This window comes from Streptomyces sp. NPDC102279 (assembly GCF_044766365.1).
Lineage (GTDB): Bacteria > Actinomycetota > Actinomycetes > Streptomycetales > Streptomycetaceae > Streptomyces.
This window is the reverse complement of the sequence record NZ_JBIWLU010000009.1, coordinates 281272-338942: the sequence shown is the minus strand read 5'-3', so window position 1 is coordinate 338942 and position 57671 is coordinate 281272. Positions and strand designations below refer to the sequence as shown.

Below are 57671 nucleotides of genomic sequence, written 5' to 3'. Positions count from 1 at the left end.
GCCGCGTTCGAGGGCCGCGAGGAGTACGCCCGCCCGACGCTCCGCGAGGTCGCGGCCGTCATGGTCCGGCACGCCACCCTGCTCGGCGAGTGGATCGGCGACGAGGCGCGCGGCGTCATCGACTTCCGCAAGCACGTCGCCTGGTACCTGAAGGGCTTCTCCGTCGGCTCCGAGATGCGCAAGCGGCTCGCCGTCACCTCCTCCCTCGCCGAACTGTCCGACGGACTGGCCGAGCTGGACCTCGACCAGGCGTGGCCCGCCGGCGCCGACGGCCCCCGCGGCCGCACCTCCGGCAACAACCGCGTCGTCCTTCCGGAGGGCTGGCTGAAGGACCCCTACGACTGCGCGGGCATCGGCGAGGAAGCGGAACTGGACACCTCCGGCGGCTGAACCCCCGCGGCTGAACCCCGGCGGCTGAACCCCGGCCGCCGGGTCACGGGCGCCCGCCGCTCCCATGGCCCGCCCTCACCGGCCGAACCGGGCGACCCGCCCGCGGCGCGGGCCGCCGAGTCGCGACGGGACCGTGGCGCGCTCGCGCACGGACCAGTGCCGAGCGCCGGGCCCGGACCGTCCGCCGGGCCTCGGCCCCCACCGTCCCCGGCACCGGGCCGCCCCCACCGTCCCCGGCACCGGGCCGCCTTCAGCGGGCTGCCCGGTAGGCGGGGTGCGTCCGCGGCCCGCTCGCCGGCCGAACCGCCCGCGGCGCGGGCCGCCGAGCCCCGACGGGACCGCGCACCACCCGGCCCGCGGCTTCCCCCCCCGGCCCCTCGACGGACCTCAGGCGCCGCCGACCGCCGTGAGCAGCGCCAGCGGAGCCGCCGCCGAGCGGGACTCCCGGACGCAGGCGTGCGGATAGGGCACCGGTTCGGCGTGGGTCTCCCGGTCGTAGCCCGCGATGACCTCGGGCAGCCGGTGGCCGGCGGCCGTCGCCGCGTCCACCAGACCGTGGGCCACCGTCCGGGCCTCGTCGTGCAGGCCGTACCGCGCGAGCCCCAGCGCGATGAGCGCGTTGTCGTGCGGCCAGACCGAACCGCGGTGGTACGACAGCGGGTGGTACGCCGACTGGCCCGAGGCGAGCGTGCGGACGCCCCAGCCGGAGAAGAAGTCCGGCTCCAGCAGCCTGCGGCCCACCAGTTCGCCGTACTCCTTGTCGAGCAGACCCGACCACAGCAGATGGCCCGCGTCCGACGCGAGCGCGTCGACGTGCCGGCCGTCACCGTCCAACGCCAGCGCGGGGAAGGCGTGTTCGCTCATCCAGAAGTCCCGCTGGAAACGGTCGCGCAGGTCGGCGGCGGCCTGTTCCAGGAGCGCCGCGTACACCTCGTCGTCCCAGACGGTCCGGGCGAGGTGCGCGGTGCGGCGCAGCGCGTCGTACGCGTACCCCTGCGCGCCCGCCGCCATCACCGGACCGCTCGGACGGCTGCCGTCGGCCGAACAGATCGCGCCGGGGGAGTCCTTCCAGTTCTGGTTGGCGAGACCGCCGCCGTCCGCGCGGTAGACGAGATAGCCGCGCGAGGTCAGCCCGCCGTGGTCCAGCATCCAGCCGATCGCCGCACGGGCGTTGGGCTCCAGCCGGCGGGCGAGGGCGGCGTCGCCGGTCTGCTCGGTGTACGCGCCGAGCAGCACCAGGAACAGCGGGGTCGCGTCCACCGAACCGTAGTAGCGGCCGAACGGCACCTGCCCGAAGTGCGCGAGCTCGCCGTGCCGCACCTCGTGCACGATCTTCCCGGGCTGCGCGACCGTGTCCGCCCCCACCTCGACGGCCTGGGTCGCGGCGAGCGCGGGCAGGGTGGCGGCGGCGAGCTGCGGCCGGTAGGGCAGCGCGAAGAGCGAGGTGAGCAGGGCGTCCCGGCCCAACAGGGTGAGGAACCAGGGGACTCCGGCGGCCGGCACCCGTAGCTCCTCACCGTCCGGGCCGCGGGCCGGGACCTGGAGCACGGCGAGGTCGGACAGGCCCCGCGCGCAGGCCGCGGCCAGCTCCGGCCAGCCGGTCGGGAACGGCACCCCTTCCGCGAACTCGCCCTCCAGGGCGAGCAGTCGCTCGTTCGCGGCGGCGGGCGAGGCGGGGACGCTCGGCTCGTGCGCGGCGCCGTGCGGGCGGGCCGCCACCCGCAGGGCCAGCTCCGCCGAGCCGTGCGGTTCGAGATCCAGGGACCACACCAGACGGCGTGCGCCGGTGCCCGTCTCCTCCACCCCGTCCGGAGCGGGCTCGGCGGTGACCGTCGTACAGGACCGCCACTCCCCGCGCCGGTAGCTGAACTCCACCCCGTCGTCGAGGACCTGTCGCCGGCGTACGACGCCGGTCTTCGCGTACGTGCGGTAGTCGGAGCGCAGTTCGAACTGGTCCGTGAAGTCGGCGTCCGCGGTGACCGCGATACGGACCGTGGTCGGCGTCGGACGGTTGCTGGTGACGCGCAGCGCCTCCACGAACGCGCCCTCGGCGACGGCCTGTTCACGGAAAAGGGTGTACGCGGGCGGCTCGTTGCGGCCGCCCCGCGGCACCAGCACGCAGCGTGCCGTGTCGCCGTCCGCGACCGGGGTGAGCGCCTCGGGCACCGCCCCGTCCACCGTCAGCTGCCACCGGCTGAGGTGCCGTGCGTCCCGCACGAACAACCCGTCCGGGGAGCTGCCGCCCCGCACACCGCTGATGTCCCCGCCGTCGCCCACGGCGGCGAACGTCCCACCGTGCACGAGCAGATGATGCCGTTCCGTCATCCCCGGTCCCCTCCCTTGGCGCCCGTCCCGGCGTCGTACGTGCCCTGTAACGCAGTGCTGTGTGCCGTGTTCACCAACGTGTCCGGCTCCGCCTCGGACACGACCGGCTCCGGTCCGCCGGTGGTGTGCAGCAGGTCGAGCGTCAGTGCCGCCGTCCAGCTGAAACCGAGTGCACCGCAGGCCTCGCCGGTGTACGGGTCCACGTACTCGGCGAACTCCGATTCCGCGGCCGTGTCGAGCAGGGCGGTCCGCAGGGCGTCCGCCCGCCCGTGCTCCCCGTGCAGCCGCAGCCCGCGCTCCAGCAGCCAGTTGGTGTTGAACCAGGCCGGCCCGCGCCAGTACCGGTGCGGGTCGAAGGAGTCGCCGGTCAGGTCGTAGCTGGGCGTGAGCCGTGCGGCCCCGCCGAGTGCGAAGTGCGGGCCGCCCGCGGTCCGTACGAGCGTGGCGGCGATCTCGCGCGGCAGCGCGGGCAGGATGAGGGGCAGTAGTCCGGCGACGCTGCGCTCGGGGATGAGCCCGCTGCCGCGGCCGTCCGGGCCGCCGCGCTCGTCCCGGCAGAAGAACAGGCCCTCCGCCGGATCCCACAGCCGGTCCACCAGGGCCGCCGTCAGCCGCTCGGCGCGCGCGTGGCGTGCGGTGCCCGCCGCGCCGAGCTCCTGCGCGATCTCGGCCAGCGCGTGCTCGGAGGCGATCAGCAGGGCGTTGAACGCCGGGTCCTCGACGGCGAACTCGCCGCCCCCGTCGGCGTATCCGCGGTCGCGGTAGTCGGCGGCCAGCCGCACGTACCGCCCGTAGTCGAGGTCGGTGGGCCGGTCCTCGGGGGCGCCGTGGTCGAGGTCCGCCCGCCGGAAGGACCGGGCCGGCGCCGGGGTCACGCGGCTGAGCGGCGCGTCCCAGCACGGACTGTTGTCCATGCCCTGCTCCCAGGGGTGGACCACGCTGGCGAGACCGCCGCCGCCCAGGTCCCGGCGGTGCAGGAGATAGCGGTGCCAGGCCGCCAGGCGGGGATACATCCGTGAGAGGAACGACCGCGACCGCGAAAGGCCCGGATCCGCGCGGTGCACCAGCCACACGGCGAGCGCGTGGACCGGTGGCTGCACGATGCCCGACGTCTGTACGGTGCGCGGGGCGCCCGCCGCGCGGCCCGCGGTCGAGGAGCGCCAGAAGTCGGGGCTCGGGAAGTACGCGTCCAGCGGGACGGAGGGGTTGAACACGATGTGCGGGACACGCCCGTCGGCCCACTGCGCGCCGAGCAGGGTCTCCAGCTCCGTCTGCGCCCGCAGCGGGGACAGATGACGCAACCCGATCGCGATGAACGCGGAGTCCCACGACCACTGGTGCGGGTACAGACCGCGCGAGGGCACCGTGGACGTTCCCGTCCAGTTGCCGTTCAGCACCCGGGACGCCTTGAGGTGCAAGGAACCCGACGGCCCAGCGGGATCGTATACAAGTGGTCCGGTACGGGCGATTCCGCCCGGACCGGGCGGAGTGGGCGGGCCGGAGGCGTGTACGGGAGTGCCGGTGGGGCGCAAGGAGGCGGTGAGCCCCCTGCGCAGGGCGGTGAGCTGGGTTGTGCTGTCCACTCAGGTCTCCCCGAAGACGTCCGTCCGACCAGTTCGGCAGTAGCTGCCGTAGGGTTACGTCTATTTAACACGCAAAACTCAATATGTAATGCAGAGTTGAGGAACGCAAGGGGGTGCGCATGACCGGAAGGGCGGCGAGGACCGTGAACCAGGCAAGCGCCGGACAGCTGCTCGAACTGGTGCGCAGCGGCCGGGCGACCACACGCGGCGCGCTCCAGCAGGCCACCGGCCTCTCCCGGGCCACCGTCGGCCAGCGCCTGGAGCGGCTGTTCCGCGCCGGGTGGCTCCGCGAGGGCGCCGGCGGCCCCGTCGACTCACCGCTGGGCGGCCGCCCCTCCATCACGCTGGAGTTCGACGACGAGCACGCGGTCGTCCTGACCGCCGACCTCGACACCCGGCACGGCCGCGCCGCCGTGGTGACCCTGACCGGCGAGATCGTCGCCGAGCACGCGGGCCTCCTGGTGATCGACGAGGGACCCGAGGCGGTGCTCGGTGAACTGGGTCGCTGGTTCGCCGAACTGCTGGAGAAGTCCGGCCGGGGCCCCGACGCCGTCTGCGGCATAGGGCTCGCGGTGCCGGGCCCCGTCGACATCGACACCGGGCGCGTGGTGCAGCCGCCGATCATGCCGGGCTGGGACGGTTACGACATCCGGGGCCGGCTGGCCCGCGCCTTCGCCGAGCACGCGGGCACCGACCGCTGCGCCCTCGTCCCCGTGCTCGTCGACAACGACGCCAACCTGATGGCGTACGGAGAGCAGCGCGCCGGCTACCCCGACTGCTCCGCGTTCGCGCTGGTCAAGGTCTCCACCGGTATCGGCGCGGGCATGGTCGTCGGCGGCACGATCTACCGGGGCGTGGACGGCGGGGCCGGCGACATAGGGCACATCCGGGTGGGCGCGGAGGCGCTCTGCCGGTGCGGCTCGTACGGCTGTCTCGCGGCCGTCGCGAGCGGCGGTGCGGTGGCGCGGCGGCTCGCCGAGGCGGGCGTGCGGGCGGCCTCCGGCTCCGACGTGCGGGACCTGCTGACGGCGGGTCACCCCGAGGCGATGGCCCTGGCCCGGGAGGCCGGCCGGCAGGTCGGGGACGTCCTGGCCACCGTCGTCACGCTGCTCAACCCGGGCGTACTGATGATCGCCGGAGACCTGGCCGGAACACCCTTCGTCACGGGCGTGCGCGAGCTGCTCTACCAGCGGGCGCTGCCCCGCTCCACCGCTCATCTGGAGGTGGTGACCTCGCGGCTCGGCGAGCGGGCCGGACTGGTGGGCGCCGGGGCGCTGGTCGTCGAGTACCTCTACGCCCCGGAGCGCGCGGAGGAGCGGCTCGCGGCCCTCGGCGTGTGACAGCCGCGTGTCATGTCCGGATCGTGGTCCGCATGGTGAAACCGGGCCGCTCCGCGGGGCGTGATTCTCGCCACCCTTGATAGGGGTGTCGCTCAGATGAGCGGATCATGGGCGGCTGCACTTCCCTAAGGGGTGGCACTCAGTGCCACCCCTTGATCGTTCATCGATTAAACTCAGACGTGCCGAGGGCCGCTCACCTGAGCGTGCTCAAGGGTCTACGGGCGTCGACGCGTTCAAGAAGTGAAAACACGGGCGCCGGATGGCTTGCCAAGCTTTGACTTTCGATCTGGTGGCGGACGGGTGGTTACAGGCGCATGACGCGCAAGTGGACGTACCCACGCGCCTTCGATCTGGGTATGTTCCCCCTCGTCAGGGCAGCCACCGCGACGTCGAGGAGTCGAGACTCGTGTCGGAAAACAAAGATCCCCACGTAGCTGAGAACGGCGACAGCGGCGTCGGCGGAGCGAAGTTCGTTTACGACTTCACCGAGGGCAACAAGGAACTCAAGGACCTTCTCGGAGGCAAGGGTGCCAACCTCGCCGAGATGACCAACCTGGGTCTTCCCGTCCCGCCCGGTTTCACCATCACCACCGAGGCGTGCAAGACGTACCTCGACAGTGGCGAGGAGCCGGCGGCACTGCGTGACGAGGTGAGTGCGCACCTCGACGCCCTCGAGGCGAAGATGGCCAAGAAGCTCGGCCAGGCCGACGACCCGCTGTTGGTGTCGGTCCGCTCCGGGGCGAAGTTCTCCATGCCCGGCATGATGGACACCGTCCTGAACATCGGCCTCTCCGACAAGTCGGTCCAGGGCCTCGCCAAGCAGGCCGGCGACGAGCGCTTCGCGTGGGACTCCTACCGCCGCCTCATCCAGATGTTCGGCAAGACGGTCCTCGGCGTGGACGGCGACCTCTTCGAGGACGCGCTGGAGGCGGCCAAGGAACTCAAGAAGGTCGCGGTCGACACGGACCTCGAAGCGGCCGACCTGAAGAAGCTCGTCACCAAGTTCAAGAAGATCGTCAAGACCGAGGCCGGGCGGGACTTCCCGCAGGACCCGCGCGAGCAGATGGACCTCGCCATCCACGCGGTCTTCGACTCCTGGAACACCGAGCGCGCCAAGCTCTACCGCCGCCAGGAGCGCATCCCGCACGACCTCGGCACCGCCGTCAACATCTGCTCGATGGTCTTCGGCAACCTCGGCCCCGACTCCGGCACCGGCGTCGCCTTCACCCGCGACCCCGCCTCCGGCCACCAGGGCGTCTACGGCGACTACCTCCAGAACGCCCAGGGCGAGGACGTCGTCGCCGGTATCCGCAACACGGTCGCGCTCGCCGAGCTGGAGTCGATCGACAAGAAGTCGTACGACCAGCTCATGCAGATCATGGAGACCCTGGAGAACCACTACAAGGATCTCTGCGACATCGAGTTCACCATCGAGCGCGGCCAGCTGTGGATGCTCCAGACCCGCGTCGGCAAGCGCACCGCGGGCGCTGCCTTCCGTATCGCCACCCAGCTCGTGGACCAGGGACTCATCGACGAGGCCGAGGCCCTCCAGCGGGTGACGGGCGCCCAGCTCGCCCAGCTGATGTTCCCCCGCTTCGACGACGAGGCGAAGGTCGACCAGCTCGGCCGGGGCATCGCCGCCTCGCCCGGCGCCGCCGTCGGCAAGGCCGTCTTCGACTCGTACACCGCGATCAAGTGGTCCCGCTCGGGCGAGAAGGTCATCCTGATCCGCCGCGAGACCAACCCCGACGACCTCGACGGCATGATCGCCGCCGAGGGCATCCTGACCTCGCGCGGCGGCAAGACCTCGCACGCCGCCGTCGTCGCCCGCGGCATGGGCAAGACCTGTGTGTGCGGCGCCGAGGAGCTCGAGGTCGACACCAAGCGGCGCCGTATGACGGCCCCCGGCGGGGTCGTCGTCGAAGAGGGCGACGTCGTCTCCATCGACGGCTCCACCGGCAAGGTCTACCGGGGCGAGGTCCCGGTCGTGCCCTCCCCGGTCGTCGAGTACTTCGAGGGCCGCATGCACGCGGGCGCCGACGACGCCGACGAACTCGTCGCCGCCGTGCACCGGATCATGGCGTACGCCGACCGGGTCCGCCGCCTGCGGGTGCGCGCCAATGCCGACAACGCCGAGGACGCGCTGCGCGCCCGCCGCTTCGGAGCGCAGGGCATCGGCCTGTGCCGCACCGAGCACATGTTCCTCGGCGACCGCCGCGAACTCGTGGAGCGGCTCATCCTCGCGGACACCGACGCGGAACGCGAGGAGTCCCTCAAGGGCCTGCTGCCCCTCCAGAAGCAGGACTTCATCGAGCTGTTCGAGGCGATGGACGGCCTCCCGGTGACGATCCGTCTCCTGGACCCGCCGCTGCACGAGTTCCTGCCCGACATCACCGAACTGTCGGTACGGGTCGCGCTCGCCGAGTCCCGCAAGGACGCCAACGAGAACGACCTGCGCCTCCTGCAGGCCGTGCACCGGCTGCACGAGTCGAACCCCATGCTGGGCCTGCGCGGCGTCCGCCTCGGCCTGGTCATCCCCGGCCTGTTCACCATGCAGGTACGGGCCATCGCGGAGGCCGCCGCCGAACGCAGGAACGCCAAGGGCGACCCGCGCGCGGAGATCATGATCCCGCTCGTCGGCACCGTCCAGGAGCTGGAGATCGTCCGCGAGGAGGCCGACCAGGTCATCGCCGAGGTCGAGGCCGCCACCGGCATCCGGCTGAAGCTGGCGATCGGCACGATGATCGAACTCCCGCGGGCCGCGCTGACGGCCGGCCAGATCGCCGAGGCCGCCGAGTTCTTCTCCTTCGGCACCAACGACCTCACCCAGACGGTGTGGGGCTTCAGCCGCGACGACGTGGAAGCCTCCTTCTTCACGGCGTACCTGGAGAAGGGCATCTTCGGCGTCAGCCCCTTCGAGACCATCGACAAGGACGGCGTCGGCTCCCTGGTGAAGTCCGCGGTGGAGGCCGGCCGCGCGACCCGCCCCGACCTGAAGCTCGGCGTCTGCGGCGAGCACGGCGGCGACCCGGAGTCGGTCCACTTCTTCCACGAGGTCGGACTCGACTACGTCTCCTGCTCCCCCTTCCGCATCCCCGTGGCCCGCCTGGAAGCGGGCCGCGCGGCCTCCAGCTCGAAGGGCAGCGACCACCGCTAGAAACCCCCGGAGCCCCGCCGGCCACCCACCCTCACCGGCCCGGCGGCATCCGGCGTCCACAACGAAGGGGCGGCACCCTGTGCGGGGGTGCCGCCCCTTCGGGTCGTCCCGTGTTCCGGCTCCGCCCCGCCTAGGGTGGGGAGCGCCGTCGTCCCCTCCCCATGAAGGAGCCACCCATGCCCCGCTGGAACGCTCAGGACGTGCCCGAGCAGAGGGGGCGGACCGCTGTCGTCACCGGGGCCAACAGCGGGCTCGGGTACGTGACCGCTCGGGAGCTCGCCCGTAAGGGGGCCAGGGTCGTGCTGGCCTGTCGGAGTGCGGAGCGGGGTGCCGAGGCGGGTGACCGGATCGTCGCCGAGGTGCCGGGGGCCGATGTCGCGTTCCTGCGGCTCGATCTGGGGGACCTGGACTCCGTGCGGGAGTTCGCCGCCACGGTCGCGCGGACGTACGAGCGGCTCGATCTGCTCGTCAACAACGCCGGGGTCATGGCGCTCCCGCGCGGCCGCACCGCCGACGGGTTCGAGACCCAGTTCGGCGTCAACCACCTCGGGCACTTCGCGCTCACCGGGCTGCTGCACCCGCTGGTCGCCGACACCCCCGGCGCCCGGATCGTCACCGTCTCCAGCATGGTCCACGCGCTCTCCAACATCGACCTCGACGACCTGAACAACGACCGTCAGCCGTACCGCAAGTGGATCGTCTACGCCCGGTCCAAGACCGCCAACCTCCTCTTCACGCACGAGCTGGCACGACGGCTGTCCCGCGCCGGCTCCGACGTCGTCGCGGCCGCCGCCCACCCCGGCTACGCCTCCACCAACCTGCAGACCGCCGGGCCCCGGATGGAGGGACGCCGGGGCGCCGAGCGGCTCATGGAGCTCGGCAACCGCGTCTTCGCGCAGAGCGCCGAGGCCGGGGCGCTGCCCAGCCTGTACGCGGCCACCGCGCCGGGCGTGGCACCCGACACCTTCGTCGGGCCGTCCTTCGCGATGTGGCGCGGCTCGCCCGCGCCGTCCTGGCGGACACCCTGGACCCGAGACGACCGCGCGGGCGAACTGCTCTGGGCCGCCTCCCGGGAGCTGACCGGCGTCAGCTTCGACGGGCTCAAGTAGGGGCACAAGGACCGGTCCGGGCCCGGCACCGTCCGCGAAAGCCGCTGGTCCGAACCTCAGAACTCGCTCAAGCCTGCCGAGATCCATGGACGGCACACGCACCGCGTCCATAGGGTCGCGATCATGCCCGACATATCGCTGACCACGGTCCTCGTACTCTGCGTCGCCGCCCTGGCGGCCGGCTGGATCGACGCCGTGGTCGGCGGCGGGGGCCTGCTCCTGCTGCCCGCCATGCTGCTGGGCCTGCCCGCGGGCACCTCCGCCGCGTACGCGCTCGGCACCAACAAGGCGGTGGCGATCGTCGGCACGACGGGCGCCGCGGTGACGTACGCGCGCAAGGCACCCGTCGACGTTCGGCTCGCCGTCCGCATCGGCGTGGCCGCGCTCGCCGGTTCGACGGCGGGCGCGTCCGTCGCGGCGGGGCTCAGCACCGAGGTGCTCAAGCCGGTCGTCATGGTCGTCCTGCTCGCCGTCGGCACCTTCGTGATCCTGCGGCCCGCGTTCGGCACCGCGCCGGCGACCACCCCGGTCTCCGCCCGCCGCGTGCTCGCCGCGATCGGCCTCGCGGGCCTCGGCATCGGCTTCTACGACGGTCTCATCGGCCCCGGCACCGGCACGTTCCTCGTGCTCGCGCTGACCGCGCTGCTGCACCTCGACCTGGTGACCGCCTCCGCCACCGCCAAGATCGTCAACTGCTGCACCAACGCGGGCGCCCTCGCCACCTTCGCGTGGAAGGGCACCGTCTTCTGGGAACTCGCCGCCCTGATGGCCGTGTTCAACCTGGCCGGTGGCATGGTCGGGGCACGGACCGCGCTCAAGAAGGGCAGCGGCTTCGTCCGCGTCGTACTCCTGACCGTGGTCTTCGCGCTGGTCGCGAACCTCGCGTACGAGCAGTGGCTGGCCTGACCCGAACCCCCCGGCGGGATCCGGCGTCCGGCCCACCGCTCAGCGGCTGCCCGTGAGATGGGCGAAGACGACCACGTTGCCCTGGTAGCCCGTCGACCTGGAGTAGCCGCCGCCGCAGGTGATGACCCGCAACTCCGGCCGGCGGGCCGCGCCGTACACCCTGGCGTCGGGGAAGGCCCGCGCGTCGTACACCTCGACCGCGTCGACCGTGAACACGGCCGTGCTGCCGTCGAGCCGGTCCACCTCGACCGTGCTGCCCTTGCGGACGGCGCCGAGGTCGTAGAAGACGGCGGGGCCCTCGGCGTTGTCGACGTGCCCGGCGACGATCGCCGTGCCGCGCTCGCCGGGTGAGGTGCCCGACTCGTACCAGCCGGCCAGGTTCTTCTTCTCAGCGGGCGGCACGTCCAGGCTGCCCTGCGGGGTGAGACCGAGGCCCATGAGCGGGGTGTCCACACCGATCGCGGGGATACGGATGCGGTCCGGCGGGGAGTGCGGCAGTGCTCGCGCGGCGGACGGCGCGCGGTTCCCGCCGGTCCCCGCCTCGGCCGCCGACGGCTGCGGCGGCGGATGGGGTTCGGAGCCGCTGCGCAGCAGCCAGGCGCCCGAGCACAGGGCGAACACGGTGACCGACGCTATGGCGATGTTGCTGACCCGGCGCACACGAGCCTCCTCACGGGGTCCCTATCCGGGGGCCGGGGGCCGGGGGCCGGCCGGGCCCGACGGCTGGGACGGGACACGATCGGTCCCCTTCCCCCTCCGCGCCGCGAGGGGCGTCGGGCCACGGAGGGGGAGGGGACGGCGGTACCGGCGGACGGACGGCGGAGGGTGTCCGTCAGATCCCGTCGCCTCTCGCCCGGCGATGCAGGAGCCAGGTACCGCCCGCGGCGGCGACGGCCAGCGCCGCCACTCCCGCCGCGGTCTGGACGGGGTCGGGGCCCAGCGCGCCGCCGACACCGGTGTTGACATGGCCGCGCGGCTGGACCTGCTCGCGCGTCGAGGTCAGGGTCACGATCAGGTCGCCGGTGACGCGCCGGCCGTCCGCGCACTTCGCGACGATCTCGTACGTTCCCGGCTGCGCGCTCGGCGGCACCTGGAACTGACCGATCGCGTCCTGCTCGTGCGCGCTCGCCGCGAGCGTGAAGGTCCCGGCGCCCACCGCGTCGGCGTCCCCCATCGCGGTGCCGTCCCCGGGGCAGGCGGACGTGTTGACGGTGACGTCGGCACCCGGGACGACGGTGGAGGGGAACACCTCCAGGCTCCCGCCGTCCTCTCCGTACACGGGCGCGGCGGCCAGACCCGCGGCGACGACGGCGAGCGCGGTACCGGTCAGCAGCCGGGCGGTACGTCGCATCGTGCTAGCTCCTCCGAGGGGGCCCGGCCCGCGACACCCCCAAGTGCCGCTGCGTCGGTCGTGCCCCTGCTCTACCGAGGTAAGTGGCACCGCCCCGTACCCGCTTCCTGATGGGGTGTCAGAAATGAGGTGAACGGGTGTCAGAAGCCCCCGCCGCACGGGCGGGAGCGTCGGCGTTCCCGCAGGTCACCGACGTGTGCCCGGCGTGTCGGACAGAAGAACCCGAAGGGTGCGGCGCCGAGGGTGTGAACGGGTGACCTGTGGCGTGATGCGGCGGCCTGGTGCGGCCGTGGACGCGATGGAGGGGTCCCGGTGTCCCCATGACCCGGCGGCGCGCTTGACCTCAAGAATGGTTGAGGTACGAGGCTGTGCGGCATGAGGACAGCCACCGTCGCAGCCCCGTCCGCAGCCGCAGCCGCAGCCGCAGCCGCAGCCCCAGCCCCAGCCACAGCCCCGTCCGTGGCCGCGGTGCAGGCCGCGTTGTCCGCCGAGCCCCGGGCCGAACCCGCCGTTCCGGGCCCGGTGGCCGAGCCTCCCGTACGGGTCGCCGTGGTCATCGGCAGCAATCGCGAGGGCCGGTTCGGTCCCGTCGTGGCCGGCTGGCTGCTCGACCGGATCGCGGAACGGGACGACTTCCTCCCCGAGGTCCTCGACGTCGCCTCCGTCGACCTCCCCACGGCCCTGTCGTCCTCCCCGTCGCCCGCGGTGGCCGCCGAGCTGGCGAAGGTGACGCCCGCCCTCGCCGACGCGGACGCCTTCGTCGTCCTCACCCCCGAGTACAACCACTCCTTCCCCGCGGCCCTGAAGAACCTCGTCGACTGGCACTACGGCGAGTGGCGGGCCAAGCCTGTCGCCCTGGTGTCGTACGGGGGTGTCTCCGGAGGACTGCGGGCCGTCGAGCACCTGCGTCAGGTCTTCGCGGAGCTGCACGCCGTCACCGTGCGGGACACCGTGTCCTTCCACGGCGCGGGCGCCGCGTTCGACGAGGCCGGCCACCCGCGCGACCCGGCGGGCCCCGCCGCCGCGGCGAGCACGATGCTGGACCAACTCGGCTGGTGGGCACGGGCATTGAAGGACGCGCGGCGGCGACGGCCGTACGCGGGGTGAGATGTGCACCGAAGGGCGGGAAAGCGCGGGGGCGCCCGGAGGCGTCCGCGGCGGGGGCGCCGGGCGGGGACCGCCGGACCCGTCGGTGGGGAACGGGCCGTGGGCAGACGGGCGTTGGCGCCGCCTGCCCACGGTGAGCGGTGTTCCGGGATGCGGAGGGGTCAGGCGACCGAGACCGCCGACCAGGCCGCCGCCACGGCGTTGTACTCCGTACTGCCCGCGCCGTAGAGGTCCTTGGCCGCGTTCAGCGTGGCGGTGCGGGCGCCCGCGTACTTCGTCGACGACGTCATGTAGACCGTCAGCGCGCGGTACCAGATCTTGCCCACCTTGTCGTGCCCGATGCCGGACACCGTCGAGCCGTTGCAGGTGGGGGAGTCGTAGCTGACGCCGCCCACCGTCTTCGCCCCGCTGCCCTCCGCGAGGAGGTAGGCGAAGTGGTTGGCGACGCCGGAGGAGTAGTGGACGTCGAGGTCGCCGACCGAACTGCTCCAGCAGTCGGCCGAGTTGCCGTCCTTGGAGGGCTTGTCCATGAAGCGCAGGGCGGGCTTGCCGAAGCCCGGGCGGACGATCTTCTCGCCGATCAGGTAGTCACCGGGGTCCGCGGAGTTGTTCGCGTACCACTCGACCATGGTGCCGAAGATGTCGGAGGTCGCCTCGTTCAGGCCGCCGGACTCGCCCGAGTAGGTCAGCGCGGCGGTCTTCGAGGTGACGCCGTGCGACATCTCGTGCCCCGCGACGTCGAGCGCGACCAGCGGCCCGAGCGTCGTGCCGTCCCCGTCCCCGTACGTCATGCAGAAGCAACTGTCGTCCCAGAAGGCGTTGTTGTAGTTGTTGCCGTAGTGCACCCGGTTGTAGGAACCCTTGCCGTCGCCGGCTATGCCGTTCCTGCCGTGCACGTTCTTGTAGTAGTCCCAGGTCTTGTCGGTGCCGTACTGCGCGTCCACCGCGGCGGACGCGCGGTCCGCCGTCGCGCCGGTGCCCCAGTGGTTGTCCGTGTCGGTGAACAGCGTCGCGGGCGCCCGGCTGATGCAGATCCCGAAGATGCACAGGTCCGTCTTGTTCGCCGCGTCGCCCGTGTACGTGTTCCCGCGCGTCGGGTCCTTCAGCTGGTTCGTGGATCCGGACGGAGTCGTCTCCAGCGAAACCGTGCCGCTGTACAGCGACTTGCCGTCGCCGGTTGCCGTCTCGATGGTGTCCCAGGCGTCGATCCGGGCGCCGGTGCGGGCGTCGGTGAGGACCATGCGGGCGACCGGGTTGCCGAGGGTGTCCTGGGCCACCACGGTGGTGCGCCAGGCGAGTTTCGGCGCCCCGTGCAGCGCGTCGACCACGAGCTGCGGCTTGGCCGTCACCTTGCGCAGCGCCTCGCCCGGGTTGGCGGTGCGCAGCGCGGCCGCCGCGAGGTCGGCGGCCTTCGGGGCGGACAGCGCCGGGGTGACGCCGTTGAGCGAGACGGCCTTCGTGGTGGCCCGGTCGGCGCCGCGGTACGTGCCGCCCGGCGCCAGGTGGATCACGAAGTCGCCGCCGAGGACGGGTAGGTGACGGTACGTCCGGTCGTAGCGGACGTGCTGGGTGCCGTCCTGGTCGACGACGACGTCCCGCACGGAGGTGTCCTGTGCGGAGGTGAGGCCCAGGCCCGTGGCGTGGTCCACCAGGGCGGCGGTCGCGTTCGCGATGGCGGCGGCCCGGCCGGGCCGGGCGTCGGCGTGCGCGGTGGGCGCGAGCGCGGCGGCCAGCAGGGCGGCCGCGGCCGCGGCGGCGCCCGCGGTGGCGAGAGAGGAACCTCGGATGTGCCGTGTCCGACTCATCGGTCTCCTTGGGAAGGCCCCTTGGGGAGGGCGCGTGGGGGAGGCGCCGTACAGCGGCCTCGGAGGCGCTGCACAGCTGCCTCAGATTTAAAGGTTCATGACATGTCATGTCCATAGCGCCTACGCGGTGGACGCGGGATCGGGCGAGAATCGTTTCCGTACCCCCACGAAGGGAGACGATCATGGAGACGCCGGCCTGCCTGGCCGTTCTGACCACCACCGACTCGGCGGAGAAGGCGGCGGAGTTGGCCCGTGGCGCCGTGGCGGGGAGGGTCGCGGCCTGCGCGCAGATCTCGGGACCGGTCACGTCCGTCTACCGGTGGCAGGGCGCGGTCGAGACGGCCGTCGAGTGGCAGATCCACTTCAAGACGACCGCGGTCCGCTACCCCGCCCTGGAGGCGTACCTCCGCGAGGCCCACGCCTACGAGACGCCCGAGATCATCGCGACCCAGGTCGTCGCGGGCGGCGCGGACTACCTGCGGTGGGTGGGGGAGGAGACGACCCCGTGAGCGGAACGGGACCGCCCTTCTTCGTCTACGGCACCCTGCGCCCCGGCGAGCGCAACCACGACCTGTTCCTGCTCGGCCGGCCCCGCTCCGAGCAACCCGCGCGGATGACGGGGCTCGCGCTCCACCCGGGGCCCGGATACCCGTACGCCGTCGAGGAGCCCGGCGGCACGGTGACCGGCGACCTCGTGACCGCGCTGCCCGGGGCGTACGAGGAACTCCTCGCGGAACTGGACGCGTTGGAGGAGTACGCGCCGGGCGATCCGCACAACCTGTACGAGCGGGTCACGCGCGATGCCGTCCTCGCCGACGGCAGGGCCGTCCCCGCCTGGGTGTACATCGCGGCGCCAGGCGTCGCCGCGCGCCTGCGGGCCGGCGGACGCCCGATCGGGAGCGGCGAGTGGCACGGCGCGACGGCGGACGGGCCCGCACACCGCCCTGCCTAGCCGCGCCCGCACACACCCCGGCCGGGGAACGCCCGCCGGTTTGGTGTGCACCCGTGCGGGTGGCCGGTCCGCGCGCCCCGCCCGCGCGGGCGCCGGCACCCCCTAGGGTCCGGCCATGACCGACCGCGACCTCACCAGACGACGTGTCCTCGCGCTCGGCGGCGCGGCCGTCGGCGCGGCCCTGGGCATCGGGCTCAGCTCCTGCACCGCCGATCCCGAACCGGACGCCTCACCGGGCCCCCGGGACGCCACCGCACCGAAGCGGTCCGACGGGACGGCCGGAGCGGAGGGCGCTGACGGCGCGGGCGGGAACTGACGCTCCCGTCCCGCCGGTCGCTCCGCTGCCCGTTACGCGTCCGCTGCGTCTACCGGCCGGCCGCCAGCGCCCGGGCCACCCCGTGCTCCTTCCGGCCGAGGAACCGCGGGTCCGGCCGGAACACCGCGTCCAGCGCGGCCTTGCCCGCCGCGAAGATCTCCCGGGTGCCGCCGTAGTACCAGGTCGCGTCGTGCTTGGCGTCGACGCCGATGCCGTACGAGCGGACGCCCGCGGCCCGGCACAGGGCGACGGCCCGGCGGATGTGGAAGCCCTGACTGATCAGGACCGCCTCGTGGACGCCGAAGATCCTGCGCGCCCGGACGCACGAGTCCCAGGTGTCGAAGCCCGCGTAGTCGCTGACGATCCGCCGGTCCGGCACCCCGTGCGCGGTGAGGTAGGCGCGCATCGCGTCCGGCTCGTCGTAGTCCTCGCGGCTGTTGTCGCCGGTGACGAGGACGACCTCGATCCGGCCCGCCCGGTACAGCTTCGCGGCCGCGTCCAGCCGGTGCGCGAGATACGGGGACGGCTCGCCGTCCCACAGACCCGCGCCGAAGACGACCGCCACCTCGGTGCGCGGGGCGTCCGCCGTCGTCCGCAGCCGGTCGCCCGTCGACACGTACATCCACGTCATCGGGAGGAGAGCCAGCACGCACAGGACCATCAGCGCCTGCACGCAACGCCGTTGGCCCCTGCGGGTCCGCGGCAGACGCACCGCGCGCAGCAGTCGGAGCGGACGCGGCCGGCGCAGGACCGGACGCTTCGGACGCGGCAGACGCGGCATGGTCGATGTCCCCCAGGTGACGTCACGCGTGGGTGCGGGCCCGGCCCCGGGGTCGGGGCCGACAGACGCTGATTCTCATGTACGTGTTCGACACATGAGGACGCGGCGCAAGTCCGTTCGGTTCGCCGGGGCGTCGTGAGTGCTGTCACCCGCGACCGGGGAACCGCAGGTGGGAGGCGCTCGTCCGGCAGGCGTACCGTACGGTGAACCGCCGGAAAACGCCCGACATGCCCGTGCAACGGCCCGGCAACCTCCTACCGCGAGGATCGCCCCCATGACGGCGTCGTATCCACCCCGAGACGAGTCCTCCGCCCGCTCCGCGGGGCCGCCGCCGCGCGCCGACCGGTTCGACGGGCAGCTCGACACCACGGCGCAGCTGATGAACCGGATCACCAGTCAGCTCGGCAGCCAGCTCAGCCTGGTCTCGCTCAACGGCACCCGCCGTCCCGCGCCGCCCACGCTCGTGCTGGCCGCCCACGGCAGCCGCGACCCGCGCGCGCTCAGCACCGTCCGCGCCCTGGCCGAACGCGTCCGCGAGCTGCGCCCGCACCTGACCGTGCGCCTCGGGCACATCGACGTGAGCGACCCCCCGCTCTCCGGCACGCTCGCCTCGCTCGGCGGCGGGCAGGGCGCCGGCGCCGTTCTCGTCCCGCTGCTGCTCGGCCGCGGCCACCACGTCCGGCGCGACCTGCCCGAGGCGGCCGCCGCCGCCCCCGGCCCGCCCGTCCGCGTCGCCGCCCCGCTCGGCCCGCACCCGCTGCTCGTGGAGACCCTCCACGACCGGCTCGTGGAGGCCGGCTGGCCGGCCGCGATGAGCGACACGGTCCGCCGCGCCAGTGCCGTCGTCCTCGCGTCCGCGGGTTCCCGGCTCGTGGAGTCCGCCGCCGACACCCGCCGCACCGCCCAGCTGCTCGCCGAGCGGCTCGGCGTGCCCGTCGTCCCCGCGTACGCCTCCGGCGCCGCCCCCACCGTCCCGGCCGCCCTGCGCGCCCTCGCCGCCCGTGGCCGCCACCGGATCGCCGTCGCCTCCCACTTCACCGCCCCGGGCCGGCTCGCCTCCCGGTGCGCCGAGGCCGGCCCGTGGATCCGCGCCGAACCCCTCGGCGACCACCCGGCGATGGTCCGACTCGTCCTGCACCGCTACGACCAGGCCCTCGCGGCCCCCGAGCCGGCCCCGGAGCGCGCCCTCACCCCGGCCTGACCCCGGCGGTCCCGCGCCGGCCCGCGCCCGCCGCCGCCGGTGCCGGGCGCCCCGCTTGTCACCGGCGGCGTTTACTGTCGGTGCATGGAAGGCATGGAACGGCACGCAGCAGGACCCGCACCGAAGGCCCCCGAGAACCCCGCCGCACACGACGAGTACGACGTGTCAGCCGTCGAGCGCCGGGCCGTCGAGCCCGACAAACACCCCGGCCGCACCGCCTTCCAGCGCGACCGCGCCCGCGTGCTGCACTCCGCCGCCCTGCGACGCCTCGCCGGCAAGACCCAGGTCGTCACCCCCGGCACCCTGCCCCAGGTCCTCGGCCCCGCCCGCACCGGGGAGATCCCCATCCAGGTGTGGGACGCCAGCCCCCGCACCCGGCTGACGCACTCCCTGGAGTGCGCCCAGGTCGGCCGCGACCTCGGCGCCGCCCTCGGCTGCGACCCCGACCTGGTCGAGGCGGCCTGCCTCTCGCACGACCTCGGCCACCCGCCCTTCGGGCACAACGGCGAACAGGCACTCAACGAATTCGCCGAGGACTGCGGCGGGTTCGAGGGCAACGCCCAGTCGCTGCGGCTGCTCACCCGGATCGAACCCAAGCGCTTCGTGCGCAGCGACATGGTGGCCTCGGCGCCCGCCGACGCCGACGAGGACCTCGTCAGCGTCGGCCTCAACCTCACCCGCGCCGCCCTCGACGCCGCCACCAAGTACCCCTGGCCCAGAGGCGCCTGCCCCACCGACCCCCGGTCACCGAAGTTCGGGGTCTACGAGGACGATCGGCCGGTCTTCGACTGGATCCGCGAGGGCGCCCCCGGCACCCGGACGTGCTTCGAGGCCCAGGTGATGGACTGGTCCGACGACGTGGCCTACTCGGTGCACGACGTCGAGGACGGCCTGCACGCCGGCCACATCGACCCCGCCAGCCTCACGTCCAGACCGGAGCGCGCGGAGATCTTCGACGTCGCCATCGGGCGGTACGTGCCCGCGGACACCGATCCGGGCGAGCTGGCCGAGGCCCTCGACCGGCTCCTCGGCCAGGAGTGGTGGCCGCACCGCTACGACGGATCGGCCGTCGCCCAGGCCCGGCTGAAGGACGCCACCAGCCAGCTCATCGGCCGGTTCTGCCTGGCGGCGGAGGGCGCCACCCGGGCCCGCCACGGCAGCGGCCGCCTCACCCGGTACGCGGCGGAACTGGTGGTGCCCCGCGCCGCCCGGCACGAGTGCGCCGTCCTCAAGGCGGTCGCCGACCGGTACGTGATGCAGCGCGCCGAGCAGGAGCGGCTCCGCGCCGACCAGCGGGTCGTCGTCGCCGAACTCGCCGAGGCGCTCACCGCCCGCGCGCCCGAGGTCCTCGATCCCCAGTTCCGGGCCCTGTTCGAGCACGCGGCGGACGACCGCGCCCGCAAGCGGGTGATCGTCGACCAGATCGCATCCCTCACGGATGCCTCGGCGCGTTCCCTGCACCTCAGGCTCACCACGCGTTCCCATGGAGGCGCCGGAGTGTGACCCTGAGTGGCCTGATCGGGCCACTCCCCCTTCCCGCATCACGCTGCGTGCGGGACTCTCGCATATGGCGACATCCTTACGAGGAGGCATCAAGTGGTCGACGCGGATCAGACATTCGTCATCGTCGGAGGAGGCCTGGCAGGCGCCAAGGCGGCCGAGACGCTCCGAGCGGAGGGCTTCACCGGACGCGTGATACTGATCTGCGACGAGCGCGACCACCCCTACGAACGTCCGCCGCTGTCCAAGGGCTACCTCCTCGGCAAGGAGGAACGCGACAGCGTCTTCGTCCACGAACCCGCCTGGTACGCGCGCAACGACATCGAGCTGCACCTCGGCCAGACCGTCGACGCGATCGACCGTGCGGCCAAAACCGTGCGCTTCGGGGACGACGGCACCCTCGTCCACTACGACAAGCTCCTCGTCGTCACGGGCTCCGAGCCGCGCCGCCTCGACATCCCGGGCACCGACCTCGCGGGCGTGCACCACCTGCGCCGCCTCGCCCACGCCGAGCGGCTCAAGGGCGTCCTCGCCGCCCTCGGCCGGGACAACGGCCACATCGTCATCGCCGGAGCCGGCTGGATCGGCCTGGAGATCGCCGCGGCGGCCCGCGAGTACGGCGCCGAGGTCACCGTCGTCGAGCCCGAGGCGACCCCGCTGCACAGCGTGCTCGGCCCCGAACTGGGCCAGGTCTTCGCCGAGCTGCACCGCGAGCACGGCGTGCGGTTCCACTTCGGCGCCCGGCTCACCGAGATCATCGGCCAGGACGGCATGGTGCTGGCCGCCCGCACCGACGACGGCGAGGAGCACCCCGCACACGACGTCCTCGCCGCCATCGGCGCCGCCCCGCGCACCGGTCTCGCCGAGGCCGCGGGGCTGGAACTCGCGGGCCGGGAGCACGGCGGGGGCATCGCGGTCGACGAGATGCTGCGCACCTCCGACCCCGACGTGTTCGCCGCCGGTGACGTCGCCTCCTTCCAGCACCCCCTCTTCGGCACCCGGCTGCGCGTCGAGCACTGGGCCAACGCCCTGAACGGCGGACCGGCCGCCGCCCGCTCCATGCTGGGCCGCGGCACGCCGTACGACCGGGTGCCCTACTTCTTCTCCGACCAGTACGACGTCGGCCTGGAGTACTCGGGCTGGGCGCCCCCGGGGACGTACGACCAGGTGGTGATCCGCGGTGACGCCGGAAAGCGGGAGTTCATCGCCTTCTGGCTGAAGGAGGGCAGGGTGCTCGCCGGGATGAACGTGAACGTGTGGGATGTCACGGACCCGATCCAGCAGCTCGTCCGGTCCCGGATCCAGGTGGACGCCGACGCGCTCGCCGACCCGCACGTCCCCCTGGACAGCCTGGTCCCGTGACGCACGGCGGCACCCGCCGCCCACCCCTTCCGTGCCGGGGTCCGGAGCAGTTCCCCCGGACCCCGGCACGGCGTCCCTCACCTGGCCCCAGGAGTGTCGGTCCGGCCCCGTAGAATCACCACGTGGCCGGCAGGATCAACGACGAGGACGTGAAGGCGGTTCGGGACGCGGTCCCGATCGACGCCGTGGTGTCCGAGTACCTCCAGCTGCGCAACGCGGGCGGCGGGAATCTGAAGGGCCTGTGCCCCTTCCACGACGAGAAGTCACCGTCGTTCCAGGTCAGCCCCAGCAAGGGCCTCTTCCACTGCTTCGGCTGCCAGGAGGGCGGCGACACCATCACGTTCGTGATGAAGGTCGACCACCTCACCTTCTCCGAGTCGGTGGAGCGCCTCGCCGGCCAGGCCGGCATCACCCTGCGCTACGAGGAGGGCGGGTACAACCCCTCCCACCAGCGCGGCGAGCGGATCCGGCTGGTCGAGGCGCACAAGGCCGCCGCCCAGTTCTACATCGAGCAGCTCGGCACCAGCCCCGAGGCCGACACCGGCCGCACGTTCCTCGCCGAGCGCGGCTTCGACCAGGCCGCCGCCGCCCACTTCGGCGTCGGCTACAGCCCCCAGGGCTGGGACCACCTCACCCGCCATCTGCGCGGCAAGGGCTTCACCGACAAGGAGCTGGTCCTCTCAGGCCTCTCCCAGGAGGGCCGCCGCGGCCCCATCGACCGCTTCCGCGGCCGCCTCATGTGGCCCATCCGCGACATCGGCGGCGAGGTCGTCGGCTTCGGCGCCCGCAAGCTCTACGACTCCGACAACGGCCCGAAGTACCTGAACACGCCCGACACGGCGATCTACAAGAAGTCCCAGGTGCTGTACGGCATCGACCTCGCCAAGAAGGACATCGCCAAAAGCAGCCGGGCGGTCGTCGTCGAGGGCTACACCGACGTCATGGCCTGCCACATGGCCGGCATCACCACCGCCATCGCGACCTGCGGCACCGCGTTCGGCAGCGACCACATCAAGATCCTCCGCCGCCTCCTCATGGACAACGGCTCGGCCCGGGTGATCTTCACCTTCGACGGCGACTCGGCCGGTCAGAAGGCGGCCCTGCGCGCCTTCGAGGACGACCAGAAGTTCGCCGCCGAGACGTACATCGCCATCGCCCCCGACGGCATGGACCCCTGCGAGCTGCGCCTCGCCAAGGGCGACGAGGCCGTCGCCGACCTGGTCGAACCGCGCACACCGCTCTTCGAGTTCGCGCTCCGCCAGATCGTCCTGCGCTACGACCTGGAGACCCCGGCCGGGCGCGCCGCCGCCCTCGACGAGGCCGCCCCGATCGTCGCCCGCATCAAGAACAGCGGGGCACAGCACGAGGTGGCCGTCCAGCTCGCGGGCATGCTCGGCATCCTCGACACCCAGTTCGTCGTCAAGCGGGTGTCGCAGCTGGCCCGTTGGGCACGCGACCGCGGCGGCAGGGGACCCGCGCCGGCGGCCGGGAACCGCTCCCAGCAGACGCACACCGCCGCCCAGGCCCCCACGAACGGCGGCCCGGCCCTCACCCTGCGCAACCCCGTCTTCGCCACCGAGCGCGAGCTGCTCAAACTCGCCCTGCAGCGGCCCGAACTGGTCGCCCCGGCGTTCGACGCGTACGGCATGGACGAGTTCACCGCACCCCCGTACGCCGCGGTGCGCCAGGCCGTCATGGACGCGGGCGGCGCCGATCACGGCGTGCAGGACCCCCAGGAGTACCTGATCCGCGTCCGCGACGCCGCCCCGGACGACGCCGTGCGGGCGATGGTCACGGAGCTGGCGGTCGAGGCGATCCTGCGCAAGACCGTCGACGAGACCTATGCGGGCGACCAGCTCGTCGCGGTCCGCCGCCGCGCCGTCGACCGCCGCATCCGCGACGTCCAGGGCTCCCTGTCCCGGCTCAGCGCGGGCGGCGACCCGGCCCAGCTGGCCGCCGTGCAGAACGAGTTGTGGGTGCTCCAGCAGTACGGCCAGGCGCTGCGCGAGAAGGGCGTCGAAGCCCTCTGAGGCCGGCCCGGCCCCGCGTGCCGGGGTGGTGCGCGGCCGCGCACGGGGGCGGGGCGCCCGGGCACGGGACGCGTCCGCGGGGCGCCCGGGGCACGGGACGCGTCCGCGGGGCCCCGGCACATGCCAATCCCGGACCGGCCCCCGCCGCTTGCGGCTCCGCTGAACTGCGCACTCGTCCGCAACGGTAACCAGGCGGTCACGGACCGGACGCAAAAAGTCACCGCACGCCCCTCGTGGCGGCGATGTGTCGTACTCCACACTGGGTTCCGGTGCCTGAGTCCTCGGAGCGCGGCAGACCCGCACGCGACGGGTTCCCTTTTCCCGCGGTTCCGCCAAACGACTACGGGATGGACAGCGGCGAGGCCGTCGAGCCCATCCCGGACGTACCGCTGCCGCACGACTCAGCAGCGACATTCCTGGAGGTCGCCCCCGTGCAGACCCAGACCCTCGCCGAGACCGACAACACCACCGTCACGGACGCCGACGTCGTCGCGGCGGTACCCGCGCAGAGCCGTGCCGCGCACCACCCCGAGGCCGACCCGGACGGCCCGTCGCAGACTCCCGGGGCAGAGGCGGAAGTGGAGACCGAGGCCGAGGAGCCCGCCGAGGTGCCGCGAGGCCGCGCCGCCGACACCGGCGGCCCGTCGTCGGACCTGTTCCGGCAGTATCTGCGCGAGATCGGGCGGATCCCGCTGCTCACCGCGGCCGAGGAGGTCGACCTCGCCCGCCGCGTCGAGGCCGGACTCTTCGCGGAGGAGAAGCTGCGTCTCACCCCGGACCTGGACAGCCAGCTCGCCCTCGACCTGGACAAGATCGTCGTCATGGGCCGGATGGCCAAGCGTCGGCTCATCGAGTCGAACCTGCGGCTCGTGGTCTCGGTGGCCAAGAGGTACGTGGGGCGTGGGCTGACCATGCTCGACCTGGTCCAGGAGGGCAATCTCGGGCTCATCAGGGCGGTCGAGAAGTTCGACTACGCCCGCGGCTACAAGTTCTCCACGTACGCCACCTGGTGGATCCGGCAGGCCATGTCCCGCGCCCTCGCCGACCAGGCACGCACCATCCGCGTCCCCGTGCACGTGGTCGAGCTGATCAACCGGGTGGTCCGCGTGCAGCGGCGGATGCTCCAGGAGCGCGGCTACGAACCCAGTCCCGAAGAGGTCGCCGCCCATCTCGACCTGACCGGCGAGCGGGTCAGCGAGGTCCTGCGGCTGGCCCAGGAGCCGGTGTCCCTGCACGCGCCCGTGGGGGAGGAGGACGACGTCGCCCTCGGGGACCTCATCGAGGACGGTGACGCGGCCTCACCGGTCGAGTCCGCCGCGTTCCTGCTGCTCAGGCAGCACCTGGAGGCGGTGCTGTCGACGCTCGGGGAGCGGGAGCGGAAGGTCGTGCAGCTGCGGTACGGGCTGGCGGACGGGCGTCCGCGGACCCTGGAGGAGATAGGCCGCATCTTCGGTGTCACGCGCGAGCGCATCCGGCAGATCGAGTCCAAGACCCTGAACAAGCTGCGGGACCACGCCTTCGCGGACCAGCTGCGCGGATACCTGGACTGACGGGCCGAGGGCACGGGCGCGGGTTCCGCCCTCCGCCTCTGCCCGTCCCGTTCCGGGGGCGCCGCCCCCGGACCCCCGCTCCTCCGTCGCCGCAGGGGCTGAAGAACTTCAACGGGGTCCAGGGGGGAGGCACCGGGCTAGTCGACCTCGGCGACCGCCTGGGCGAACTGGGCCTGGTAGAGGCGGGCGTAGGCGCCGCCGGACTCCAGGAGTTCGGTGTGCGCGCCCTGCTCCACGATCGCGCCGTCCTCCATCACGAGGATCGTGTCGGCGTCCCGGATCGTCGACAGGCGGTGGGCGATCACGAACGACGTCCGGCCGTGCGCCAGCTTCGCCATCGCCTTCTGGATCAGCACCTCGGTCCGGGTGTCCACGGAGCTGGTCGCCTCGTCGAGCACCAGGATGACCGGGTCCGACAGGAACGCCCGGGCGATCGTGATCAGCTGCTTCTCGCCCGCGCTGACACCCGATCCCTCGTCGTCGATCACGGTGTCGTAGCCGTCGGGCAGCGTACGGACGAACCGGTCGGCGTGCGCGGCGCGCGCCGCCTCCTCGATCTCCCCGCGGGTGACCTCCCGCGCGGCGCCGTACGCGATGTTGTCGGCGATCGTGCCCCCGAACAGCCAGGTGTCCTGGAGCACCATGCCGATCGCGGCCCGCAGTTCGTCACGGGAGATGGACGCCACGTCGACCCCGTCGAGGGTGATGCGGCCGCCCGTGACGTCGTAGAACCGCATCAGGAGGTTCACCAGGGTGGTCTTGCCGGCCCCGGTCGGGCCGACGATGGCGACCGTCTGGCCCGGCTCCACCGTCAGCGAGAGGTCCTCGATGAGCGGCTTCTCCGGGTCGTAGCGGAACGACACGTGCTCCAGCGCCACGCGCCCGCGCAGCTCGGCGGGGCCGGCCGAGACCGCCGGGTCCGCCTCCTGCTCGTCCGCGTCGAGGATCTCGAAGACCCGCTCCGCCGACGCCACACCCGACTGCACCAGATTCGCCATCGACGCGACCTGCGTCAGCGGCATCGAGAACTGGCGGGAGTACTGGACGAAGGCCTGCACGTCACCGATCGACAGCGTGCCGGAGGCGACGCGCAGTCCGCCGACGACCGCGACCAGCACGTAGTTCAGGTTGGAGACGAACATCATCAGCGGCTGCATGATCCCGCTGTTGAACTGGGCCTTGAACCCGGCCTGGTAGAGCTTGTCGTTCTGCTCGGCGAACTGCGCGGCCGACTCGTCGGCCCGCCCGAACACCTTCACCAGGTTGTGGCCGGTGTACATCTCCTCGATGTGGGCGTTGAGCTTGCCGGTGGTGCGCCACTGCTGCACGAAGTGCGGCTGCGAGCGCTTGCCGATCCGGGTGGCGACGACGAACGACAGCGGCACCGTGACCAGCGCGACGAGCGCGAGCAGCGGCGACACCCAGAACATCATCGCGAGCACCCCCACGATGGTCAGCAGCGAGTTGACGAGCTGGCCCATCGACTGCTGGAGGGTCTGCTGGATGTTGTCCATGTCGTTCGTGGCCCGGCTGAGGACCTCACCGCGCTGACGCTTGTCGAAGTACGACAGCGGCAGCCGCGACAGCTTCGCCTGGAGGTCCTCGCGCATCCGGTAGACGGTCCTGTTGACGGACCGGTTGACCAGCCGCGTCGCGACCGCCATCAGCAGGCCGGCCAGCAGGAACGTACAGAGCGCGAGGAGCAGGACGCTGCCGACGGCGTGGAAGTCGATGCCCTCACCGGGGGTGAAGTCCGTGCTCTTGAGCATGTCGGCGACGGCGCCCTGGCCGTGCGCGCGCAGCGAGTCCAGGGACTCGGCCTTGGTGGCGCCGGCCGGCATCTGACGGCCGACGATGCCCGCGAAGACCAGGTCGGTGGCGCGGCCGAGGATCTTCGGGCCGACCACCGACAGGCCGACGCTGAAGACGACGGCGACCAGCATCACGTACAGCGTGGCGCGCTCGGGCTTGAAATGGGTGAGGAGCCTGCGGCCCGACACCTTGAATTCCATCGAGCGCTGGTCCGGGCCGCTCCCGGCCATCATGCGCCCCATCGGCCCGGCCATCAGGCGGCCTCCGCTTCCGTCAGCTGGGAGAGGACGATCTCCCGGTAGGTCTCGTTGTCGGCCATCAGTTCGTGATGGCGTCCGGTGCCGACGACCCGGCCCTCGTCGAGGACCACGATCCGGTCGGCGTCGCGGATGGTCGACACCCGCTGGGCGACGATCACCACGGTGGCCTCGGCGGTCTCCTCGGCGAGCGCCGCGCGCAGCGCCGCGTCGGTCGCGTAGTCGAGGGCCGAGAAGGAGTCGTCGAAGAGGTAGATCTCGGGGCGCTGCACCAGGGTGCGGGCGATGGCCAGGCGTTGGCGCTGGCCGCCCGACACGTTGGTGCCGCCCTGGGCGATCGGCGCGTCCAGGCCGCCTTCGAGGCGGTCGACGAAGCCCTTGGCCTGCGCGACCTCCAAGGCGTGCCACAGCTCCTCGTCGGTCGCGTCGGGGTTGCCGTAGCGCAGGTTCGTGGCGACGGTCCCGGCGAACAGGTACGGCTTCTGCGGGACCATTCCGACCGTTCTGGCCAGCAGCTTCGGGCCGATCGTCGCCACGTCGACGCCGTCGACGAGGACCTCGCCGTCGGTGGCGTCGAACAGCCGGGGAACCAGGCCGAGCAGCGTCGACTTGCCGCTGCCCGTCGAGCCGATGACGGCGGTGATCTCCCCCGGGCGCGCCACGAGGTCGACGGACCTCAGGACCGGCTCCTCGGCACCCGGGTAGCGGAAGCCCGCCGCGCGGAGCTCCAGGTGGCCGTGGCGGCGCAGCTCCAGGACGGGCGCGACGGGCGGGACCACGCTGCTGTCCGTGCCCAGGACCTCCTGGATGCGCTCGGCGCAGACCTCCGCGCGCGGCACCATCATGAACATGAAGGTGGCCATCATCACGGACATGACGATCTGCATCAGGTAGGCGAGGAACGCGGTGAGGTCACCGATCTGCATGCCGCCGCTGTCGATGCGGTGGGCGCCGAACCAGACGACGGCGATGGACGACACGTTCACCACCGTCATGACGATCGGGAACATCAGGGCGAGCATCCGGCCGGTGGCCAGCGACGTCTCGGTGAGGTCGGTGTTGGCGCCCTTGAAGCGCTCCTTCTCGTAGCCGTCGCGCACGAACGCGCGGATCACCCGGTTGCCGGTGATCTGCTCGCGCAGCACCCGGTTCACGGTGTCCAGGCGCACCTGCATGGTGCGGAAGAGCGGGCGCAGCCGGCGCACGATGAGCGTGACGCAGATACCGAGGGTGGGCACCACGGCGATGAGCACCGCGGACAGCGGTACGTCGAGGCCGAGGGCCAGGATGATGCCGCCCACACACATGATCGGGGCCGACACCAGGAGGGTGAACGTCATCAGTGCGAGCATCTGCACCTGCTGGACGTCATTGGTGGTGCGGGTGATCAGCGAGGGTGCTCCGAAGTGACCCATCTCACGTGCGGAGAAGGACTGGACGCGGTCGAACACGGCGGCCCGGACGTCCCGGCCGACCGCGGACGCCGTCCGGGCGCCGTAGTAGACGGCCCCGATGTTGCAGACGACCTGCGCCAGCGAGATGCCGATCATGAGGGCACCGAAGGACAGGATGTAGTCCGTGTCCCCCTTCACGACACCGTTGTCGATGATGTGCGCGTTGAGCGTGGGCAGGTAGAGCGTGGCGCAGGTCTGCAGGAACTGCAGCAGCACCAGTAGGGCGATCGGTTTCTTGTACGGACTCAGGTGGGTCCGCAGGAGTCGTATGAGCACGCGGGGTCTCTCGGAATCGTCGACGGCTGGGTGATCGGCGGGCGCTGGATGGTGCACCACCCCCTATCGTCGGACACTCCACCGGTGTTACCTCAACCGATTGACCCAAGTGCGGACCAAGAACGGACCATGGCTCCGTCCCTGGACGTACGCCGGTCGGGCGCCGGGAAACCGGCTGTGGACCGTTACGCCCGGAACGCCCCGGGATGCGTCTGTTCCCGTACGGACACGTACTGCTGTCGTACGGCCTGGCCCACGGCGAGTTCGTCGCCGGGCTCCAGCACCTGGGCGACCGGACCCTGCCAGGCGGGCGGGTTCCGCCGGTCGAGAGTGCCCTGGGAGGCGCCGAGGGCCCAGGCGGCCTGGCGGGCCGCACCGAGCGCCGCGTAGTCCGCGGGCTGGGGCACCACGACCGGCGCGCCGAACAGCGCGGGCGCCACGGCCTGCACGGCGGGCAGCTCGGCGGCCTGGCCGAGCAGGAAGATCCGGCGGACGTCGACGCCGCGCCCGCGCAGGACGTCGAGCGCGTCCGCGAGACCGCACAGCATGCCCTCGAAGGCCGCCCGTGCCAGGTGCTCGGGCCGCATCGACTCCCGCCGCAGTCCCGCCAGCGTCCCCGCCGTGTGCGGCAGGTTCGGCGTGCGCTCGCCCTCCAGGTACGGCAGCAGGACCAGCCCGTGCGAGCCCGGCGTCGACTTCATCGCCAGGTCGGACAGGCCCTCCAGGTCCGGCACGCCGAGCAGCTCGGCGGCGCCGCGCAGGGCCCGTACGGCGTTGAGCGTGCTGACGACCGGGAGGTGCATGCCGGTCGCGTCCGCGAGGGAGGTGATCATGCCGGTGGAGTCCACCAGCGCTCCGGTGTGCACGGCCATCACGGAACCGGAGGCGCCGAGCGACACCACCGCGTCGCCGAGCCCGATGCCGAGCCCGAACGCCGCCGCCATGGTCTCGCCGGTGCCGGCGGATATCAGCAGCCCCTCGGGCGTGGTCCCCGCCGCGTCGGACGGGCCGAGCACCTCGGGGAGCGCGGCGTGGTGGCCGAGGGCGAGTTCGATGAGGTCGGGGCGGTATCCACCGGTCGCCGCCGACCAGTAGCCGGTCCCGGAGGCGCCGCCCCGGTCCGTGGTCCTGCGCACCGGCCGCCCGAGCAGCTGCCACACCAGCCAGTCGTGGGCCTGCAGCAGCATGGCGGTCCGCCGCGCCGCGTCGGGTTCGGTCTTGTTCAGCCAGCGGAGCTTGGTCACCGGCTGCGCGGCCTGCGGGACGCTGCCCACGGCCTGCGCCCACGCCTCGCGCCCGCCGAGCGCGTCGATGAGATCGGCCGCCGCGACCTGCGCCCGCTTGTCACCGCCGACCAGCGCGGGCCGCACGGTGTTGCCCTGCGCGTCCAGCGGGACGAGCCCGTTCTGCTGTGCGGACACCCCGATGGCCTGCACGCCTTCGAGCAGGCCGCCGCCGGCGGCCTCGCCCAGGGACAGCAGCCAGGCCTGTGGATCGACGTCGGACGGACGTCCTCCGCCCTCGGCGCCGTCGAGCGGATGCGGCGCGTAGCCCTGCCGCAGCACGGTGCCCGTGTCCGCGTCGCAGACGACGATTCGAGTGAAATCGGGCGAACTGTCCAACCCGGCGACTATCCCCATGGCGGAAATTCTGCCGTACGACAGAGGGTGGCGGCGCCGGGCGGGTGCACGAGATCCGGCGCGGCCCTTGATTCCTCCGGTGTGACGGGTGTGCCGGTCAGGTGTTGCTGGTGCCCCAGTCGTCCTGTCCGGTCCCGCCCGTGTTCCGCTGCCGGAGCGAGCGGACCCGGTCGGTGACCGAGTCGGGGACGCGGTCGCCCACCTTCTCGCTCACCGTGTGGAACGCCTTGCCCGCGATCGCCCGGCCCTGCTGGGCCGCGGTCTCGGCGGTGTTGCGCACCGCCGGGTTCTGCGAGACCTGACGAGCGGACTTCCTCAGCTGCTCGTACCGCTCTCGCCCGGCGCGCGTGCCGAGCACGTACCCCAGGGCCAGTCCGGCGACGAATGTGAGCTTGTAGCGCATGACAGCCACCCTTCCCTTGCGTCGGCATCGGTACGGAGGGAACCGATTGGCGGAGCACCCCCCTGCTTGCGCTAATGTATGTGTCGCAGCGAGCACACGCTTCCTGGCGAATACCCAGGTAGGTGCGTTCGATGCAACGAGACATTCCCCTGTAGCTCAATTGGCAGAGCAGCCGGCTGTTAACCGGCAGGTTACTGGTTCGAGTCCAGTCGGGGGAGCTCGGTCTCCTGTAGCTCAATTGGCAGAGCAGCCGGCTGTTAACCGGCAGGTTACTGGTTCGAGTCCAGTCGGGAGAGCAACGGAAGAGGACCCCTCAGGGGTCCTTTTTCATGTCCGGTGGAACCGCCCGGGGCACGCCGAAGTCCTCATGGTCGTGCGATGCCGACCATCCGAAGCAGGAGATCGTATGAGCGGCTATGCTGCGGCAGACGGCGCGCACAAATGTGCGCGGCGCGCCGTGACGGGGCGGTAGCTCAGCCGGTTAGAGCAGCGGACTCATAATCCGTCGGCCGTGGGTTCGAGTCCCACCCGCCCCACCACACGCTACGCGGGAAGAATCGATGCGACCAGCAACTTCGCTGGCGGATCAGGCGAGTTGAGAGCCCGCGAGGGCGCCCCGCCCAACCGAGGAACCCCGGTCGCACCGCCCTCGCGGAGGCCCCCGTTCCGGCCAACTCGCCCCTCACCCGAACGGCCTGACCGGCCCTCGGACGGAGTACACCGAAACCGCCCCGAGGCCGTCCCGGAGGGGCCCGCGGCACTGATCGCCGGGACGCCGGAAGCCCCCCGCGGACGGCTCGCACCGACCGGTCCCCCCACCCGAGCCGTCGGCACCCTCCCGAGCGCGGGGCCCGGCTCCTCCCCGCGGGCCCCGCACTCGGGAGGGTGCCGTACGGAACATCCTGCTCGGAGGGTAGGAGCGGTTCTCCGTGGGCACCATGCGTCTAAGCGCGTCGGCGACGACGCGGGGGATCGTCAGTCATGAGGAGGGGTCATGAACCGTCAGATCCGGATTCGCGTCAGCCGCCGGCCCGCCGCGCCGCGCGAGATGCCGATCGACCGCAGGACCCCTTCGGGACGCATCCTGCCGTACTGACCCGGCCGTTCCCCCTCTTCCCTCCCGCTCCCGGCCGGAGCGCTCGTGGCCGCAAGTGGCTTGATCTGGCAGTCAGGTTGACCTGCGAACTCGTTTCGTCGTACACCCGGGCGGGCAGGCACTCGGCAGCGTTTGTCCCGGTCCGTCCGGACCGAGGGAGGGGGAGCGCTGTGCGTGACCATGTGCGTTCGGCGGACGGGCGGTTGCTGCGCGTCGAGATCTCGGGGGATCCACGGGGACGCCCCGTGTTCCTGCTGCACGGCATGCCCGGCAGCCGGGTCGGGCCGCGGCCCCGGTCCATGTTCCTGTACCAGCGCGGCACCCGTCTGATCAGCTACGACCGCCCCGGGTACGGAGGATCGGACCGGCTCCCGGGACGACGGGTCGTCGACGTCGTGCAGGACGTCGCGTCCATCGCGGACGCCCTGGGCATCGACCGGTTCGCCGTGGCCGGCCGGTCCGGAGGCGCCCCGCACGCGCTGGCCTGCGCCGCGCTGATGCCGCAGCGGGTGACCCGGGCCGCGGCACTCGTGGGGCTCGCCCCGCGCGGCGCCGAGGGGCTCGACTGGTTCGCCGGGATGGCGCCGTCGAACGTCAACGAGTTCCGGACCGCGTTCACCGACCCGGACCGCTTCACCGCCCGGCTGATCCCGCGGTCCGCCGCCATCCGCCGGGACCCGGTGCGCCTGCTGGAGGATCTGCGGCCCGAACTCACCGCGGACGACCGGCAGATTGTCTCCGACAACACCATCCGCTCGATGCTGCTGCGCAACTACCGCGAGGCGCTGCGGACCTCCCCGTACGGCTGGATCGACGACGCGCTCGCCCTCACCGGGAACTGGGGCTTCGAGCCGGCGGACATCCGGGTGCCGGTGCTGCTGTGGCACGGGGTGAAGGACGTGTTCTCCCCGGCGTCGCACTCCTCGTGGATGGCCGCCCGGATTCCCCGGGCCACCGCCGTCCTCGAACCCACCGCCGCCCACTTCGCCGCGCTGCGGGCACTGCCCAAGGTGCTGGCTTGGCTGCTCGCGGACACTCCGGTGTGGCCCGGCAGCAGGCGGGGCCGCGCGGTGACCTCCGGCGCGGGCGCCCACGCCGGTCTCCCGCCGGCGCCGACCGGCCGGGCGCGCTCGCAGGCCGCCACCCCGCTCTGAGGATCCGGGCGTCGGGCACCCGCAACGGTCACCGATGCCCGGCCGGTCACCGGGCTCCGGCACGACACGCGGCCCACGGGAACGCGCCTCCGCCGCGGGACCCCGTCGTCGGGGCGCGCGGAGAAGCCGTCGGCCGGTCTCTCCGGGCGCCCCGTCCGGGTCTCACACCGCCAGGGGTTCCAGGTCCCGGTAGATACGGCGGTCGTCCGCGGCGACGCGGGTCATGCCGTTCTCCTCGCCGAGGAGCGCGCGCAGTTCCGTGAGGGCCGCGTCGCGCATCATGCGGGCCTCGTCCCTGCGGCCGAGCGCGGCGAGGGTCAGGCCGGCGTTCGCGACGATGGCGAGCGTCTCCGGGTGGTGCGGGCCGAGCACCGTACGCAGGGTCACGACGGCCTTCTCCTCCAGCTCACGGGCCTCGGCCAGCCGGCCCTGGTCGGCGAGGACGTTGGCGTAGTTGATGCCGGTGAACAGGGTGTGCGGGTGCTTCTCGCCGAGGACCTCGCCCATCCGCCGCAGCACCTTGCGGAACACCCTCTCCGCCTCCTCGGCGTCGCCGCAGCCCCAGTGGAAGATCCCCAGGTTGTTCAGCGCGGCCTGGGTGTACGGGTGGGCCTCGCCCGGCACCTTCATGTACTCCGTGAGGGCCTCCCGGGCGACCTCGCGCGCCGCCTCCCGCTCGTCCGCCGCGAACAGGTCCGCCGCCATGTTGAGGTCGCAGGCCAGCGAGTCCGGGGTCGGTGCCTCGTACTGCTGCCGGTACTGCGCGCGCGTCGCCGTGGTGAGCCGCCGGGCGTCCTCGAACTCGCCCGCCCGCCGCAGCGACACCGCGAGGGACTTCGCACAGCTCAGCGTGCCCGGGAAGTCCTTGCCGAGGATGCGCTTGTGGGCGTCGTAGGCGCGCGAGAGGAGGGACACCGACTCGCCGTAGCGGCCGACCTCGCGCAGGTCGCGGCCCAGACGCGCCGCCGAGGCGAGCGTGTACGGGTGGTCGGGGCCGAGGACCTCCGTGCGGCGGTCGAAGGTCTCCTGGTCGAGGACGCGGGCCTCGCCGTAGCGGCCGACCATGCGCAGTGCGAGCGCGAGGTTGTTGGCGGCGCTCAGGGTGCGGCGGTGCGACTCGTGGAAGATCTGCCGGAACCCGTCGTGCGCCTCGCGCGCGAACTCCACCGCCGACTCGTACACCCCGAGCGCCGCGAGGTCGCTGGCGAGGCCGGACATGGTGACGTACGTGTGCGGGTGCGTGGGTCCGAGGACCCGCTGCTGGCGTTCCAGGAGCGCCGTGTTGATGTCCCGGGCCTCCACGTAACGCCCCTGGGAGCGCAGGACGTTGCCGAGCTGGCAGCGCAGGTACAGGAACTGGACGTCGTCCTCGCCGAGGATCGGCTCCCAGTGGGCGAGGAGTTCCTCGGCGAGCGCCTGCGCGCCGGGGAACTCACCGCGCTTCCACAGGTAGCGGACGCGGTCGATGAGGAGCCTGCGGGTCGCGGAGTCGGTGCAGTTGCGGGCGTCCGAGGCCGCCAGGTGCGGCCAGATGACCGCGAAGCGCGGCCAGGTCTCCGGGTCGTCGATCGGTTCGTCGCCGTCCGGCCGGCAGCCCGCGAGGACCGTGTGCACCACGTGCCGCGCCTGCCGCTGCTCCTCCTCGGTGAGCTGCGAGCGGATGACGGCCTGCACCAGCCGGTGGACCTGGATGCTGTTGCTGACCTGGTCGACCTTGGCGAGCGCGAACCGGCCGATCTCCCGGATCACCCGGCCGAGCAGCAGACTCTCCTGCAGCGCCGGGTCGTACGGCCTGAGGGCGTCGATCATCTCCTTGCTGTAGAGCAGGTGCGAGGAGATCGGCTCGGCGGCCAGGAACGCGCACAGCTGGAGCAGCCGCACCGAGGCCGGGGAGCGTTCACGCAGTCGGGCGATGGAGATGTTCCAGGTCGCGGCCACCGTCTGCGGGTAGTCGGCGGGCTGGTTGAGGTCCAGGACCTCGGTGGTCTGCTCGGCGAGCTGGCGCAGGTACTCCTCGATCGGGGTGGCCGTCTCCGCGAGCCAGGCCGCCGCCTGCTCGACGGCCAGCGGCAGGTCGCCGACCGCGGTCGCGACCCGGTCGGCCTCCTCCACGGTCAGCCCGGAGGCACGCCGGGTGAGGTGATCGATGCTCTCCTCGCGCAGGAACACGTCGATGGGCAGCGAGGCGCCCTGCTGCGCCCACGCCTGGTTGCGGGAGGTGACGAGGATGTGGCCGCCGCCCCCGGCCGGGAAGAAGCGGGTGAGGCGGGCCGGGTCGTCGGCGTTGTCGAAGATCAGGATCCACCGCTTGGTCGGCGCCCCGCGGGCCAGCATCTGCACGGCTTCCTGGCTGGCCAGGTTGATGTCCTCGCCGCTGGGCGCGCCGATGCGGGCCGCGAGTTCGGCGAGCGAGGAGACGACGTTGCCGGGGTCCTCGGCGGAGATCCACCACACCAGGTCGTAGTCGGCCATGAACCGGTGCACGTACTCCAGCGCCACCTGGGTCTTGCCGACGCCGCCGAGTCCGTACAGCGCCTGCGGCTGCGGCAGGACGACGGAGATGCCGCCGCCGAGCTGGTCGCGGACCCGGTTGAGGATGACGTCGCGGCCGGTGAAGGTGTTGTTGCGCTGCGGCGCGCTCCAGATGGCCGGGGTGCTGCCCGGGAACCGGGGTCCCGCCGCGCCGGGTTCGACGGGCCGGCCCGGCAGTTCCAGGGCGCCGAGGAGCGCGCTGACGCACTGGGCCTCGTCGAGCCGGTGCAGGTCGACCGGATTGCGGTCGAGGTAGGACTGCGGCAGGTGCACCTCGTCCACCCGGACGGGGACGACGCTGCCGTGCGCGGTGTCGTGCGGGGCCACGTCCTCGGCGTCCGTCAGGGCGCGCCAGAGGGGGTCGGCGTGCCGGGACTTGCGGAACGCCTTGGACAGCAGCACCAGGGTGCGGGTCGCCGGGTCCGGGCGGTCGCCGGGGCCGGACGCGATGTCGTGCGGGGTGACCCGGCAGCCGGCCCGCTTGAGGAGCGACTCGATCCAGTCGGCCCAGACCCGGTTCTCCGCCGTGTACGCGATCACCACGTCCGCCGCGGTGGAGATCGGCCGCCTCCTGAGGAACGCGTCCCGGCAGCGCAGCCGTACAGCCTCCGGAACCGGCGGCAGGGCGGTCACGGTGCCGTCGGTGATGACCGCGGTGAGCCGCTCGAACGCGGACAGCAGCGAGTTGGCGATGCCGCTCTCGTCGCCGACGGTGGCGAGGGTCTCCTCGTAGGCGTAGTACGGGCGGTACGGGATCTCGACGGCGCCCCAGTAGGCCGTCAGTTCCTCGCCGGCCAGTTCCTCGCCGCCGAGCCCCTTGGGCAGTCCGTCGAACTTCAGACGGGCCAGCGCCCGGCCGGCGTCCACCTTCTCCTTCTCGCCCTCGTCGATGCGCATCGGCACCGGCAGGACCCGGATCGGCCGCTTGCGGTAGCCGTCCTCCACGCTGCGGGCGACGGCCGCCGCGCCGTCGAGGGACTGGTCGCTGAGCGTGAAGCAGTCCACCAGCACGTCGGGCATCTGGATGGTGCAGATGTCGGCGTTGTCGGAGAGCCCGGTGCGGCTGTCGATCAGCACGTAGTCGTAGGAGGCCCGCATGTCGTCGCGCAGGGCGTCGAGGAAGAGGCCGCCGCCGAGCCGTTCGTAGAAGTTGTCCCACTCGAAGGACGAGACGCTCGCCGAGTACGAGCGGTCCTGGCGCCCGGCGGAGAGGAAGTCGAGCGAGCCGCCCTCCTGGAAGCGCAGTCCGAGGCGTTCGGGCGTCAGGGAGATGGCGTGCTGCTCGACGCGCGCGTAGTCCCGGTGCCATTCGCCGGAGCGCTGGGTTCCGGTGGTCGCGGCCCATGCGTACTCGTTGATGATGTCGATGACGCCGGTGGTGGCCGCGAGCGCGTTGGGGTCGAGGAAGGGATGGAAGAAGCGGTGCAGGCCGGGGGCCTCCAGGTCCCAGTCGACGGCGAGGACGCGCCTGCCGTTGGCGGCGAGGATCCAGGCCGTGTTGGCCAGGGCCATGGTGCGGCCCGTGCCTCCCTTGTACGAGTAGAAGGTGATGATCCGTCCGTCCTGCACGGCCGTCATGCTTCTTCTCCTCCGTGGTCGGATCCGCCTTCGGGCAGCGGCCGGTGGGTGGGGCCCATCAGGCGGGGCCGGCGGACGGCCGGGCCCGCGGGCGGATGCGCCTCGGCGTGCTTGAGGTACTGCCGGGTCGCGTGCGCGACGACGACAGGGAGTACGTCGGTGAAGGCCTTCAGCGTGGGTACGCCGTTGACGGCGACCCGGCAGTCCGCGCGCCGCCCCCGGTCGAGGATCAGCGGCAGGGTCCGTTCGAGTTCCGCCGCCAGGCGCCGGCCCTCCTCGCCGTGGCACTGGATGTCGGTCCGGTTCCACGGGACGACCGCGCTGATCCAGGGCCGGGCGCTGGCGTCGAACGCCTTGAGCCTGCGGGCCCGTTCCTCGTCGGTGAGCGCCCAGCGGTCGACGAGCAGGATGCCCGGGTGGCTCGGGCCGGCCTTCTCCGTGTCGTCCGCGCCCAGGTCGTCGTCGGTGGTCTCGTCGTCGAACGAGGACACCGTGATCCGGTAGTCGAGGGAGCGGATGAGTTCCTCGGCGAGAGCGGGCAGCGAACGGGTCGACTCCGAGTGGTACGGGTTCCAGTCCTGGGCGTCCTCGCCGTAGGGGCGGGCGTCCCGGTGCTCGGGGATGCTGTGCCGGGTGGGTGCCGCCACCGTCAGGTGGATGCGCCGGGGACCCTCGCCGCGCGGCTTGAACGCGCTCGGCGTGCTCTCGTAGGGGCGCGGTCTGCTGGAGGGCAGCGGAGAATCCTGCGCGATCTGCACGATCCGCTGGGCGAGGCCGAGGACCGTTTCCTCGTACTCGTCGCGCAGCCGGTTCAGTTTGATCAGACCGTAGATGCCGTTGGCCGCGTAACGGTCCCCGAACTGGGCGTGGTCCACATGGATGTGCCGTACGGAATCCGGGAGTTGGGCGTAGTCGATATGCGTCCACAGTGCGGGGACGATCGCCTGCACCGCGCCGTTGCTGGTGGCCCGGGCCCGCAGAATGCGTTCGTTGAAGGCGAACCATTCCCGGCCGCAACTCTCACTGGTGAAGTAGCGCGGCGAGAACAGCGGCACGAACACCCGGCAGTTGGCGAGGTTCTCGCTGAGTTTCTCCGGCCAGCCGTCCCCCGAACGCATCTCCCGGTCCATGAACCCGGCGGGCACGCCCGCGGGCAGGTCGGTCAGCGCCATGATGTGGTCGCACAGATCCGTGAAGAGGACCTGCACCCAGTGGTCCGGATCCCCGCCACCGGGCCCCCAGGCCGGTGTGTGGGCGTAACTCAGGAAGAAGTACGGCCGGTTGTCCGATGCCCGTTCAGGTATGTCCACGCGCCCCCCTGCCTGTGGATGAGACCCCTACGGGATGTTCACCTGGCCGGAACCCACAATCTTCCCGACCGAGGCCCCGTGCGGGTCGCCTCTTTCACGTCAATCCCTGGCGATATCCAGACATCTGGACCCCGGCCAGGTCGACGGCCTCCCGCATCCCGAAGAGCCGCACCGCTCTCCCCGCCATTTCCCGTTCCGCCGGGAGATCACGCGGCAGCCGCGCCCCGATCGCCCCGAAGTCCCCGTCGTACAGGGTGATGTCCTCGTACGAGGTCCAGCGGCCGGTCCCGCCCGTCACGCAGGAGTACGAGCGGAGCGGCGGCGCGGGCCGCAGCCGGTACTCGGCGAGATGGAACGCGCTGCACACCTCGAACCCCACCCGGAACAGCAGGACGTGGGCGTGGGCCGCGTAGAGCGCGCCGAGCGGGGAGCGTTCGCCGAGATGACAGTCCGGGTCGTGGACGGCGAGCAGCTCGGCCGCCCGCGGGCCGAGTCCGGCGAGCGAGGTGTGCGGGTGGCCGCTGCGCACGGCGCCCGGTGCGGTGCGCACGCACTCGGCGAGCACGCCCATCGTCGGGCAGGGGGTGGTCGCGGTGTCGAACGGCGGCCGGGACGCGCGGAACGCCCGCTCCCGCTCCTCGGGCATCCCTGCGGTGAGCTCCTTGTAGGCCCGTGAGGTGAAGGAGTTCTCCGGGGAGAAGGCGGGCACGACGAGGGTGCCGTCCGGTCCGAGCGCGTCGAGCAGCGCGTCCCGTACCTCGGCGGCCCGCAGTCCGCTGCCGCCGAGGGAGGCGTGCACCATGACGACGCCTCCGCGGGGGATGCCCAACTGACTGAATAAGTAGCCCAGTTGAGGGGAGTCAGTCACGTCGGCCGGCCCATCCGGACGAGGCCGTGCTCGCCGCCTGCTTCAGTTCGGCGCGCAGCTCGTCCGCCAGTACCGCGCCCGTGGCGGTGAGTTCGCCGGCGGGGCGGGCCGCCAGCAGGTCGAGGGCGCGGGCAGCCCGCTCCAGGGCGGCGGCCCGCTGGGCCGTCCCACCGGCCCAGTAGGCGGCGTTGCCCAGCTCGCCGCTCGCCTCGTCGAGCAGTCGGCCGGCCCGGTTGCCCGGCACGTTCAGGTCGGCCGTCTCGCGCAGCGCCCTGAGGCGGGCCAGCCGTGCGGCGCGCGGCAGTTCCCGGACCAGGTCCTCGGGCTCGAAGTCCACGGCCAGGCCGATCGCGCCGAGCCCGTGCGCGCCGAGCCGCACGCCCGTGCCGGCGGCGAGTGGGGTGACGGTGGTCAACGCCGCCACGTGGACGCCGTCGCGCTCCTGTGGGTGCCGCTCCTCCAGCAACTCGTAGGCTCCGCCGAGCCGTTTGGTGAACATGGCGCGGTCGCTGGAGCCCAGCGGCTCGGCGACCGGTACGGGGTAGCAGTCGCGGAGCGGGTCGGCGTCGTCCAGGAGCAGAAGGGTGCCGCCCGCGACGGGGACCGTGTGCAGGGGCCGCCAGGGGGAGCGGCCGTCGCCGGGGGAGTGGGTGGTGCCGGCCCGGGTGCGTACCCGTAGCTCCCCGGCGGTCACCGAGACGTCGACGGGGCCCGGACCGGGGAGGCCGAGGGTGCCCAGGGTGGGCAGGTGCAGGCCGGCGGTGGGCTCGTCCCAGGAGAGCGTGAGGTCGGCGCCGGCGCGGACGGCCGCGGCGGTGATCGCGCGGGCGAGCGGCGCCGGTTCGGCGAGCCGGCCGTGCAGGCAGTTGTTCAGTGCGGTGTGCAGATAGGGGTGCGCGAGGATCTCGTCGACGTACGGCGCGGTCGACGGGGCGCCGTCGAGCGCGAGGAACGCCCGCCACACCGCGTCCCAGCCGGGCTCGCCGGTGTGCCGGGCGGCGACGACGGGGACCAGGGTGCGGACCAGCTCGCCCTGCGCGTACCCGAGTTCGTGGCGGTCGTGGACGGCGGGGCTCAGGGAGTGGTCGGTGACGCGCTCGGCGACTCCGTCCACGAAGGCCTTCAGGTCCGCGCAGAAGACGCTCGGGTTCGCGAAGCCGTGCCCGGTGCTGTACCGGTGCGCGTAGAGGCCTCCGCCGCACGACTCGACCACCGGGCAGCGCCGGCAGGTCGCGCCGACGCCCGCGAGGCCCAGCTGCCGGGCGCGCACCCCGGGGTGCCCGGCGAACTCGGCGAAGGTGTGCCGGTCGACGTCGTAGCCGGTGGACGGGGCACCGTCGTACGCGGTCTTCAGGGAGTCGGCCTGCTCGAAGCTGCCGTCGGTCTCCACCACCGCGAGGTCGCTCGGCGCGAGGCCCATCGCCTCCGTCAGCGGCGGGCCGCCCCGCAGGGTGCTCAGGACCGACTCGAAGGTCCGCACCCCGACGGTGCGGCCCTGGGCGTCCCACCGGTCGAAGATGCTCAGCAGCCAGTCGGCGTAGGCGGTGGGGGAGCCGTCCGGCCGGGGCGGGGGACTGTCCCACGTGGAGTGCGGCAGCAGGTAGTCGACACGGGGCGGACGCAGGGCGGACAGCGCGTCGTGCACCGCGACGGGATCGTTGGCCACGTCCACCGTGCACAGCAGGCCGCTGTAGAGGTGCCGGTACTCGGGCGTGCGCAGCAGGTCGATCGCGCGCAGCACCCGGTCGTGGCTGCTGCGGCCCCGCCGGTCGCGCCGGTGCCGGTCGTTCGCGGCGCGGTCGCCGTCGAGCGAGATGCTGACCTTGACGTCGAATTCCTTGAACACATCGAGATAGCGGGTGTTCAGCCGCACGCCGTTCGTGTGAATTCTGAGATCGAGGTCGGTCGCCGGGGTGATGGTGCGGACGAGTTCCGCACAGATGTCTCTCATACGGACGGGGCCCACGAGAAGGGGTTCGCCACCGTGAAGGATCACGGAAACGGACGGGAGTTTCTCTTCCCTGGCATAGTCCGCGAATCTCCGGGCCACTTTTCCGAGTGTTTCTTCGGAAATGAAGGTGGGGCGGCTTTTCCAGCTCTGATCGGCATGCTCGTACACATAACAGTGATCACAGGCCAGGTCGCACCGGCTGTGAATCTTGAGGACGAGTTGCTGGAGCTTCACCCGGTGAAGGGTAATACCGGGGACGCGCCCCCTGTACCGCGAACTCCTTGATCCGCAAGGCCTGTTGGGGGATCGGGGGCGCGCGGACGGGCGCACCCGGCGGGGTGACCCGGATGCGCCCGTACGAAAGCGGTGGGGGTGCCTAGAGGGCCGAGTCGAAGGTGATCGGCCTGGCCGGGCGGCGTCCGGGGATGTCCGTCACTCGTCCGGCGGACCTCACGGCGGCGGTCCCGAGCGGGTCGATCGCCGACAGCGGGGTGTGCGGCCGGCGCATGGGCCTGGGGGCGGCGGAGCGGTGCGTCGCCTGCGTCACCGGAAGGTTCATGTGAGGACTTTCGCTTGATGGGCTGCTATCGGGCGGAGAGTACCAGTCGGATCTATCGCGCAACCTGCACTTCCTTCGATTTCAGACTTAGTCGCGAGTGGCGCTTTACGCAATGCGAGCGCGGCCGGCCGGATGAATCCCGTGAACGTGTCGGAACGGGGTACGGCGAGGGAGACGTCAGTTCGGCGGGTGCCGGGTCCTCACAGCGGTGACTGCCAGGTGAACGGGGTGGCCGTGCCGCCGCCGGGGACCGGGGAGTCGTCCCGGACGGTGAGTCGTACGGCGGGACGGCCGTCCGGCAGGGCGGCCGTGGCGTCGACGACGACCTCGATCCGGGAGACCCCGGCACGTCGCGAGGCGACGGCGAGGGCGCGGCGCAGGGCGGCGACGAGGTGCCCGGCGACGGACTCCGGAACCCGGTCCTCTACGGGCCCGGTGAACCGGGCGGACGGCTGGAAACCGAGCAGCGCCCCCGCGCCCGCCGTCTCGCGCAGCACCTTGCCACGGAAGGTGGTGGGCGCGTCGGCGGGCGGCTGCTGAAGGGCGAAGATCGCGGTGCGGACCTCCTGGATGGTGGACTGCAGCTCGTCGACGGCGTGGCCGAGCGTCGCCCGCACCTCCGCGGCGCCGCCGTCCCCCGGCTCCCTCGCTCGCGCCCCCTCCGTCGCTCCGCCGGCTCCCTCGGCCCGGCTCCGGCGCAGCGTGGACTCCAGCATCATGCCGGTCGCGAACAGGCGTTGGACGACCAGGTCGTGCAGGTCACGGGCGATGCGGTCGCGGTCCTCGTAGACCGCGAGACGCTCCCGGCTGTGCCGGGCGCCGGCGAGGACGAGCGCGAGCGCGGCCTGCGAGGCGAACTGGGTGGCCAGCAGGCGTTCGACCCGGGTGTACGGGCGGTCGCCCCGCGCGCGCGGCAGGGCCAGCGTGCCGATGAGCCGGCCCTCGGTCTGCAGGGGCAGCATCATGCTCGGCCCGAACCGGGACCGCACCGGCGTCGTCATCCGCGGGTCGGTCGCCGAGTCGTCGATGAACACCGGCTCTCCGCCGAGGAGTTGTTCGAGGACGGGGCTGCCGGGCGCGATGGTGGTACCGACGATGCCGTCCGGGTCCTGATGCGTGGAGGCGGCCACGATCTCCATGCCGCCCTCCGGCGTGGGCTGGAGGATCACACCCGCCGCCGCGCCCGCGAGGAGCCTGGCCCGCTCGGCGACCGTCAGCAGGGCGTCGTCCGCGCTCTCCCCGGTGAGCAGGGCTGTGGTCACGGCGGCGGCCCCCTCGATCCAGCGCTCCCGCTGCCGGGCCGTCTCGTACAGCCGGGCGTTGGCGATGGCGATCCCGGCCTGCGTGGCGAGCAGCCGCACCACCTGCTCGTCCTCCGGGGTGAAGGGGCCGCCGGACCTGTCCGCGAGATACAGGTTCCCGAACACCTCGTCACCGACACGGATGGGCACGTCCAGGCAGATCTCGGGAACGGGGTGCGGGCCGGTGCCGGCCTCGGCACCGGTGGCCGCCCCGCTCTCGTCGTCGCCGTCGTGGCCGTCGGTCTCGCCGTCGGTGTCCGTGCCGGGAGGCCGGGTGCGCGGATCGGTCACCGTCCTGCGCAGGCGTACCAGGCCGTCCCGGCCCGGGTCCTTCGTGCCCAGGGCCGCGGACCGGGCGCCGGTCAGCTCCGCCGCCGCGTCCACGATCCGCTGGAGCGTGGCGCGCAGTTCGAGGTCGGTGCCGACGCGCAGGACCGCTTCGAGGAGGGGCGGGAGCCCGGGGACGGGATCGGACCCGCCGCCGGGTACGTGTGCGGGACCGGTCATGCGAGACCCCTGGGCGTCAGGCGGCCAGCGGGTCCAGGATCAGCGGCTCGATCTTGCCCTCCAGCATGTAGCCGAGTCCCTGGACCGCGCACACGTCGGGCCGCTCCGCGATGTGGACGGGCATCCCCGTCGCGTGCCGCAGCATCTGGTCGAGGCCGGGGAGCAGCGCGCTGCCGCCGACCATCATGATCCCGCGGTCGGCGAGGTCGGCGACCAGGTCGGGCGGGCAGGAGCGGAGCACCTTGCCGATGCCGTCGAGCACGGCGGTCAGCGGGGTCTGGATCGCGTTGCGCACGGCGGCGGTGTCGACCTGCACGGAACGGGCCAGCCCGGTCGCGACGTCCCGGCCGTGGATCTCGGTGAGGGCCGGGCCGTGCGGGGTGAGCCCGTTGCCGGACAGGGCGATCTGCAGGGGCCGTACGGCCTGGCTCGGCAGCATCAACTCGTGCTGGTGGCGCAGGTGCTGGACGATCGCGTGGTCGACGGCCTCGCCGCCGACCGGGATACGGATGGCCGTCACGATCGAGCCCAGCGACAGCACGGCGAGCTGGGTCGCGGCGGCCCCGCACACCATGATCATGGTGGCCTCGGGCCGCTCGACGGGCAGTCCGCAGCCGACCGCGGCGGCGATCAGCGTGTCCACCAGCTCGACCCGGCGCGCCCCCAGCCCGACCAGCGTCTCGATCGCGGCGCGCTGCGCCAGCGGGTCCGCGTCGTGCGGGGTGCAGGCGGCGGCCCGCAGCCGGGGCTTGCGGCGCAGTGCGCGGCGGACCTTGTCGCCGAGCAGGTGACGCAGCATCCGCTGGGCCATGTCGATGTCCACGACGGTGCCGCCGGACACGGGACGCACGACCCGGATGTAGTCGGGCGTACGGCCCGTCATCTTCTCGGCGAACTCGCCGACCGCGATCAGCGCGCCCGTCTTCGTGTTGATCGCCGCGACGCTCGGCTGGTCGACGACCAGACCCGCGCCCTTCACGTACACACGGGTCCTCGCGGCGCCCAGGTCGACGGCGAAATGGCAGCGGCGCAACTGCTCCAGGCTGGCGGTCATGGCGGGTCCTCCCGAGAGCGCAGACCGTGTGGGGCTCCGCCGGGCGGCGGTCCTCTCTTCGCATCCTCGGCCCACGGGGCGGATGCCGCCCTTTGTGGGGGGCCGGGCGGGGTGCCGCTGGACGGGTGGTCTTCCGTCGCATCAGGGACCCAGCGAAGGGCGGCGCTCGCGCGGGCCGGCGGAGCGGGTCCCCCGGCGGGGCCGGACTCCGGGGCGTGCACCCCGAACGCCACGCGAGGATGACGGGCCGTCAGGTGGCGCGAGGCGATCACCGCGTCGTCCGTGACAGCCCGTCGACGACCGCGTCGACGACCGCGTCGCCCACCGTGCCGACGACCAGGTCGACCACCGCGCGGTCCGCGACGCCCGGTCGGCGTCCGTGCCGCGGACCGCGCGCGAACCTGTCCCGGTTTCTGCCGCTCCTACCCCCCTGTCCCCGTCCCCGCCCTGGCGGGAAGCCGCCAGGGCGCCTTCCCGCCAGGTTCCGTCAACACCCCCGCAACACAAGCCCCCCGACACTCTTCGCAAGCCCCGGGCACCACCCCCGTCCGGCGCGGTACGGCGATGAAGAGAGGGCACCAATGACCAGAGGACCAGCGAGACGTCCGGCGGCGCTGCTGTCGGCCGGGCTCGTGCTCGCCCTGCTGCCCATGGGGCGGGCCGGCGCGCTCGACGCCGCGGGAACCGGCGACACCGGCACCCCGGCATCGACGCGGGCCGCGTCCGCGGCACACACCGTCACCCTCGTGACCGGCGACAAGGTGACCGTCACCGATGTCGGCGGCGGCAAGAAGACGGTGTCCGTGGTGCGGCCCCGCGGTGCCACCGGAGCGGTGCGCACGCAGGTGGCCGACGGTGCCGTGACGGTCGTACCCGACGAGGCGCTGCCGTATCTGCGGGCGGGCACCCTCGACCGCCGGCTGTTCGACGTGAGTGAGCTGATACGTCAGGGACTCACCGACCAGAAGACGCACGAGCTGCCGCTGATCGTCACCTACGACGCCAAGGCGCGTGCCGCGATCCCGGCCGGGGCCGAGCGGACCCGGGCGCTGCCGAGCATCCGCGGTGCCGCCGTCGACGCGGACAAGGGCCGGACGTTCTGGAAGGCGATGACCCGCCAGGACGGCATCGGCAAGGTGTGGCTCGACGGGCGCGTCAAGGCCGACATGGCCGAGAGCAACGCGCAGATCGGCACCCCCGAGGCGTGGGAGGCCGGCCTCACCGGCAAGGGCGTGACCGTCGCCGTCCTCGACACCGGAGTCGACACCGGCCACCCCGACCTGGCCGGCCGCGTCGCCCGGACCAAGAGCTTCATCGACGGGCAGGAGGTCGCCGACCGCAACGGGCACGGCACGCACGTCACCTCCACCGTCGGCGGCAGCGGTGCCGCCTCCGAGGGCAAGGAGAAGGGTGTCGCGCCCGACGCCACGCTCGCCGTCGGCAAGGTGCTCAGCGACGAGGGCTCGGGCAGCGACTCGCAGATCATCGCCGGCATGGAGTGGGCCGCCCGCGACGTGCACGCCAAGGTGATCTCGATGAGCCTCGGCTCCACCGAGCCCAGCGACGGCACCGACCCGATGGCCCTGGCCGTCGACAGCCTCTCGAAGGAGACCGGCGCCCTCTTCGTCATCGCCGCCGGCAACACCGGCGCCCGCTCCTCGATCGGCTCGCCCGGCGCCGCCGACTCCGCGCTGACCATCGGTGCCGTCGACTCCGCCGACGAGGCCGCCTACTTCACCAGCGCGGGACCGCGCCACGGCGACAACGCCCTCAAGCCCGACCTGTCCGCGCCCGGCGTCGACATCCTCGCCGCCCGCTCGACGCTCGTCGACGGCAGCGGCCCGTACACGACGATGAGCGGTACGTCGATGGCGACCCCGCATGTCGCGGGCGTGGCCGCGCTGCTGGCGCAGCAGCACCCCGACTGGACCGGCGCGCAGCTCAAGGACGCGCTGATGTCGACGTCGAGGCGGCTCGACGCCTCCGTCTACCAGCTGGGCGCGGGCCGGGTCAGCGTCCCGGACGCGACCGGCGCGAAGATCACCGCCACCGGCAGCGCCGACCTCGGCTTCCACGGCTGGCCCTACGAGGACGACAAGCCCGTCACGAAGACCGTGACCTACACCAACTCCTCCGACGCGGCGGTGCGGTTGACGCTCGCCGCGGAGGGGGCCGGCGAGGGTGTCGCCACCCTCGCCGACACCACGCTCACCGTGCCCGCGCACGGCACCGCCTCCACCACGGTCACCGGCGACGCGTCGACGGCTCCGGTCGGCGACACCTCCGGGCAGATCGTCGCCTCGGTGGACGGCACCCCGGTCGCCCACACCGCGTTCGGGCTGGTCAAGGAGGAGGAGCGGTACACGCTCACCGTCCATGTCAAGGACCGGGACGGCAGGCCGGCCGCCGCCGACCTCGCGGTGCAGCAGTTCGCCGCGGGCGTCGACCCCTACCCGGCGTCCGTCGGGGAGTCCGGCACCGTGCGGCTCCGGCTCGCGCCCGGCACGTACGGGCTGACGTCGTTCCTCGACGTGCGCGGCAGCCACGGCGCCGACTCGCTCGGCCTCGGCTTCCTCGCCGCACCCCAGATCACCCTCGACCGGGACCGCGAAGTCACCCTGGACGGACGGACGTTGCGGGAGATCGCCGCCAAGGTCGACCAGCGCACCGAGACCCGCCAGCTCCTGATGGAGTACGACCGCGACGCCGGCGGCTCCGACCTTTTCGGCGCGGTCCAGGTGCCGATCAAGTACGACAGCATCTTCGCCGCGCCGACCCGCAGGGTCACCGAGGGCAGCTTCGACTACCGGACCGTGTGGCGCCTCGGGAAGCCCCTCCTGGAGGTGAAGGGCGTCGGTGACCTGCTCGCCCAGCCCGGTGCCACCCTGATCGAGGGCCGCAGCAAGCTGTCCCTCGTCGATGTCGGCGACGGACCGTTCACCGGGGTGCGCGGCAAGGCCGCCCTCGCCACGCTCACCGACGGCGTCGAACCGGCCGCGCTCGCCCAGGCGGCCCAGGACGCGGGCGTCAAGGCGCTGTTCGTCACCGACGACACGGCAGGGCGGCTGAACACCTGGTTCGGCACCGACGACTACACGGACCGGCCGCTCCAGATCGCCACCGTGAACACCGCGGACGCGGCGAGGCTCCGCTCCGCCCGAACCGTCGAGATGACCGGCACTCGCGACACCCCCTACGTGTACGACCTTTCGCAGGGCTACGAGGACGCCCTGCCGGACCGGAGCCTGACGTACGAGCCCACCCGTCGTGAACTGGCCGTCCTCGACACCAGGTTCCACGCCGTGAAGCCCGTCCAGGGCAGCGAGTTCCGCTACTCGATCGCCAGTCCGTTCCCGATCGGCATCGGATTCCAGGAGCGCGTCGACTTCCCGGCCGAGCGCACCGACTACGTCTCCACCGGCCCCGGCCAGACCTGGACGGAGTCCGCGTTCGTCGGCGAGGGCACGCTGGAGGAGCGCAGCGGCCTGGTCCCCTATCGGGGCGGCACCCACGACACCCTCGACTGGTTCAAGCCGGTCTGGCACCCCTGGCTCGGCACCGGGCTCGGCTGGGGCCAGCAGCGCAACGGCAACCAGATCCAGTTCAACACCCCCGGCTGGGGCGACTCCGGACCCGACCACACCGGCTTCGGCGACGTGTGGAGCGAGGAGTCGGGGATGACCCAGACCACCTCGGTGTACCAGGACGACGTCCTCGTCGACCGGGGCACGAGCTCCGCCGCCTACGTGTGGGACGCGCCCGCCGACGAGCACACCTACAAGGTCGTCACGGACACCGCCCTCGACCCGGAGCGCTGGAAGCTCTCCACCGAGGGGCACACCGAGTGGACCGTCCGGTCGGCGGCCACCCCCGAGGACCGCTCCACCTTCCTCCCGCTCCTCAACCTCGGCTTCGACGTCGGCACCGACCTCACGGGCGACGTCCGGCACGGCCTCGTCCCGGTGGGCCTCTCCGCCGAGTACGTGAAGGGCGCGCCCGGCACCGGCACCATCGGCGGCGGAAAGCTGGAGGTGTCCTACGACGACGGGAAGACCTGGAAGAAGGTGCCGCTCCTCGGCCACCAGGCCTCCTGGAAGGGCCTGTTGGCGGTCCCGCGCGGCGCCGGCTTCATCTCGCTGCGGGCCTCCGCACGGGACGACCGAGGCGGCACGGTCACCCAGGAGATCATCCGGGCGGTGGGCGTGAAGTGACCGGCCGCCGCGCGGCGCCCCTTCGACCGGGGGCACCGCGCGGCCGGCCCACGAACGGGAGACCCCGGCATCCCGGTCCCTCCGCGCAGGAGGGACGCGGCGTGCCGGTCCCCCGGGCGGCCGTCGGTTCCCCTTGGGAGGGGGGAGCCGGCGGCCGCCGTCCGTTCACCCTCCGAAGGGCTCCGCGATGCCCCGGATCACGCCGAGGTCCAGCAGGTCCTGCGGCCGGACGCGGAGCTGGTCGGCGGTCGCGTGGACCTCGCCCACGGGCCGCTTGAGAATCGCCGCGGCCGCCTCCGGAGCGATGACGGAGAAGTAACTGTCCGGCGTGGCCCACGTGTTGCCGGGCGCCGCCAGGGCCAGCGCGCCGCCGGAGCCGCCCTCCCCGATCACCAGCGTGGTGACCGGAGTCCGGGCGGTCGCGACCGCGGCGAACAGGTCGGCGATCGCCGGACCGGCACCCTGCCGCTCGGCGTCCGCGTCGTTCGCCGCCCCCGGGGTGTCCACCAGGGTCAGCACCGGGATGCCGAGCCGGCCCGCCAGCCGGACCAGCCGGGCGGCGGTGCGATACCCCGCGGGACGGGTCGCCGTCCCGCGCTGGGCGGCGAACGCGACCGTCCGCCCGTCGCGCGTGCGGCCGAAGCCGCACACCATGCCCTCGTCGGTGCCGCCGCAGCGGTCGCCGCCGACCGTCGCCCGGCGGCTGAAGTACGCGTCCAGATAGGCGTCGGCGCGCGGACGTCCGCCGGCGCGGGCGCGTTCCACCGCGTCCCAGCCGGTGGCGGGCAGCTCGGTGGCGCCCAACGCGCCCGGGACGGGCGCCGGTTCGGCGGACGGCCTGCCGAGCAGGTCCAGCCAGAGGGCGAGCGTCTCCCGCAACACTTCCCGGGGGACGAGCGCGTCGACCGAGCCCGACGCGAGCTGCGCCTCCGCCGTGTACGCGGCCGGGTCCGCGTCGGCCGGCCGGACCCGGGAGCCGGCGAAGGCGACCTGCGCCCCGGGCAGCGCCAGGGTGATGTCGGCCCCCGCGCCGAGCGTGGCCCAGCCGCCGCCCGTCGTCGGATCGCGCACGACGGCGACCTGCGGGAGTCCCGCCTCCCGGGTGAGCTCCGACTGCCGCGCCAAGCGCTGGAGTTGGGTCAGCGCGACCATGCCCTCCTGCATCCGGCTGCCGCCGGTGGCGACGAGCGAGACGACGGGCAGACCATGGGCGCGGGCGTGCGTGTGGGCCGCCTCCAGGCGGGCCCCGGTGCGTTCGCCGAGGGAACCGCCGAGGAAGCCGAACTCGAAGGCGACGAGGACGGCGGTGACGGGGCCGAGCGGCTCCCTGCCGTCGGTCGTCGTGCCGAAGCTCGCCGTCCCGAACGTCGCCGTGCCGCAGACGACGGACTCCTCCTCGCCGGTGCGGTAGGCCGCGCGGTCCCGCGCCGCGTCGTACCCGTCCCAGGACAAGGGACCGTCCGGGCCGGACTTCCCCTCGGGAGGCGGGAGTTCGGCGAAGCTGTCGGTGACCTGGGCGATGGCCTCGCGGGCCGAGAAGCGTTCAGTCACGGGGCAGCTCCCGCTTCAGGATCTTGCCCATGTCGTTGCGGGGCAGCTCGTCCAGGAACCGCACCGTGCGCGGCCGCTTGTGCGGCGCGAGACTGCGGGACACATGATCGGCCAGCTCCTCGGGGGACGGCGGACGGCCCGGGTCGGCCGGCACGACCCAGGCGGCGACCCGCTCCCCGAGGTCGGCGTCGGGCTCCGCGGCGACAGCCGCCTCGCGCACACCGGGGTGGTCGAGAAGCGCGTTCTCGATCTCCCCGGCGCCGATCTTGTGGCCGCCGCTCTTGATCAGGTCGGTGGCCTTGCGGCCGACGATCCGGACGGCGCCGTCGGGGTCGAGGACCGCCATGTCGCCCGTACGGAACCAGCCGTCCGCGGTGTACGCGGCGGCCGTCGCGTCGGGCCGGTGCAGGTACTCGGTGAACAGGTTCGGCCCGCGCACCTGGATCTCGCCCACGCTCGTGCCGTCGTACGCGCCCGTCGGGGTGCCGTCGGCCTCGTACCCGGCGATCGTCGTCCCGTCCTCCTCGACGAGCCGCAGCCCGACACCGGGCAGCGGAACGCCCACCGTGCCGGGCCGGCCCTCCGCGTCCGCCCGCACGCTGGTGTTCATCAGCGTCTCCGTCATCCCGTACCGCTCGACGACCCGGCGCCCGGTCGCGGCCGCGATCCGTTCGTGGTCGTGCAACGGCAGCGCCGCGGACCCCGACACGAGCAGCCGCGCCCGGCCGAGCGCCGCCGCCAGCTCCGGATTCCCGTCGAGTTCCCCCGCGAGCCGGTGGTACATCGTCGGCACGCCGAACAGCATGGTCGCCCCGGCGTTCAGCTCCCGCGCCACGCCCTCGGTGCTGAACCGCCCGAGGTGCCGTACGGACCCGCCGCGCCGCAGCGGGCCGAGGACGCCGAGGATCAGCCCGTGCACATGGAACAGGGGCAGTCCGTGCACGAGCACGTCGTCGCCGGTCCACTGCCAGGCGTCGGCGAGCGCGTCCAGCGTCGAGGCGACCGCCCGGCGCGGGATGACGGCACCCTTGGGCGGCCCGGTGGTCCCGGAGGTGTACACGACGAGGGCGGCAGCCGTGGGGTCGGTGACCGAACCGGCGGACGCGAAGGCGTCCGACCCGCCGGTGCCGTTCGTGTCCGAAGAGCGTTGCTCCGCAGCCGGGTTGGCGCCGCCGGTGCCGGGGACCTCGACGTCGATCCTGCGCAGTTCCGCGAGCGGGGCGGGCAGTGTCTCGCCCGGCGCGGCGAGCACCAGGGACGGCGCGCTGTCGCCGAGGATGTGCCCGAGTTCCGCCACTCCCGACTTCGGGTTGAGCGGCACCGCCGGTACTCCGGCGAGCAGCGCGGCGACGACGCCCACGGCCGTCTCCAGGGTCGGGGTCGCCCACACGGCGACCCGCCCGACGCCGTCGAGCCGCGCGGCCAGCGCCCCTGCCGAGGCGGCGAGTTCCGCGTACGTCAGGGACCGATGACCGAAGCGCAGCGCGGACCGGTCCGCGACCGAGCCGCTCACCAGGGCCGGGAAGAGGGAGAACACGAGGACTCCTTGCCGTGAGACTGCACCGGGACGGACAGCCTCTTCCTACACGATGACGGTCCCGCCGCGGGTGGTCGGCCGGGTCTCCGCGTCGGGGACGTGGAGGGCGGGTGCGGACGCCGTGACGATCGCCCGGGATGCGGGCACGATCGTCCGGGAACCGTGGCGCCGACGGACCGGGCCCCGTAGTGTCGGCCGGGCGCGACAACTTGATGAGTCAACTGCCGGGAGCCCTTTGGTGAGTCAGTCCCCGCCACCCCGTCCCGAGACCCGCGAACGCCTCGACGCGCCGACCGCCGGGCAGGGCCAGGACCGGGGCGACGTCCTCGTCCCGTACGCCCTGTCGTCCCGGACGGTTCCGCCCGCGGAGAAGCTCCGGGCGGTACGGGCGGCCGGGCCGGCGCGTGACGTCCGGGCGGGCGGCGAGGGGGCGGACCGGTGACGCGGCCGGCGGGCGCCGTCGGAAGGCTGCTGGCCGCGCTGCGCCCGCGCGGCGCCCGCTCCCGGACGCGGGCGCTCGCGGTGGAACTCGGCCGGGTGCTCCGGAGCAGGATCGACGCTCCCGTCGACGTGCGCGAGCTGGCGCTCGCGCTGTGCGAGGAGATGAGCCGGCGCCGGGCCGGCCGCCCCGTCCAGCTCCGTTTCGAACGGTTCCCCGACGAGATCGAAGTGACCGGCCTGTGGATGGAGTTCGGCGACTTCGACCTGGTCGTCGTCGAGGAGCGAGCGGAGACGGTGCAGCAGCTCGTCATCCTCGGCCACGAGCTGTGGCACATGAGGGAGGGGCACCGCGACCACCACGTGGACGGCGCGGCCGCGGTCGCGCGCGCCGCTCTCTCCGGCCGTCCCGACTGGACCGGGGCGGGCACGCCGACGCGGCGCGAGTTCGCCCTCACCGTCGCCGCCCGTGACGGATCACGGCAGGCGGACGAGGCCCAGGCCGAGGAGTTCGGTCTGCACCTGGCGAGCGTGTTCCGGTCGTGGCTGACCCGGCCCGGCGGCCGGGGCCCGGTCGATCCGGTCGGCCGCGCCATCCGCACCTCGCTGGGCTACGGCCCCCAGGACTGACCGGCGGGCGGCCCCCGCCCCACTCCGCGGACCGACACGGGCCCGCCCCGCGTGCCGAGGAGACGGCCGGCAGGGGCTTGGCCCGGCGGCGCGGGTGGTTGTTAGCCTGCGGCGGGATCGTCCCGAGGTGGCGTGCCGGTGGGCGCGTCCGAGGCCGTACGCCGGTGTCGTACGAGGATGGAGTCGTCGTGGCCCGTATCGCGCTCGTCACGTACAACCCGGGCGAGGAGCCCACCGTCGACCGGGACCTGGCGGTGCTGCGGGAAGCGCTGGAGGCCGCCGGTGCCGAGGCCGCCGTCGTGCACTGGGACGACCCGGACACCGACTGGGCCGCGTTCGACCTTGCGCTGATCCGGTCGACCTGGGACTACAGCTGGCGGCTCGCCGAGTTCGTGGAGTGGGCCGAGCGGTGCGCGGGCCTGACACGGCTCCTGAACCCGGCGCGGGTCGTGCGCTGGAACACGGACAAGCGGTACCTGGGAGACCTCGCGGAGGCGGGTGTCCCGGTCGTCCCGACCCGGTACCTCGCGCCGGGGGACCCCGTCGAACTGCCCGGCGAGCACGAGTTCGTCGTGAAGCCGACGGCCGGGGCGGGCGCCCGCTACGCCGCCCGGTACACGCCGAAGGAGCGCGAGACGGCGGTGGGCCAGCTCGCGCGGATGCACGCCGAGGGACTGACCGCGATGGTCCAGCCGTATCTGGCGAACATCGACGTCCGGGGCGAGCGGGCCCTGCAGTTCTTCGGCGGACGGCTGCTGCACGCCAGCCGCAAGGGAGCGGTCCTGGAACAGGGCACCCCCTACGACGGCGCCAAGACGCCGCACCCCCGGCTGGAGGCCTGGGAGCCCACGGCGGCCGAACGGGCCGTCGCCGAGCGGGCGCTGGCCGCCGTCCCGGGCGGCGCGGACGCCGTGCTGTACGCGCGCGTGGACCTCGTCGACGGTGACGACGGACAGCCCCTGGTGATGGAGCTGGAGCTCGTCGAGCCGAACCTCTTCCTGTTCCTGCACCCGGAGTCGCTGCCCGTCGTCGTGGACGCGATCATCGAGGCCGCCGCCCCTCAGTGACCGGGCGGGCCCGGTTCGGGCGCGGGGCCCTTCACCGCCACCCGTTGCAGCAGCCCCCAGGTGAACTCGGCGGCGCACTCCTGGCGTACGCCCGACGCGTCGGGGGCCGTGAACGCCAGCCCCCAGCGGGTCGGAGCCGTGCCCTCCAGGGGCCGGACGGGGGCGAAGGCGCGCGCCACCTCGTCGACCGTGCAGGACCAGGGCGCCAGGTCGTCCAGGGTGGTGAGGGCGGGGCCGTCGGCGCCGGGGGCCCGCACCAGCCACTCGTTCCAGGCGACGCCGTTCCCGGTGACCAGGACCTCGAAGCGCAGCGTCGGCCACAGCGGGACCGGCCACTGGAGGGCATCGCAGGTCAGGTCGCCGATCCGGCGTTCCGCCGAGGACTCCGGGGTCCCGAGGATCGAGCGGTAGCGGGAGGCCGCGGACCGCCCGCGCGGCGCGTGCAGCATCGCCTGCCAGCGGCGGTTGGCCTCGCGCATGTCGGCGATGGACACGCCCAGGGCGTGGCGGGCGTCCTCGACGAGGTCAGGCTGGTGGTCGGCCATGCGGCGCAGCAGGACCAGCTGGAAGTCGAGCGGGGTGAACGGGGTGGTGGGGCGTCTGGCCGGCATGCGGTCCATCGTCGCGCACCGGCCCCTCTCCCGGACGCCGGCCGTCCGGCAGGAACAGCACCGAGTTCACGTACCGGGGACCGCGCGGCGGCAGCACCCGGCGCAGCAGCCCCTGCCCGACGACGTACGCCGTCCGCGCCTGGTGCTCCTCCAGCGGGAAGGAGGCGAGCGGCAGCCAGCTCCGGCCGGGCAGCACCCAGCCCGCGTACCCGAGCCCGGCCAGCTCCTCGACGACCGGGGCGACCGGCTGGATACGGGACTCCAGTTCGACGAACAGGGCGGGGCGGTCGCGGGCCAGCAGGTTCCGGGCGCCGCGCAGCACGGCCGGCTCGTTGCCGTCCACGTCGATCTTGATGAAGCCGACGTCTTGGAGGTCCAGGCTGTCGAGGGTGAGACAGGGCACCTCCAGGGCGCGCGCGTGGATGTCCCGGCGGACGAGCGAGGACACCCCGCGGTCGCCCGCGTCGTCGGCGGGCAGCCACAGCCGGGCGGTGCCCCGGTGGTCGGAGGCGGCGGCCCTGACCACGCTCACGTTGCCCGGGGCGCCCGACGCGAGCAGCCGGGCCAGGTGCGGCACGGGTTCCACGGTCACCACGCGGCGCGCCCGGCCGGCGAGGCGGTGCGTCCAGGGGCCGTACCAGCCGCCGACGTCCACCGCCGTGCCGCAGTCCGACGGGCAGAGGTCGGGGAGCCGGGCCAGCTCGGGTTCGAAGCGCGGGTAGACGAACCGGGCCGCCGCCGCGACGAGCCGGGTGGGCACGAAGGGGGCGACGCGCGCGGCGAGGGTGCGGTCCGTGCGGCCGCCGCCTGATCCGCTCACGGGGTCATCCGCCGCAGGAGTGCCCGGTGTTCGTCCTCCGTCACCTGCTGTCCGGAGGACGGCAGGAGCTGGGGGATGCCGTCCACGACCGGATAGCGGCGGCGCAGACGCGGGTTGTAGAGCGCCTCCTCCGTCCGCTGCTCCTCGTCGGGCGGCAGCAGGTGCAGGGGCCCCTTGTCGAGGGGGCAGGCGAGGATCCTCAGCAGCGGGTCGTCGGGGTTCATGGGGGTGTCAACTCCTTGGCGCCGAGCGGGGTGTGCGGCACCGCGTCCTGTTTGGGCATGGCGAGCAGGACGGCCACCGCGAGGACGGTGCCGGCCAGCCGCAGGGTGAGCCGGACCGGGTCGTGCGGCAGCGCCTCGCCGAACGTGAGGGTGCCGAGCACCGCCGTGAACAGACAACTCACGGTCGTGCAGACCGGCACGATCAGCGACGCCCGGCAGCGCTGCAGCGCCGCCTGCGACATGACCAGGCCGAACGCGCCCGTGAAGAGCAGGAGATAGGGGTACGGCGAGCGCAGCAGCCCGACGATCGCGCCGGTCGGGTCGTGTGTCGTCAGCCGGCTCGACACTCCCTTCACGGCGAGCGAACTCACTCCGTACAGCAGACCCACCGCCACCCCGTACGCGACGCCGCTGGGCGGTGCGCGGTCCGGTTCCCGGGAGCGCCGCTCCGCGCGCCCGTACAGCCACACGCCCAGGGCGAGCGACGGCAGGCAGACGGTGAGGACCAGCGGGGCGGGAGCGCTGCGGCTCACCGTGTCCGAGCCCTCGCGCAGGGACAGCACGACCATCAGCAGGGCCAGCAGGATCGCCCCGAGCGCGAACCGTTCCCGGCCCGTCGTCCGCTCGCCGAGCAGCCGGGAGGAGAGCAGCACGAGCAGCACGAGTCCGGAGACGAAGATGCCCTGGGCGGCGGCGATCGGCAGGGTGCGGTACACGGCGAGCTGCGCGGCGAACCCGGAGGCCAGCGCGAGCGAGCCGCCGATCCACAGCGGACTGCCGAGCACCAGCCGCAGCAGCCGCGCGGGCCGCCGGAAGTCCACCTCGGGCAGCGTGCCGAGCGCCCGTTTCTCCAGGACGAATCCGCTGCTGTACAGCACGTTCGCGAGCAGCGCCGCGATCACTCCCCACCACATGGCTACGTCCTTCGCGCGTGCAGCAGCAGGATCGAGGACAGTGACGGCGCGGCACAGGCCAGCCGGTCCAGCGGACGCAGCGGGCGCGGTACGCCGTGGAAGGGGGCGCCCGCGAGCCGGACGACCTCGAAGCCCGACGCGGCGACGAACTCCCTGAGCGCGCGCGCCGTGTAGAGCCGCAGATGGCCCACGACCTCCCGCCCGGGACGGCCGTGCACGGCACGCAGGCTCACCTCGGAGAACACGGGCTGGATCCCGGCGAGCAGCAGGCCGCGGTTGTACCAGGCGGCGAGGTTCGGGGTGGACAGCATCAGGTGCCCGCCGGGGCGCAGCACCCGGCGGATCTCGTCGAGCGCCCCGTCCGGGTCCACGAGATGCTCGACGACCTCGCTGAACAGCACGGCGTCCGCCGACGCCGGGGCGAACGGCAGCCCGCCGCCCGTGAGTTCACCGCGGACCGCGTACGGGACGCGGGTGCGGGCCCGGCGCAGGGCGTCCTGCGACCAGTCGACGCCGACCACCCGGTGCCCGGCGAGGAGAGGGGCCGCGGCCTGGGCGGCGGTGCCGTCGCCGCAGCCGATGTCGAGCACGGTCCGCGCGCCCGAGGTGGCGGGGCCGAGCGCCGTGGCCAGCATCCGCGCCTGGCGCAGGGTGCGCGCGGCACCGGAGGCGACGGGGACGGCAGGGTCCTCGTAGAAGTCCCGGAGTCCGCCGGGGCGGTGCCGAGCGGCCGTGGCCGGGGCGGGTTCCGTCGACCGGGCGCGGGTCGTCATCGGCCGCTCGCCTCCGTCTCCTCGGTCGCGCGCAGGTAGTGCTCGAAGAGGTCGCGGAGGTGGGCCCCGTCGCCGTGCCCGAGCAGCGAGCGCGACCAGCGCAGCGAGACGTGCAGGCGCCCCGCGGTGGACGCGGTCGTGACGGTCAGCCCGCGCGGCGTGCGGGCGGGCGCCGAGAACCAGACGGCCCGGGCGCGGCCGGCCTCCTCACCGAAGTCCAGGGCGTACGGGATGCGGCCGATGTTGCTGAGCAGGCAGGTGGAGGTCCACGGGCCGGCCGCCCTGCGCAGCCCCCGGGTGGCCGCGGCCCGCCAGGCCACCGGAACGACCGGCGCGGTCAACAGAGCTGCGCCGTGACCGAGTTGGGGCCGGTCGACG

Annotated in this window: 44 protein-coding genes and 3 tRNA genes (2 of these 47 only partly in view); 22 read left to right on the top strand and 25 right to left on the bottom strand. The window is 73.1% G+C overall.

Annotated elements, in window-relative coordinates:
• A protein-coding gene (gene dusB, locus ACIRQH_RS24790; protein ID WP_388864666.1) for a tRNA dihydrouridine synthase DusB crosses the window boundary here: on the top strand, window positions 1–390 show its 3' end. 762 nt of this gene lie to the left of the window's left edge; 390 of the gene's 1152 nt are visible here — the last part of the coding sequence; its start codon lies beyond the left edge, outside the window; its stop codon occupies window positions 388–390.
• 387 nt (window positions 391–777) lie between these two features.
• On the opposite strand, the gene ACIRQH_RS24785 is transcribed toward dusB, so the two are convergent.
• A complete protein-coding gene (locus ACIRQH_RS24785; protein WP_388929958.1) occupies window positions 778–2715 on the bottom strand; it encodes a glycogen debranching N-terminal domain-containing protein in 1938 nt (645 codons plus the stop codon).
• Window positions 2712–4184 carry an MGH1-like glycoside hydrolase domain-containing protein gene (locus ACIRQH_RS24780; protein ID WP_358818960.1) on the bottom strand — a complete coding sequence of 491 codons (1473 nt, stop codon included), beginning with the start codon at window positions 4182–4184 and terminating at the stop codon, window positions 2712–2714. Before ACIRQH_RS24780 ends, ACIRQH_RS24785 begins: the two co-directional genes overlap by 4 nt.
• A 233-nt stretch (window positions 4185–4417) precedes the next feature.
• Between ACIRQH_RS24780 and ACIRQH_RS24775 the strand changes: the two genes are divergently transcribed.
• The 4 genes from ACIRQH_RS24775 (at window position 4418) to ACIRQH_RS24760 (ending at window position 10810) form a co-directional block, all read left to right on the top strand.
• The gene (locus ACIRQH_RS24775) at window positions 4418–5638 is read left to right on the top strand and encodes an ROK family protein (RefSeq protein ID WP_404227012.1); all 1221 of its coding nucleotides are present in this window, start codon (window positions 4418–4420) and stop codon (window positions 5636–5638) included.
• A 406-nt stretch (window positions 5639–6044) separates the two neighbouring features.
• Entirely contained in the window at window positions 6045–8795 is a 2751-nt protein-coding gene (gene ppdK / locus ACIRQH_RS24770) for a pyruvate, phosphate dikinase (RefSeq protein ID WP_404227011.1), read from the top strand.
• 176 nt (window positions 8796–8971) lie between these two features.
• Window positions 8972–9904: an oxidoreductase gene (locus ACIRQH_RS24765; protein ID WP_404227010.1), complete on the top strand. Its 933-nt coding sequence runs from the start codon at window positions 8972–8974 to the stop codon at window positions 9902–9904.
• A 123-nt stretch (window positions 9905–10027) separates the two neighbouring features.
• Entirely contained in the window at window positions 10028–10810 is a 783-nt protein-coding gene (locus tag ACIRQH_RS24760; protein WP_358818929.1) for a TSUP family transporter, read from the top strand.
• Window positions 10811–10849: 39 nt separating this feature from the next.
• On the opposite strand, the gene ACIRQH_RS24755 is transcribed toward ACIRQH_RS24760, so the two are convergent.
• Window positions 10850–11470, bottom strand: coding sequence for a class F sortase (locus ACIRQH_RS24755; protein WP_388864674.1), 621 nt, complete (start codon window positions 11468–11470; stop codon window positions 10850–10852).
• A gap of 172 nt (window positions 11471–11642) precedes the next feature.
• Window positions 11643–12161: a hypothetical protein gene (locus tag ACIRQH_RS24750; protein WP_404227009.1), complete on the bottom strand. Its 519-nt coding sequence runs from the start codon at window positions 12159–12161 to the stop codon at window positions 11643–11645.
• Window positions 12162–12629: 468 nt separating this feature from the next.
• Here ACIRQH_RS24750 and ACIRQH_RS24745 point away from each other — a divergent pair, with 468 nt between their 5' ends.
• Window positions 12630–13268 carry an NADPH-dependent FMN reductase gene (locus ACIRQH_RS24745; RefSeq protein WP_404227043.1) on the top strand — a complete coding sequence of 213 codons (639 nt, stop codon included), beginning with the start codon at window positions 12630–12632 and terminating at the stop codon, window positions 13266–13268.
• Between the two features lie 161 nt (window positions 13269–13429).
• Here ACIRQH_RS24745 and ACIRQH_RS24740 read toward each other — a convergent pair whose 3' ends face one another.
• The gene (locus ACIRQH_RS24740; RefSeq protein ID WP_404227008.1) at window positions 13430–15073 is read right to left on the bottom strand and encodes a M4 family metallopeptidase; all 1644 of its coding nucleotides are present in this window, start codon (window positions 15071–15073) and stop codon (window positions 13430–13432) included.
• 182 nt (window positions 15074–15255) lie between these two features.
• On the opposite strand from ACIRQH_RS24740, the gene cutA reads away from it, so the two are divergent.
• The 3 genes from cutA to ACIRQH_RS24725 all read left to right on the top strand — a co-directional run bounded on the left by cutA (window position 15256) and on the right by ACIRQH_RS24725 (window position 16341).
• Entirely contained in the window at window positions 15256–15582 is a 327-nt protein-coding gene (gene cutA / locus ACIRQH_RS24735; RefSeq protein ID WP_388929953.1) for a divalent-cation tolerance protein CutA, read from the top strand.
• Entirely contained in the window at window positions 15579–16025 is a 447-nt protein-coding gene (locus ACIRQH_RS24730) for a gamma-glutamylcyclotransferase family protein (protein WP_404227007.1), read from the top strand. Before cutA ends, ACIRQH_RS24730 begins: the two co-directional genes overlap by 4 nt.
• Window positions 16026–16140: 115 nt before the next feature.
• Complete coding sequence (locus ACIRQH_RS24725) at window positions 16141–16341, top strand: hypothetical protein (RefSeq protein WP_388929951.1); 201 nt, start codon at window positions 16141–16143, stop codon at window positions 16339–16341.
• A gap of 49 nt (window positions 16342–16390) precedes the next feature.
• On the opposite strand, the gene ACIRQH_RS24720 is transcribed toward ACIRQH_RS24725, so the two are convergent.
• Window positions 16391–17122, bottom strand: coding sequence for a vancomycin high temperature exclusion protein (locus ACIRQH_RS24720; RefSeq protein ID WP_404227006.1), 732 nt, complete (start codon window positions 17120–17122; stop codon window positions 16391–16393).
• A gap of 274 nt (window positions 17123–17396) precedes the next feature.
• Between ACIRQH_RS24720 and ACIRQH_RS24715 the strand changes: the two genes are divergently transcribed.
• From ACIRQH_RS24715 to ACIRQH_RS24695, 5 genes are all read left to right on the top strand, one after another.
• Complete coding sequence (locus ACIRQH_RS24715) at window positions 17397–18323, top strand: sirohydrochlorin chelatase (protein WP_358818921.1); 927 nt, start codon at window positions 17397–17399, stop codon at window positions 18321–18323.
• An 84-nt stretch (window positions 18324–18407) separates the two neighbouring features.
• The gene (locus tag ACIRQH_RS24710) at window positions 18408–19826 is read left to right on the top strand and encodes a deoxyguanosinetriphosphate triphosphohydrolase (protein WP_358818920.1); all 1419 of its coding nucleotides are present in this window, start codon (window positions 18408–18410) and stop codon (window positions 19824–19826) included.
• 93 nt (window positions 19827–19919) lie between these two features.
• On the top strand, window positions 19920–21185 hold the full coding sequence (locus tag ACIRQH_RS24705; protein WP_358818919.1) for an FAD-dependent oxidoreductase: 1266 nt from the start codon (window positions 19920–19922) through the stop codon (window positions 21183–21185).
• Between the two features lie 122 nt (window positions 21186–21307).
• Entirely contained in the window at window positions 21308–23215 is a 1908-nt protein-coding gene (dnaG, locus tag ACIRQH_RS24700) for a DNA primase (protein ID WP_388864689.1), read from the top strand.
• Window positions 23216–23484: 269 nt separating this feature from the next.
• Entirely contained in the window at window positions 23485–24765 is a 1281-nt protein-coding gene (locus ACIRQH_RS24695; RefSeq protein WP_388864691.1) for an RNA polymerase sigma factor, read from the top strand.
• A 137-nt stretch (window positions 24766–24902) separates the two neighbouring features.
• Here the strand turns inward: ACIRQH_RS24695 and ACIRQH_RS24690 are convergent, their stop codons facing one another.
• The 4 genes from ACIRQH_RS24690 to ACIRQH_RS24675 form a co-directional block, all read right to left on the bottom strand.
• Entirely contained in the window at window positions 24903–26831 is a 1929-nt protein-coding gene (locus tag ACIRQH_RS24690) for an ABC transporter ATP-binding protein (protein ID WP_388929950.1), read from the bottom strand.
• Window positions 26831–28564 (bottom strand): ABC transporter ATP-binding protein, encoded by a 1734-nt coding sequence (locus ACIRQH_RS24685; RefSeq protein ID WP_358818915.1) that lies wholly within the window; start codon window positions 28562–28564, stop codon window positions 26831–26833. Before ACIRQH_RS24685 ends, ACIRQH_RS24690 begins: the two co-directional genes overlap by 1 nt.
• A gap of 185 nt (window positions 28565–28749) precedes the next feature.
• Window positions 28750–30204 (bottom strand): FGGY family carbohydrate kinase, encoded by a 1455-nt coding sequence (locus ACIRQH_RS24680; RefSeq protein ID WP_388929949.1) that lies wholly within the window; start codon window positions 30202–30204, stop codon window positions 28750–28752.
• 97 nt (window positions 30205–30301) lie between these two features.
• Entirely contained in the window at window positions 30302–30607 is a 306-nt protein-coding gene (locus tag ACIRQH_RS24675; RefSeq protein WP_358818913.1) for a YtxH domain-containing protein, read from the bottom strand.
• A 145-nt stretch (window positions 30608–30752) separates the two neighbouring features.
• Between ACIRQH_RS24675 and ACIRQH_RS24670 the strand changes: the two genes are divergently transcribed.
• The 4 genes from ACIRQH_RS24670 to ACIRQH_RS24655 all read left to right on the top strand — a co-directional run bounded on the left by ACIRQH_RS24670 (window position 30753) and on the right by ACIRQH_RS24655 (window position 32857).
• A tRNA-Asn gene (locus ACIRQH_RS24670) sits at window positions 30753–30825 on the top strand.
• 5 nt (window positions 30826–30830) lie between these two features.
• Window positions 30831–30903, top strand: a tRNA-Asn gene (locus tag ACIRQH_RS24665).
• A gap of 166 nt (window positions 30904–31069) precedes the next feature.
• A tRNA-Ile gene (locus ACIRQH_RS24660) sits at window positions 31070–31146 on the top strand.
• Between the two features lie 727 nt (window positions 31147–31873).
• Entirely contained in the window at window positions 31874–32857 is a 984-nt protein-coding gene (locus ACIRQH_RS24655; RefSeq protein WP_404227005.1) for an alpha/beta fold hydrolase, read from the top strand.
• Window positions 32858–33019: 162 nt separating this feature from the next.
• On the opposite strand, the gene fxsT is transcribed toward ACIRQH_RS24655, so the two are convergent.
• The 7 genes from fxsT to ACIRQH_RS24620 form a co-directional block, all read right to left on the bottom strand.
• The gene (fxsT, locus tag ACIRQH_RS24650; protein ID WP_404227004.1) at window positions 33020–36967 is read right to left on the bottom strand and encodes an FxSxx-COOH system tetratricopeptide repeat protein; all 3948 of its coding nucleotides are present in this window, start codon (window positions 36965–36967) and stop codon (window positions 33020–33022) included.
• Window positions 36964–38277 carry a TIR-like protein FxsC gene (locus tag ACIRQH_RS24645; RefSeq protein ID WP_404227003.1) on the bottom strand — a complete coding sequence of 438 codons (1314 nt, stop codon included), beginning with the start codon at window positions 38275–38277 and terminating at the stop codon, window positions 36964–36966. The genes fxsT and ACIRQH_RS24645 overlap by 4 nt, the downstream gene beginning before the upstream one ends.
• A 94-nt stretch (window positions 38278–38371) precedes the next feature.
• Window positions 38372–39145 carry an AAC(3) family N-acetyltransferase gene (locus tag ACIRQH_RS24640; protein WP_404227002.1) on the bottom strand — a complete coding sequence of 258 codons (774 nt, stop codon included), beginning with the start codon at window positions 39143–39145 and terminating at the stop codon, window positions 38372–38374.
• Window positions 39138–41330, bottom strand: a complete 2193-nt coding sequence (gene fxsBH, locus ACIRQH_RS24635; protein WP_404227001.1) for a radical SAM/SPASM protein FxsBH, inactivated beta-hydroxylase extension form — start codon at window positions 41328–41330, stop codon at window positions 39138–39140. The genes ACIRQH_RS24640 and fxsBH overlap by 8 nt, the downstream gene beginning before the upstream one ends.
• Before the next feature lie 142 nt (window positions 41331–41472).
• Window positions 41473–41655, bottom strand: a complete 183-nt coding sequence (locus tag ACIRQH_RS24630; protein WP_355863655.1) for a hypothetical protein — start codon at window positions 41653–41655, stop codon at window positions 41473–41475.
• 200 nt (window positions 41656–41855) lie between these two features.
• Complete coding sequence (locus ACIRQH_RS24625; RefSeq protein ID WP_388864703.1) at window positions 41856–43463, bottom strand: GAF domain-containing protein; 1608 nt, start codon at window positions 43461–43463, stop codon at window positions 41856–41858.
• Between the two features lie 16 nt (window positions 43464–43479).
• Complete coding sequence (locus ACIRQH_RS24620; protein ID WP_358818906.1) at window positions 43480–44517, bottom strand: rod shape-determining protein; 1038 nt, start codon at window positions 44515–44517, stop codon at window positions 43480–43482.
• A 581-nt stretch (window positions 44518–45098) separates the two neighbouring features.
• Here ACIRQH_RS24620 and ACIRQH_RS24615 point away from each other — a divergent pair.
• The gene (locus ACIRQH_RS24615; protein WP_404227000.1) at window positions 45099–48728 is read left to right on the top strand and encodes a S8 family serine peptidase; all 3630 of its coding nucleotides are present in this window, start codon (window positions 45099–45101) and stop codon (window positions 48726–48728) included.
• Window positions 48729–48893: 165 nt separating this feature from the next.
• Here the strand turns inward: ACIRQH_RS24615 and ACIRQH_RS24610 are convergent, their stop codons facing one another.
• Together ACIRQH_RS24610 and ACIRQH_RS24605 are read right to left on the bottom strand one after the other, a co-directional pair.
• Window positions 48894–50279, bottom strand: a complete 1386-nt coding sequence (locus ACIRQH_RS24610) for a carboxyl transferase domain-containing protein (RefSeq protein ID WP_404226999.1) — start codon at window positions 50277–50279, stop codon at window positions 48894–48896.
• Entirely contained in the window at window positions 50272–51816 is a 1545-nt protein-coding gene (locus tag ACIRQH_RS24605; protein ID WP_404226998.1) for an acyl-CoA synthetase, read from the bottom strand. The genes ACIRQH_RS24610 and ACIRQH_RS24605 overlap by 8 nt, the downstream gene beginning before the upstream one ends.
• A gap of 238 nt (window positions 51817–52054) precedes the next feature.
• Between ACIRQH_RS24605 and ACIRQH_RS24600 the strand changes: the two genes are divergently transcribed.
• The 3 genes from ACIRQH_RS24600 to ACIRQH_RS24590 all read left to right on the top strand — a co-directional run bounded on the left by ACIRQH_RS24600 (window position 52055) and on the right by ACIRQH_RS24590 (window position 53951).
• Window positions 52055–52258 (top strand): hypothetical protein, encoded by a 204-nt coding sequence (locus tag ACIRQH_RS24600; RefSeq protein ID WP_358818902.1) that lies wholly within the window; start codon window positions 52055–52057, stop codon window positions 52256–52258.
• The gene (locus ACIRQH_RS24595) at window positions 52255–52884 is read left to right on the top strand and encodes a toxin-antitoxin system, toxin component (RefSeq protein ID WP_388864712.1); all 630 of its coding nucleotides are present in this window, start codon (window positions 52255–52257) and stop codon (window positions 52882–52884) included. The genes ACIRQH_RS24600 and ACIRQH_RS24595 overlap by 4 nt, the downstream gene beginning before the upstream one ends.
• A 188-nt stretch (window positions 52885–53072) precedes the next feature.
• A complete protein-coding gene (locus tag ACIRQH_RS24590) occupies window positions 53073–53951 on the top strand; it encodes a hypothetical protein (RefSeq protein ID WP_358818901.1) in 879 nt (292 codons plus the stop codon).
• Here ACIRQH_RS24590 and ACIRQH_RS24585 read toward each other — a convergent pair.
• The 6 genes in view from ACIRQH_RS24585 to ACIRQH_RS24560 are tightly spaced (at most 14 nt apart) and all read right to left on the bottom strand, a layout consistent with a single transcriptional unit that may run on beyond the window.
• Complete coding sequence (locus ACIRQH_RS24585) at window positions 53945–54571, bottom strand: hypothetical protein (protein WP_358818900.1); 627 nt, start codon at window positions 54569–54571, stop codon at window positions 53945–53947. The genes ACIRQH_RS24590 and ACIRQH_RS24585 overlap by 7 nt on opposite strands.
• The gene (locus tag ACIRQH_RS24580) at window positions 54477–55382 is read right to left on the bottom strand and encodes an FkbM family methyltransferase (protein ID WP_404226997.1); all 906 of its coding nucleotides are present in this window, start codon (window positions 55380–55382) and stop codon (window positions 54477–54479) included. Before ACIRQH_RS24580 ends, ACIRQH_RS24585 begins: the two co-directional genes overlap by 95 nt.
• Complete coding sequence (locus tag ACIRQH_RS24575; RefSeq protein WP_358818898.1) at window positions 55379–55606, bottom strand: Trm112 family protein; 228 nt, start codon at window positions 55604–55606, stop codon at window positions 55379–55381. Before ACIRQH_RS24575 ends, ACIRQH_RS24580 begins: the two co-directional genes overlap by 4 nt.
• Window positions 55603–56508 (bottom strand): hypothetical protein, encoded by a 906-nt coding sequence (locus tag ACIRQH_RS24570; protein ID WP_358818957.1) that lies wholly within the window; start codon window positions 56506–56508, stop codon window positions 55603–55605. Before ACIRQH_RS24570 ends, ACIRQH_RS24575 begins: the two co-directional genes overlap by 4 nt.
• A gap of 14 nt (window positions 56509–56522) precedes the next feature.
• Window positions 56523–57293, bottom strand: a complete 771-nt coding sequence (locus tag ACIRQH_RS24565) for a class I SAM-dependent methyltransferase (RefSeq protein ID WP_358818897.1) — start codon at window positions 57291–57293, stop codon at window positions 56523–56525.
• On the bottom strand, window positions 57290–57671 hold the 3' portion of the coding sequence (locus ACIRQH_RS24560; protein WP_404226996.1) for a condensation protein. 1124 nt of this gene lie beyond the right edge of the window; only the last 382 of its 1506 coding nucleotides appear in the window; the start codon falls outside the window, past its right edge; its stop codon occupies window positions 57290–57292. The genes ACIRQH_RS24565 and ACIRQH_RS24560 overlap by 4 nt, the downstream gene beginning before the upstream one ends.

Excerpts from the sequence above, each read along its gene's own strand:
- ACIRQH_RS24785 (WP_388929958.1), bottom strand. The coding sequence starts at position 2,715 with ATGACGGAACGGCATCATCTGCTCGTGCACGGTGGGACGTTCGCCGCC.
- ACIRQH_RS24775 (WP_404227012.1), top strand. The coding sequence starts at position 4,418 with ATGACCGGAAGGGCGGCGAGGACCGTGAACCAGGCAAGCGCCGGACAG.
- ACIRQH_RS24765 (WP_404227010.1), top strand. The coding sequence starts at position 8,972 with ATGCCCCGCTGGAACGCTCAGGACGTGCCCGAGCAGAGGGGGCGGACC.
- ACIRQH_RS24760 (WP_358818929.1), top strand. The coding sequence starts at position 10,028 with ATGCCCGACATATCGCTGACCACGGTCCTCGTACTCTGCGTCGCCGCC.
- ACIRQH_RS24750 (WP_404227009.1), bottom strand. The coding sequence starts at position 12,161 with ATGCGACGTACCGCCCGGCTGCTGACCGGTACCGCGCTCGCCGTCGTC.
- ACIRQH_RS24740 (WP_404227008.1), bottom strand. The coding sequence starts at position 15,073 with ATGAGTCGGACACGGCACATCCGAGGTTCCTCTCTCGCCACCGCGGGC.
- cutA (WP_388929953.1), top strand. The coding sequence starts at position 15,256 with ATGGAGACGCCGGCCTGCCTGGCCGTTCTGACCACCACCGACTCGGCG.
- ACIRQH_RS24725 (WP_388929951.1), top strand. The coding sequence starts at position 16,141 with ATGACCGACCGCGACCTCACCAGACGACGTGTCCTCGCGCTCGGCGGC.
- ACIRQH_RS24720 (WP_404227006.1), bottom strand. The coding sequence starts at position 17,122 with ATGCCGCGTCTGCCGCGTCCGAAGCGTCCGGTCCTGCGCCGGCCGCGT.
- ACIRQH_RS24715 (WP_358818921.1), top strand. The coding sequence starts at position 17,397 with ATGACGGCGTCGTATCCACCCCGAGACGAGTCCTCCGCCCGCTCCGCG.
- ACIRQH_RS24710 (WP_358818920.1), top strand. The coding sequence starts at position 18,408 with ATGGAAGGCATGGAACGGCACGCAGCAGGACCCGCACCGAAGGCCCCC.
- ACIRQH_RS24690 (WP_388929950.1), bottom strand. The coding sequence starts at position 26,831 with ATGGCCGGGCCGATGGGGCGCATGATGGCCGGGAGCGGCCCGGACCAG.
- ACIRQH_RS24680 (WP_388929949.1), bottom strand. The coding sequence starts at position 30,204 with ATGGGGATAGTCGCCGGGTTGGACAGTTCGCCCGATTTCACTCGAATC.
- ACIRQH_RS24675 (WP_358818913.1), bottom strand. The coding sequence starts at position 30,607 with ATGCGCTACAAGCTCACATTCGTCGCCGGACTGGCCCTGGGGTACGTG.
- fxsT (WP_404227004.1), bottom strand. The coding sequence starts at position 36,967 with ATGACGGCCGTGCAGGACGGACGGATCATCACCTTCTACTCGTACAAG.
- ACIRQH_RS24630 (WP_355863655.1), bottom strand. The coding sequence starts at position 41,655 with ATGAACCTTCCGGTGACGCAGGCGACGCACCGCTCCGCCGCCCCCAGG.
- ACIRQH_RS24625 (WP_388864703.1), bottom strand. The coding sequence starts at position 43,463 with ATGACCGGTCCCGCACACGTACCCGGCGGCGGGTCCGATCCCGTCCCC.
- ACIRQH_RS24620 (WP_358818906.1), bottom strand. The coding sequence starts at position 44,517 with ATGACCGCCAGCCTGGAGCAGTTGCGCCGCTGCCATTTCGCCGTCGAC.
- ACIRQH_RS24615 (WP_404227000.1), top strand. The coding sequence starts at position 45,099 with ATGACCAGAGGACCAGCGAGACGTCCGGCGGCGCTGCTGTCGGCCGGG.
- ACIRQH_RS24585 (WP_358818900.1), bottom strand. The coding sequence starts at position 54,571 with ATGGACCGCATGCCGGCCAGACGCCCCACCACCCCGTTCACCCCGCTC.
- ACIRQH_RS24575 (WP_358818898.1), bottom strand. The coding sequence starts at position 55,606 with ATGAACCCCGACGACCCGCTGCTGAGGATCCTCGCCTGCCCCCTCGAC.
- ACIRQH_RS24565 (WP_358818897.1), bottom strand. The coding sequence starts at position 57,293 with ATGACGACCCGCGCCCGGTCGACGGAACCCGCCCCGGCCACGGCCGCT.